The organism is Streptomyces sp. NPDC006458 (genome assembly GCF_040612135.1).
GTDB lineage: Bacteria > Actinomycetota > Actinomycetes > Streptomycetales > Streptomycetaceae > Streptomyces.
Map to the genome: position 1 here is coordinate 56,648 of NZ_JBEXPR010000006.1, position 56,421 is coordinate 113,068.

The window sequence follows — 56,421 nt, forward strand, 5'->3', positions numbered from 1 at the left end:
AGGGCCGGGGCTGCCCGGGACGGCGGCGGAGGGGCGGGGCTGCCCGGGGCGGCGGCGAAGGGCCGGGGATGTCCTCGCCCACCGCCGCCGTCGACGGGGCGCTGTCACCAGTGCGCGGGTCTGCTCAGCGCCGCCGGCAGGCGGGTGGCGGCGTCGCCGCGGGCGGCGTTCACCTGTGCCTGGGTCAGGAAGACGCTGCCCGTGAGGTCGGCTCCCCCGAGGTCGGCGTCGCGCAGGTCCGCGCCGATCAGGTCGGCCATGCGCAGGTCGGCGTTGCTCAGGTCGGCGGCGACCAGCAGGGCGCCCCGCAGGCTCGCGCCCCGAAGGTCGGCCCCGGCGAGCCGGGCGCCCATCAGATCGGCCCCGCGGTGGTCGCGGGTGAGGCCGGGCACCTGCGCGCGCACCAGCTCGCCGACCCGCACCAGCGCCGTGTTCACCTCGCCGCGCAGCGCGTTGACGTCCAGCGCCGCCAGCGCGTCGGCGTCGCCGCGGGTCAGCTCCTCCAGCCGGGCCCGCTCGCGCCGGAGCCGCTGGTGCACCGGCCGCGCCACGGCGAGGTCGAGCGCCTCGGTGACGTACCACAGCAGCTCGTGCAGCTGCCGCATCACGGGGAACACGGCGAACATCCGCGGGGCCGTGGCGGGCGCCTGTCGCCAGTCGGTGCCGCCGAAGGTGATCTGGGAGACCTTCTGACCGGCGCCGAAGCAGTCGAAGACCGTGCAGCCCTGGTAGCCCTCCTGCCGCAGCCGCGCGTGGATGCCGCAGCGGAACCCGGCGTCCAGGTTCGAACACGGGCGCCCGGCCGGCTTGTCGACCGCGAAGTCGGCGGACCGGGCGAAGGGGAGGGCGACACAGCACAGGCCGAAGCAACTGGCACAGTCGGAGTGCAGGGCGGCGCGGTCGGGCGCCGCGCCGTGGGGCGCCGGGGTGCCGGGGGTCTCCGCCGCGGTCCCTGCCGCCTCGTCCGGGGCCGCCTTGTTGTCCGGGGCCGCCTTGCCACGAGCCGCGCTGTCCCGAGGTGCCTCGTCGCTGCCCCGCCCCGAGGACCGGCGGCCGCGCCCGCCCGCCGGGGAAGGGCGCCCCTTCCCCTGGGCGGCGGTGGACCGCTTGCGGCCCGAGGAGGACGAAGAGGCTGAGGGCTGTGGCGACACCGTGCGGGCTCCCGTGGGGCGGTGAGCACCGCGTCCGGGTGCTCGGAGGACGCCGTCCAGTCTCGCAGACGCCCGGGACGCCCGAGGGGCCCGGCAGACCGCGGGGTGCCCGCCCGCTGCCGTGCTCCAGGGTCAGAGCGGGGTCACGGCCGCGATGTGGTCGCGGATCTCCTGCCGTACCGCGTGCGCGTGCGTGTCCAGGAAGAAGTGGCCGCCGCGGAACACCCGCATCCGGAAGGACGCCGCGGTGTGCCGCCCCCACGCCTCCACGTCCGCCACCGCGGCGACGGGATCGGCGTCGCCGCCCATCGCCACGATGGGACAGCGCAGGGGAGGGGCCGACGGATGGTGGTACCGCTCGATGGCGCGGTAGTCGCCGCGGAGGGTCGGCAGCACCAGGCGCAGCACGCTGTCGTCGGCGAGCAGCCGGGACACCTGCTCGTTGTCGGCGTTCAGCCGCTTGAGCTCCGCCACCAGCTCCGAGTCGTCGGCGAACCGGACGCGCCGCTCACGCGGCAGGGAGGGGGCCCGCCGCCCCGAGACGACCAGCCCCCGAGGCGGCACACCGCGCCGCTCCAGCCGCAGCGCGACCTCGAAGGCGACGGCGGCGCCCATGCTGTGCCCGAACAGCACGAACGGCCGGTCGGACCAGGCGAGCAGCTCCTCGGCCACCCGGTCGGCCAGGACGGTGAGGTCCTCGACGCACGGCTCGTCGATACGTTCCTGCCGCCCCGGGTACTGCACCGACAGCACCTGCACGTCCGGCGTCAGCGCCCGGGACAGCGGGTGGTAGTACGAGGCGCCGCTTCCGGCGTACGGGAAGCAGACCAGCCGGACGGGGGCGTCCGGCGCCGGGTGGAACCGCCGGATCCAGGCGCCCCCGGTCGAGGTCTCGGCCACGGTCTGCTCCCCTTCGTCATGCGTCGCCCGCCACCCTAGGACGGGCGCGGGGCGGAGCCGTACCTGGCCGGTACGGCCTGACAGCGCGGTGTCAGCGGGCTGCCCGCTGTGTCAGCGGGACGCCCGTCGCATCGGCGACCGGCCCCCGTGTCAGCTCCTCAGCGACTCAGCCCCTCAGCGCCGACGCGAGGATCCTCGGCAGCGCGGACCAGCGGGGTCGGGCGACGAAGTCGGCGAGCGGGCCCGGAGCCCGTCCTGTGCGAAGCGAACGCCCTCGGCCGCGAGAGGGACAACCGCCGAAACGGACCAGGATGATGTGCCGGCACCCCGCACCGCGCCCGGCATGACAAGCTGTGCTGGCCCACCCCCGAACCCAGGAGGTCACCATGACCGCAGAGCCCGTACCTACGGAAGGTTCGGAGCCGGCCGCCCCCGAGACCCCTCTGGCGCCGGACAGCGACGGCAACTACGACCTCAAGCGCAAGTTCCGTGAAGCGCTGGCGCGCAAGCGCGGTGCGCAGGCGGACGCGGCCGATGTCGCCGCCAACCCGGATGCGTCGAAGGTGCGTGCGGCGCACGGCCCGGCTGCGAGCCAGCGGTCGTTCAGGCGCAAGAGCGGCGGCTGAGCCGAACGATCCCGCGGTCCGTCCACCCTGCCGGCACTCTGCGCGCTGACCACTCGCGCGCCCGGTGCCGTGGCCCGCAACGTGCGCATGTACGTTGCACGTTGCGGGCGAGGCGGAGCCGGCGGTCTCGCCTGTGGGAGGGCCCGACTGCGGCCGGCGCGAGTCGGTGGCGCCACCGCACCGGCACGCGCGTGTGGTCAGGTTCGGGTGCAGGTGATGCAGCCGGTCACCCATCCTCCGCGATCACCGACAGTCCAGGCCGTCGCGCGCACGCCGCATCCGCCAGCCTGCTCCGTCCTTCTGCAACCCGACCGGGCAGCTAAGGCCAGGAGGGCCCTCACACGCTCGTCAGTACGTCGGCGACTGGTCGGCTTCAGTCCTTGACACCGGTCGGCACGCCGTTGGAAAACCGCGTCGATGTAGAGTGAGAAACGCCCTTGACCTGCAAGAGCGGGCAGGGAGCCAATCTCCCTCGGCAACCTTTACCGCAGCCCGGGCACGCCCAGCCTGGCGCTCGGTGAAGCGGCGGAACTCCGAGGACAGGCGGAGATCTCCGACAGGGTAAGCCGGTCAGGGCACTCCCAGGCAGGTCGGAGGGGCGTCCCGCCCCCACGCTCGGTAGGTCATGCGACCGAGGTGTGCCCGGAGCTACCTGGATTGCGGCTATGTAGCGACGTTAGCGGCCCGAGTGCGGAGCTCCTGGGCCTCTGGAAGGTCACCGTACCGGCGCAGACGGACCCGCATGTCCTGGAGGGCGGCCTGAACTTTCACGGAGCGGACGCCGTCCGCGCAGTCGAGGAAGTCGCGCCAGGTGGCGAGGGCGCCGTCGAAGAACACCCTTCCCGCCCAGCACCAGGCGCGGCCGGAGGACCAGATCAAGCGTCAGTGTGTCCCGCGCCGTGGCCGGCCCGAAGACGTCGCGGCCCTGGTGACGTTTCTCGTGGGCCCCTCCGCCTCGTTCATCACGGGGCAGTCCGTCCACGTCGACGGCGGCTGGCTGCTCCACTGAGACCATCAAGGGGCAAGGAGACGAACCGAAATGATCGAACGAGTCCGAGCCGTCCTCGTCACCGCTGACGACACGATGCTGGTCATCCGCCGCACCAGGCCCGGCATCCCCGAATACTGGGTCCTTCCCGGTGGCGGCGTCGAACCCGGCGACGAGTCCCGGGAGGCCGCCCTCCATCGGGAGATCCACGAGGAGATCGCGGGGAAGGCGGACGTCATCCGCCTCCTCCACACCATGGAGTCCGACGACGAGCGCCAGCTCTTCTACCTCGCCCGCATCGCGACCTGGTCCTTCGAGGACCGCACCGGTCCCGAGTTCAGCGCCGAGGGCCGCGGCGAGTACGCGCTCGAGGAGATCCCGCTGACCCTGGAGGGGTTCGACGGTATCGACCTCAAGCCCGAGGAGATCGCCCACGTGCTGAGGGGAGCCATCGGCGCCGGGAGCCTCGGCGTCGAGGCATCGCTCTGAGCCTGCGCGTACGTCGCCCTGCCGCCGGGACCGGCTCTGAGATGAGCCCGTCCCGGCAGCCTTCTGATCTCAGCGGGCCGAGCCCGGACGCGGCTCCTCGTCCTGCCCCGACAGCAGCCGCAGGGCGATGACCGATCCGTCGGCGTGCACGGAGACGGGGCCGCCCCAGTCCTTGTCAAAGGTGAGACGGGGGCGGACGTGGCGGCTCGCGTGGACGAGAGCACGGTATTCCTCGACGTCGCCCCGGGCGAGCAGCCGGAAGACCTCCGCGTCCACGCCGGAGAACGCCTCGACGCGGGGGCCGTTCAAGCGGAAGACGTGGTCGGTGCCGACGTACTTGTTGCCGAAGAGGACGTGGGCGGCGTCCTGGATGCTCATGCTGGCCGCGTGTTCGATGCCGGTGAAGCGTTTGCGGCCCTGCCGGTCGGTCAGGTGGCGGGCGGTGGCGTGGCCGGAGCCGGTGAAGGCCATGAGGCCCGCTGCCGTGGTGTGGGCCAGGGACTCCTGGAACCAGGCGTAGTCCCTCGCCTGCACGTGGCAGCCCCGTACGGGCTCCGGTGCCACCAGGCCCTCGGTCGGCGGGTGGATGTCCGGCATCACGTTCGCCTGGAACGGTGGGGCGTTCAGGTTCGGCTCCCGGCCTTCCGCCGGGGCCAGCCGCCCTCCGCTGCCGGGTGCCTGGAGGGCGTGGACGATCATCGTGCCGCCGTCCGTCGGGAGCTGTGTGCTGAACAGCAGGCCGGGGGTCTCGTTCCACGGGCCGATGTGGACCGCTTCGGCGTGGGCCGAGGCGGAGGCCAGCTGCTCGGCGGAGGTGGCGGAGTCGCTGTGGTTGCCCTTGCAGGCGAGGGGGATGACGAGGGACGGCTCGCCCGGCCGCCAGACCTCGGCGAAGTACTGGGGACGATAGCGGTACTTCACCTTCTCGCCCTTGTCCCTGCTCGTGAGGGCCCAGCCCGCGCGTAACGCCGTTTCTGCGGGGACGATCGTCACCGAGTGGTCGGGGAAGCGGCTGCGCAGCATGTGCTCGGCGAGCGTGAGGGCGAAGCCGATGCCGAGCTCGCCGGACTGCAGCGACTTGTAGTGGTCCGCGATGCGGTGGCCCTCGTCGGTGAGGCCAAGGAAGGAGTCGCTGCCGCCGGCCAGGGCCTGGGTGTACTTCAGCGCGCCCCAGTGCTCCGCCAGCCCCCGTCCCGCACCACGCCACGACAGGGCCGTGGCCCGGGCGAGGGTGTGGAGGACGTCCCAGAGGGTCACTTCGAACTGCCGGGGCAGTTCTGTCTGCGGGATCGGGACGAGACCGTGCTTCCTGCGGAGCGGCTCGTCCTCGTTATCCTTCCGCTTCTTGTCGTCCGCCGCGATGGCGGCCTTCACCTTCCCGACGAGCGCGTCGTCGGAGTGGACGGGGACGTTCGACGGCTGGGTCAGGTCCTGGAGCACTTCCTCGGTCGGCTTCAACAGCTCTCCTTCACAGTGTGCGAGGGCGGTTCGCCATCGGTTGGACCGTACGGAAGGGAGGAGCGGCGCACGCAAGTGCGCAGGGGCGCGTGACCTGGGCTTCGGCCCGGGCGGGCCGCCGTCGGCGCCTTGGCCCCGCCTCGCTCGCGAGTTCCATGCTGCCGAGGGGCCTCGGGCGGGCGGCAGGCAGTGAGCCTTCCCGGGGGGTCGAGCGCCGACCGGCCGATGGCCAAAGGGAACCGTGTTCCACGAACCAGAGCGATGTCGGTGGCCGACAGGTCGGTGCATGGACGCACGTCGTCCGTGTGCAGAGTGGTCGCCCGCACCTTTGATGGCTCATCAGGTAAGTCAGCACCCGGTCAGCATGAGTCGCCGGGCTTTCCCGGAGTGAGGTTCCCCCGGCGTGCGGGAGGTGCTGATCAGCTGGTCAGGGCGGGTTGACGGGGTTTAAGGTTCGTTCGTTCGGCCGTTGCCTGGTCGGCGTAGTGCTTCTCCTCGAACTCGATCGGGCTGAGGTAGCCGAGCCGCTTCTGGATGCGCCGGGAGTTATAGAAGCCGTCGATGTACTCGAACAGTGCGAGATTCGCCTCGGCCCGGGTGGCGAAGACGCGGCCGCGGATGCACTCCGTCTTGATGATCATCCACATGTTCTCCGCGAGAGCGTTGTCGTAGCTGTCCCCGACCGATCCCATGGATGCCTCAACTCCCGCTCGCAGCAGTCGAGTTGTGAGATTCACGGATGTGTATTGACAGCCGTGATCCGCATGGTGGATCAGCTTGCCCGGTTCGACTTCGCGGCTCGCGAGCGCGTACTCGAGGGTGGTCAGGACCAGGTCGGCGTCCGCGCGGGCGGAGGTCTCCCAGGCGACCACCCGGCGGGAGAACGCGTCCCGGATCGCCGAGAGCCACAAGGGCCCCTCACCGGTGGTGATCATGGTGAGGTCGGTGACCCACAGCCGGTTCGGCGCCGGTGCGGTGAAGTCCCGCTCGACCAGGTCCGGGGCGAGTGTGGCCTTGGGGTCGCGGCGCGTGAAGCCGCCCCGGCGCGGACTGATCCCCGCGATCGCGGCCTCGCGCATCAACCGCTCGACCCGCTTGCGCCCCACATGGACGCCCTCGCGCTTGAGCACGACGTGCACGCGCGGCGAGCCATAGATCCCGCCGGACTCGGCGTGGATCTCCTTGATCCGCTCGGTCAGCTCGACGTCGCGGCGCCGCCGTTCGCACGGTTCACGCTCAGCCTGGCGCCAGCGGTAGTAAGTGGAGGAGGCGATGTGCAGTTCCCGCAGTACGGGCTCGACCCCCAGGCTGGGGTGCTCGTGGAGGAGCGCGGTCACCTGGGCCGGGTCGGGTCGAGCTGGGCCGCGAAAAAAGCCGAGGCCGTCCGCAGGACCTCGTTCGCCCGCTTGAGCTGGGCGTTCTCCTTGCGTAGCGCGGAGAGTTCGGCGCGCTCGTCGGTGGTGAGCCGGTCGTCACGCTCGCCGGCGTCGGCCTCGGCCTGCCGGATCCAGCCACGCAGGGCCTCCGGGTGCACGCCGAGATCGACGGCAAGCTTTTTGATCTGGGGCTTCGGATCGGCGGTGCGGTACATCCGTACCGCACGCTCACGCAACTCCAACGAGTACTTTCTGGGGGCGGCCATGGTCGATGTTCCTCTCATGAGTCCCATCTGACCCTCTGTCAACACACTCCGCATCTCGGGGGAACCTCAGAGGGTTGCCCGAGCAGGCGCCGGTGCGGCGCGATAGCCAAGGCGTGAAGCCGTCTCGCCCGAGCGGAGCGATGTTCCTCACAATCCTCGGACGGCGTGTGCCGGTGTAGAGTCGAGACCGCCCTTGACCTGCACAAAGCAGGCAGGGAGCCGTCTTCCAGGAGTCCAAAGTGCTGCGCACCATGTTCAAGTCCAAGATCTAGCGTTTGGGCGTTTTTGCAGGTCAGAGGTTTGATGGCCCCGCTCGGGTCAGCAAATGGTCAGCATCGGACGCGGGAGCGTCCCAGCTTGCTGACCAGGTGGCCGCCATGACGGGGGACCTGAACACAGGTGCCTGGCTTCCGCTTGGGACGTTCGCTGCGTTACTCGACAGCTCGTCCGCGGCATGGGTCCTGAGTGAGTGGGCTGCGTTCGGGGCCGAAGCGGCGTGCCTCGTGGATGCCGCCTGCCCCCTCCGGCCGCTACCGCGACCTCGCCCGGCCCGGTGTCCTTCTCGTCCACTGCGACGGCGCCATGGGCCTCGGCTTCGGCACCGTCGTCATTTCCGACACCGACACCGAAGCCAGCGCCGACTCTCCTGCGGCGGCCCTCCGCGTGGCCCGCTGCGTCGTGATCACCCGCGCCCGCGAGCGGAGCTGGTCCCGGGTCTGCAGGGAAGGGCGGGCGGCTGCCCGACCCGTACGTACGACAGGGACCCCCGTATCCGCCATGCCGCCGCCTCCCAGCAGCGATACTGGACGCATGGACACGACGATCACCGCCCCCCGCGCCGAGGTGCTGCGGGACCGCTACCGTAGCCGACTGCCCGGGCGCTTGCAGGAGCTGGCCGGCCCCGTCGAGGGCAACGTGGACCTGCCGCTCCACATCGTCTGGTCCGGGCGGACGAGCTACAGCCTGGACCGTCCGAAGTCCCGCATGACGCTCTACCGGACCGTCCTCACCGAAGGACTGAGTGAGGACCTGATGGCCCTCCTGCACCACCGGCTGCTCACCGAACAGTGGCCCGTGCTGCGGCGCTTGATCAGTCCCTACATCCGCGAGGTCTGGGAGGACGCCTTCCCCGAGCTGCTCCGCACCGCTCCGGCCGATACGACCGCCGCGTGAAGCTCACTCCGCTCCACGAGCGTCTCCTCGCCGACATCCTCGACCTCGGCTCCCCCTACCCTCTGGTCCTCACCGGCGGATACGCCGTGCAGGCCCACGGCCTGGTCGAACGCTTCAGCCGTGACCTCGACGTCGCCACCGAGAACCCCGCTCCGATGCAGGAGATCGTCGCCTCACTCACAGCAGGTCTCAGCGCGCGCGGATGGCGGACCACGCACGTCCGGACCGATCCGCTCAGCGGCCGGTTCCTCGTCACCGATCCGGACACCGGCGAGGAGTGCGAGGTTGACGTCCTCAAGGAGGCGTTCTGGGCTCCGCCTGCCCAGACCCCCTACGGCCCCGTTCTTTCCCTCGACGACGTGATCGGCACCAAGGTCCGCGCCCTCGCCGACCGCGGCACCGTCCGCGACCTCATCGACGTCCAGGCCGCCTCCCGCCACCGCTCCACCGCCGACCTCGAATCCCTGGGCCGCCGTCGCGCCCACGACGAGTTCAGCCTCGAAGACCTCCGGGACCGGCTGATCGGCGCGGACTGGTACGAGGATGAGGACTACACCGCGTACGGGCTCACCTCCCGGCAGATCGAAGAACTCAAGGCGTGGGCGCTGGAGTGGGCGGAGGATCTGGGTGCGCGGATCCATGACGAGAACGCCTGAGAGGCGGTCATCGCGTCCATCCCCTCTACCGCCGTTTCAACGAGAGGATGCGGTGTAGCCAGCAGGTTCCAACCCGGAGCCGTCCACGGCGGGTGGCTGCCCTGCACGGCGGATGTGCATGGCAGCCGAGCGATACCCCGCAGTGGACTCACGGCGAGACCGGGCTGCGGTAACGGTCACTCAGCATTTGATCAACATGAGCTGCCGAACATACTGAGAAGGCTGTCCGAACAGGCACCTGGTCGGTGGCGTTACAACAGCCTGGTTGGCGCGGAAGCCCAGGCAAGGAGCCTTCTCCCCAAAGAGAAGCGATGTTCCTCACAATCGTCGACTTCGACGAGTGGCCGTGTAGAGTGAAGACCGCCCTTGACCTGCGCAAAGCAGGCAGGGAGCCGTCTTCCAGGAGTCCAAAGTGCTGCGCACCATGTTCAAGTCCAAGATCCACCGCGCCACCGTCACTCAGGCCCACCTGCACTACGTGGGATCGGTGACCATCGACGCGGACCTGCTCGACGCCTCCGACCTCCTGCCAGGGGAGCTGGTCCACATCGTCGACATCACCAACGGTGCCCGCCTGGAGACCTACGTCATCGAGGGGGAGCGCGGGTCCGGGGTGATCGGGATCAACGGGGCCGCCGCCCATCTGGTGCACCCCGGGGATCTGGTGATCATCATCAGTTACGCTCAGGTGACCGACGCCGAGGCGCGCGAGCTGAAGCCGCGGGTTGTGCACGTGGACGCGGACAACCGGATCGTGGCGCTGGGCGCGGATGCGGGCGAGCCGGTCCCGGGCTCGGACCAGTTGCGCAGCCCGCAGGCCGTGACGGTCTGACCGTCGCGCGGGCCCGCACCGGACGCCGTCGCCCCGCCCGCCCGCGCCGGACGCCGTCGCCTCGCCCGCCCGGCGACGAGAGGTGCCCGTGAGCGACATCGAGATCCGCGACGACCGGGCGGCGGGCCGCCTGGAGGCGTTCGGCGGCGACGGCGGCGGTGAAGTCGTCGGCCGCATCCAGTACTTCGTCCTGGAGCCGCCCGCCCGCGCCCTCGTGCCCGTGCACACCGTCGTCGAGCCCGCCCACGAGGACCGGGGCATCGCCGGGTCGCTCGCCCGCGAGCTGTACGCCCTCGCCGCGCGCGAGGGCGTCCCGGTGGCGCCGCTGTGCCCCTACGTCGTGAAATGGCAGGCCCGCCACCCCGAGGAGGCCCCGGCCGCCGACGCCGAGCTGCTGCGCGCGGCGAAGGCCTGGCTCGCGGCCCACCCCGAACTCTTCTGAGACGGGGTACCGCCGATGCTCGCGCTGCTGCACACCTCGCCCGTGCACGTCCCCGTCTTCGACGCCCTGCGCGACGAGACCCACCCGGGCCTGGAACTCCACCACATGGTCGCCGAGGACCTGCTGACCCGTGCCCGCGCCGAGGGCCCCGACGCGGTCGCCCAGGACGTCCGCACACTGGTGGAGGTGGCCGCCGGTGAAGGAGCCAAGGCCGTTCTCTGCACCTGCTCCACCATCGGGGCAGTCGCCGAGTCGGTCGCCGCCTCGCTCCGGGTGCCCGTGCTGCGCGTCGACCGCCCCATGGCCGCCGCGGCGGTCGCCGAGGGCCCGCGGATCGTCGTCCTCGCCGCTCTGGAGAGCACCCTCGGCCCCACCGCCGCCCTCATCGGGGAAGAGGCCCGCCGCGCGGGCCGGCCGGCCCGGGTGAGGACCGTGCTCGTCGAGGGGGCCTGGGCCCGCTTCGAGGCGGGCGACAGCGAGGCCTACGTCCGCTTGGTCGCCGACGCGGCCGACGCCGTCACGGACGCCGACGCGATCGTCCTGGCCCAGGCCTCCATGGCCCCGGCCCAGCACCTTGCGACCACTTCCGTCTCCGTCCTGTCGAGCCCCCGCCCGGGCCTCACCGCGGCAGCGGAGGCCGCCGGGTCCGTCTGACCCCACTCAGGTCAGCGGCGGCCCCGGCTCGGGATCCGGTACCGGCTCCGGCCCCGGCGGGATCGGGGAGGGATCGGGCTCGGGAACCGGCCGGGGCCCCGGCGGCGGCTCGGGCGGCGATGGCACCGGCACCGGCTCCGGATACGGCTGAGGCCCCGGCGTCGGCCCAGGCTGAACAGGATCGGGTCGCGGCTCGCTCATGACGACCTCCGACACTCACGCACGCGGACATACCCCCCAACCCACCCTCCCGCCTACCCCAACCCCACCTCTCCGAACACCCAGGCGCCCGCCACCCACAAGGTGCGCGAGGAACGGCCCAAAGCCCCCACAACCCCGCACCCACGCAACACCGCCCCCCCGACCGCTCCTCAGAGCGCCCAGGGGGCCTACCGCCCCTCAATGGGCGCGGGGAACGGCGCGACAAGCCACGACGAACCCGCACCCGCAAGGCACCGAACCCCCCGGCCCCTCGTCAGAACGCCCAGGGGGCCAGACACCCCAAGGGGGCGCGGGGAACGGCGCGACAAGCCACGACGAACCCCGCACCCGAACGGAGACAGAACCTCAGTCGGACACCTCGGACCGGTCCCCGCCCCACAGCGTGTGGAACGCCCCCTCCCGATCCACCCTCCGATACGTGTGCGCCCCGAAAAAGTCCCGCTGCCCCTGCGTAAGCGCCGCAGGCAACCGCTCGGCACGCAACGCGTCGTAGTAGGCCAGCGCGGCGGAGAACCCGGGCGTCGGCACCCCCTGCCGGGTCGCCGTGACGATCACCTCACGCCAGTCGTCCTGCGCGTCGGCGATCTCCCGGGCGAAATCCCCGTCGGACAGCAGACTCGGCAGATCCGCCCGGGCGTCGTACGCGGCCCGGATACGGTCCAGGAACGCCGCACGGATGATGCACCCGCCCCGCCAGATCGCGGACACCGCACCGGGGTCGATGGACCAGTCGTACTCCTCGCTGCCCGCGGCGATCTCGTGGAAGCCCTGGGTGTACGACACGATCTTCGAGGCGTACAGCGCCTGCTCCACCCGGTCGGCGAACGCGGCGGCCTCGGCCTCACCCAGCGGCGCCGCCGACGGACCGGCCAGCTCGCGCGAGGCGGCCCGCAGCGCGGCGTGCCCGGACAGGGAGCGGGCGAAGACCGCCTCGGCGATGCCCGAGACGGGCACACCGAGATCCAGGGCGATCTGGACCGTCCAGCGGCCGGTGCCCTTCTGCTCGGCCTGGTCCACCACCACGTCCACGAACGGCTTCCCCGTCGCCGCGTCCACGTGCGACAGCACCTCGGCCGTGATCTCGATGAGGTAGGAGTCCAGCCGGCCCGTGTTCCAGGTGCGGAAGATCTCGGCGATCCGCGCGGGCTCGTACCCGGCGACATCGCGCAGCAGCTGGTAGGCCTCGCCGATCAGCTGCATGTCGGCGTACTCGATGCCGTTGTGCACCATCTTCACGAAGTGGCCGGCGCCGTCCGGACCGACGTGCGTGACGCACGGCGCCCCGTCGGCCGCCTTCGCGGAGATCTTCTCCAGCATGGGGCCGAGCGAGTCGTACGACTCCACGGGCCCGCCGGGCATGATGCTCGGCCCGTTCAGCGCGCCCTCCTCGCCGCCGGAGACGCCCATGCCGACGAAGTGGATGCCCTGCTCGCGCAGCTCGCGCTCGCGGCGGCGGGTGTCGGCGAAGTGCGCGTTGCCGCCGTCGATGATCATGTCGCCGGGCTCCAGGAGCGGGGCGAACTCCTCGATCACCGCGTCCGTCGGCCCGCCCGCCTTCACCATGACGACGAGGCGCCTGGGCCGCTCCAGGGCCGCCACGAACTCCTTGGCGGTCTCGGCCGCGACGAACTCCCCCTCGTGGCCGAACTCCTCGACCAGCGCGTGCGTGCGCGCGGCGGTCCGGTTGTGCACGGCGACCGTGTAGCCGTTGCGGGCGAAATTGCGGGCGAGATTGCGGCCCATGACCGCGAGACCCGTGACGCCGATCTGGGCTGAAGTGCTCATTTCCGCCTGCTCCTAGAAGATCCGGTGGCTCTGGTGGTCCCTGGGTGGTGCGTGCCGGGCGTGACCGTCAGTATTGCCCACCGAGCGGCCTGAGGTGCCGGTACCCGGACTGTTTATGGGGTCCGTCGGGCTCAGTACGTACGGGGGTGGTCCAGCGCCTCAGCACCGTCACCCTGAACTGAAGTCAACGGAGAGGCGATCCCGGCCACTTGGGGTTGCTGTGCGACCGATAGCCGTCTTGTCATGGCCTGTTCCGCGCGCATACTTTTGGCCCTCCTGACGCTTGCTAGGGGGCACTTCATGGCCGTACGCGGCCGGCACCGCCGGTATCAGCCGAACAGGATCAACCGCGCCTCACTCACCGTCACGGCGAGCGGTGCCGGAATGGCCCTCCCGCTCGTCGGCGCCGGTGTCGCCCAGGCGGCCGACGTGGAGACCTGGGACAAGGTCGCCGCGTGCGAGTCGAGCAACGACTGGAACATCAACACCGGCAACGGCTACTTCGGCGGCCTGCAGTTCACCCAGTCCACCTGGGAGGCGTACGGCGGCACCGAATACGCGCCACGCGCCGACCTGGCGACCCAGGACCAGCAGATCGCCGTCGCCGAGAAGGTCCTCGACGGGCAGGGGCCGGGAGCCTGGCCCGTGTGCTCCGAGCGCGCCGGGCTCGCCCGCGGCGGCGACGGCCCCGACCTGCACACCCAGCAGACCAAGAGCTCCGTACGCGATGTGCAGCCCCAGACCACGCCCCAGTCGCGGGCTGGCCGCGCCGAGATGTACACCGTGGTCCGCGGCGACACGCTGTCCCGGATCGCCGACGAGGAGGACGTACGCGGCGGCTGGCGGGGCCTGTACGCGGCCAACCGCTCCACCATCGGCGCCGACCCCGATCTGATCCTGCCCGGCCAGCGGCTGAGCCTGGACGGCGCCAAGACCACCCGGCACACCGAGCGGGCGGCCCCGACGGCACCCCAGAAGAAACCCAAGGCCAAGGCCCCGGCCGCGGACGAGCAGCGCAAGCCGTCCCGGTCCGCCGAGCGCACCGAGAACCACGGCGCCTCCCGTGTCCCGCCCGTCGACGCGCCCGCCGGAACGCCGTACCACAAGGCCGGTTCCTCCTGGTCGAAGGGCTATCACACCGGCGTCGACTTCCCCGTGCCCACCGGTACCACGGTCAAGTCGATCGCCGTCGGCCGGGTGGTCAGCGCCGGGTGGGGCGGGTCCTTCGGCTACGAGGTGGTCGTACGGCATGACGACGGCCGCTACTCGCAGTACGCCCATCTGTCCGCGATCGGCGTGAAGTCCGGCCAGAGCGTGGTCGCGGGCCAGCGCCTGGGCCGCTCGGGGTCAACGGGCAACAGCACGGGCCCGCATCTGCACTTCGAGGTGCGGACGGGGCCCGGCTTCGGTTCGGACGTGGATCCGATCGCGTACCTGCGCGCCGGCGGCGTCAGGATCTGACACGCATGCGGTGCCGGTCGAGGACCGGCAGCGGCACGTACGGCAGGGCGTAGGCCCGGACGAACGCGATGTCGTCCTCGCTCGGGCGGCGTTCGAACGCGGCCGCCGGGCTCGGCGCCGGTACGAGGGCCGCCATGCCCAGCAGCGGGGTCAGCTCGTCGAGCGCACCCCGCTGCCGTGCGGCGGCGGCCTGTTCCGGCTCTCCGGCGGGCGCCGGCACCAGCGCCTCGGCGGTGACCGTCTCCGGTGTCACGGGCGCCTTCGCCACCGAGGCGGGTTCCGCCCCGGCGGCGGGCTGCGGAACGTCGCCCACGGCCCCCTCGCGGGCGATGCGCTCGGTCGTCAGCAGGATCAGACCGCCCGCGGCCACCACACCGCAGCTCAGCGCGAGCACGGTGCCGGTGGTGCCGTAGCGGAAGGTCTCGCCGAACATCGTGATGCCCACCGCGGCAGCCACCACCGGGTTCACCACGGTCAGCGTGGCCAGCGGGGCCGCGAGGCCCGCACCCCGGTAGGACGCCTGCGACAGCAGCAGGCCCGCCGAGGCCAGCACACCGATCGCGGCCAGCGACGGCACGTCCGACAGCGCCACACCGCCGGTCCAGTCGACCGCGACGGTCTTGGTGAACACCGAGGACATACCGAAGGCGACACCCGAGGCCGTGGCCAGCAGCATCGCGCGCACCGCCGGGTGCCGGTGCGCGGCCCGGGCCGCCGCCATCAGCGTGGCGACCACGCCGCCGGTGACGACGAAGGCCCCGATGCGCTCCGGACCGCTCAGCGAGTGCGCGCCGGCGGCACCGACCAGGGACAGCAGACCCGCCAGGCCCACCGTCGCCATGATCGCGCCCCGCCAGGCGGTGGCACCGGCTTTGCGGCCGACGAACAGCGCGGCCATGGGCAGCGCGAACACGATGGTCAGAGCGCCGAGCGGCTGGACCAGACTCAGCGGTCCGAAGGCCAGCGCGACCACGTGCAGCAGACCGCCCAGGCTGTTCAGCGCGACCGCCGCCCACCAGACGGGCCTGCGCACCGGCGCGTACTGCTCGCCCGGGGAGGTCTCCGCCACGCGCTCCTGCACGATCGCACCACCCGCGTACGCGACCGCGGACACGAACGACAGGAGCACGGACAACGCGAGGGCGCTCATGAGCAGCTCCTCTGCGTGAGGCGGGTCCTTGCGGCCCGGCGCGGCGAACGATCGGCATCCATGAACAACACCATGCCTCCTCGCGCTGTTCCCGTCGTCGTCCCTGAGACCTCAATGGCTCCTACTACCGATGGAGTACGCAGGTGGTCCCGTCCTACCCCAGGCGGGTGACAGCGCGCGGAGACCCTGAAGTCACATCCCCTAGGGGGCTTGGTACTACTGCTGTTCGTGGACCTCGACCCCCGTCTCGCCGCACTGCGCGAACTCGGACCCTTCTTCGCCGTGCGCACACTCCTAGGCACGGCCGGAGACCGGCCCCACCCCCCTGCGCCACTCGCGCGGGCCTATGGATTCGTAACATCGGACGTTTACGAGAATCCACTGACTTTCCGAGTCCGCAAGACCGCCGCCGCCCTGCACGCCCCCGAGCCGCGCGTGGCCGCCTCGATCGCTCACCTCGGGCTCGCCGCCCGGCTGTGGTCGATCGCCCTCGGCTGCGCCGTCCTGCACGGGCAGCTCCCCGACCTCGATCCGCGGCTGCTGTGCTGGGACCCCGACGCCGGGGCCCCGGACGACCTGTGGCTCACCGAGGTACGGCCGGGACCCGCCGCCGACGCCCCCGGCCTCGCTGAGGCCGTGCTTCTCGCCCACCTGGAACCCCTGGCCGCCGCCCTGCGCGCCGAGTACCGGCTCGCGCCCGGCCTGCTGCGCGGCAACGCGGCCTCCGCGCTCGTCGGCACCGCCCGGCAGCTGAGCCGCCGGGCGGGCGCGACCGGCGGCCCGGAAGCCGCCGACAGGGCCCGCGCCCTCACCGCCGAGCTGCTCGCGCACCCCCTGCTGACCGGCGCCGGCACCCTCACCGGGACGGCCTTCCGCCGGCGCAGCTGCTGCCTGTACTACCGGGTACCCGGCGGCGGCCTGTGCGGCGACTGCTGCTTCACCCGCCCGCCGCGCTCTTCCCCGCGCGCCGCATCTGGGTGACCATGAGGGGCCTGATGCGAAGAACAGGGGGATCCGGGGTGCGTGTGGGGCTTCTGACACGAGAGTTTCCCCCGGACGTCTACGGCGGTGCCGGCGTCCATGTCGAGTTCCTCGCCCGGGAGTTGCAGTCCCTGGTCGACCTCGACGTGCACTGCTGGGGCGAGGGCCGCGCCGACGGCGTCGTACGCCACCGCCCCTGGCCGGCGCTCGACGGCGCCAACGACGCGCTGCGCACCTTCTCCGTGGACCTGGCCATGGTCGCCGCCCTGGAGGGCCGCGAACTCGTCCACTCCCACACCTGGTACGCCAACCTCGCCGGGCACCTCGCCAAGACGCTGTACGGCATCCCGCACGTGCTGACGGCCCACTCCCTGGAACCGCTGCGCCCCTGGAAGGCCGAGCAACTCGGCGGCGGCTATGCCCTGTCGAGCTGGGCCGAACGCACCGCGGTGGAGTCCGCCGACGCGGTGATCGCGGTGTCGGGCGCCATGCGCCAGGACATCCTCGACTGCTATCCCGCGCTGGACCCCGACCGTGTCCACGTGGTGCACAACGGCATCGACACCGACCTGTACCGCCCCGACCCCGGCACCGACGCCCTGGAGCGCGTCGGACTCGACCCGGACCGGCCCTACGTGCTGTTCGTCGGGCGCATCACCCGGCAGAAGGGCGTGCCCCATCTGCTGCGCGCGGTACGGGACATCGACCCGGCCGCGCAGGTCGTGCTGTGCGCGGGCGCGCCCGACACCCCCGAGATCGACCGGGAGTTCCGCGAGCTCTACCGGGACCTGCGCGACGTACGGGACGCGGTGCACTGGATCCCGAAGATGCTGCCGCGTCCGGAGGTGATCCAACTCCTCACGCACGCGGCCGTGTTCGTGTGCCCGTCGGTGTACGAACCGCTCGGGATCGTCAACCTGGAGGCGATGGCGTGCGGTACGCCGGTCGTGGCGTCGCGGGTCGGCGGGATTCCGGAGGTCGTCGAGGACGGCGTGACCGGGCGGCTGGTGGCGGTGGACGACGACTTCGAGGCCGGGCTGACGCGCGCGCTGGACTCGCTGCTGGGCGACGCCGAGGCCGCCCGGCGGATGGGCGAGGCCGGACGGGCGCGCGCGGTGGGGGAGTTCGGCTGGGACGCCATCGCCCGGCGCACCGCCGCGCTCTACGCGAAGATCCTCGAACAGGCTTAGCCGTCCCTGCTCAGGGGCAGGCAGAAGAGGCAACCGGAGTGAGGGGAGCGGCGATGCGTCGTGGTGGGCCTTCGGTACTGGGGATCGTCCTGGCGGGCGGCGAGGGCAAGCGGCTGATGCCTCTGACCGCCGACCGCGCCAAACCGGCGGTCACCTTCGGCGGCACCTACCGCCTGGTCGACTTCGTCCTGTCCAACCTCGTCAACGCCGACATCCTGCGCATCTGCGTGCTCACGCAGTACAAGTCGCACTCGCTGGACCGGCACATCACCACCACCTGGCGGATGTCCAGCCTGCTCGGCAACTACATCACTCCCGTCCCGGCGCAGCAGCGGCTCGGTCCGCGCTGGTACCTGGGCAGCGCGGACGCCATCCTGCAGTCGCTGAACCTGGTCCACGACGAACAGCCCGAGTACGTCGCCGTGTTCGGCGCCGACCACGTGTACCGCATGGACCCGCGGCAGATGCTGGCCCGGCACATCGAGGCCGGGGCCGGGGTGACGGTGGCCGGGATCCGGGTCCCGCGCGCGCAGGCGTCGGCCTTCGGGGTGATCACGCCGGGCTCGGACGGCCGCAGCGTCGACCGCTTCCTGGAGAAGCCGGAGGACCCGCCCGGCCTGCCCGACGCGCCGGACTCGGTCTTCGCCTCGATGGGCAACTACATCTTCACCACCAAGGCCCTCATCGAGGCGCTCCAGCGGGACGCCGAGGAGGAGCGGTCCGTGCACGACATGGGCGGCTCGATCCTGCCCCAGCTCACCCACCGCGGCGACGCCCAGCTCTACGACTTCGGCGACAACCACGTCCCCGGCGAGACCAGCCGCGACCAGGGCTACTGGCGGGACGTGGGCACGCTGGACGCGTACTACGACGCCCATATGGACCTGATCGCCGAGCGCCCGGCCTTCAACCTGTACAACCGCAGCTGGCCCATCTACACCCACTCCAACCAGCTCTCGCCCGCCCGGTTCAACGCGGGCGGCATCGCGGGCGAGTCGATCATCAGCGCGGGCTGCCTCATCCGGGGGCAGGTCACCCGGTCGGTTCTGTCGCCGGGCGTCGTGGTCGACCCCGGAGCGGTGGTGCAGGGCTCGGTGCTGCACGACAACGTGCACATCGGGCGCGGAGCGGTGGTGCGGGGCGCGGTGCTGGACAAGAACGTGGAGGTCCCGCCGGGCGCGACCATCGGCGTGAACCCGGAGCGGGACACGGAGCTCTACACCGTCTCGCGGGGCGGGGTGATCGCGCTGGGCAAGGGACAGCGCGTGCCGTGATCCCCCTCAAGGCGCGTGACGTCCTTCGTCGCCGGGCGGCGGGCGTGACGGTCCCGGCGGCGGGCATGACCGTCCGGGCGGCGGGCGGCGGGCGGTGTCGACCGGTCTCGACCGCCTGCTGCCGTGTGCCGTGACCCGTTCGGCGTGACCCGTGTGCCGTGACCCGTGTGCTGTGACCCGTTCGGTGTGACGCGGTCGGCGCGACCCGTTCGGCGGCACCCGCCCGTGACCGTCCGGCCGTCCATGCCGTGACCATCGGGCCGTATGAGCCGTTACTTAATCATCTGTTAACTGTGCGTAACTCGATCGTACTTGACCGTAATCGCCCACTCGGGTTTGACTGCTGACTCACCCGTCGACGACGCGAGGCAAGCCCTTGACCGCAGATCTGCTCGCCCCCCTCGACCTGGCCTTCTGGAACATCGAGTCCCCCGAACACCCCATGCACCTCGGCGCGCTCGGTGTCTTCACCGCCAACTCGCCCACCGCGGCCGCGCACGCCGCCGACCTGCTGGCCGCGCGCGCCGCCGCGGTGCCCGGCCTGCGGATGCGCATCCGCGACGCGTGGCAGCCCTCCCGCCTGCTGCGCCCGCTCACCTTCGGCGGCGCCGTCCGCGAGCCGTACCACGGCTTCGACCCCCTCGACCACGTGGTCCTGCACGCCCCGGCCGCCGACTTCCAGGCCGTCGCCGGACAGCTGATGCAGCGCGCGCTGGACCGGGCCCGGCCGCCGTGGGAGGCGCATGTGCTGCCGGGGGAGGACGGCATGTCCTTCGCCGTCCTCTTCAAGTTCCACCACGCCCTCGCCGACGGCCTGCGCGCCCTGATGCTCGCCGCCGCCGTCATGGACCCCATGGACACCCCGGCGGCCCGGCCCCGCCGCCCCGAGGCGCCCCGCTCCGGCCTGCTGCCGGACGCGCGCCGGCTGCCCGGGATGGTCCGCGGGGCCCTGTCCGACATGGGCCGCGCCCTCGACATCGGCGCGTCGGTCGCGGTGTCCGGCCTCGGCGTGCGCTCGTCCGCCGCGCTGACCGCCGCATCGTCCGGCACCCGCCGTACCGCCGGAGCGGTCCTCGACATCGACGACATCCACCGCGTCCGCAAGCGCGTCGGCGGGACCGTCAACGACGTACTGATCGCCGTCGTCGCCGGGGCCCTGCGGCGCTGGCTCGACGAACGCGGCGACGACTGCGAGGGACTCGGCCCGCGCGCCCTGATCCCGGTGTCCAAGCGCCGCCCGCGCACCGCCCACCCGCAGGGCAACCGGCTGTCCGGCTACCTGATACGGCTCCCCGTCGGCCAGGCCGACCCGCTCGCCCGCCTGGAGACCGTCCGTACGGCGATGGACCGCAACAAGGACGCCGGGCCGGGCCGGGGCGCCGGCGCGGTCGCCCTGCTCGCCGACCACGTCCCCGCGCTCGGCCACCGGCTCGGCGGACCGTTCGCCGCCCAGGCCGCCCGGCTCTGGTTCGACATCCTCGTCACCAGCGTGCCGCTGCCCAGCCTCGGCCTGCGCCTGGGCGGGAACCCGCTCACCGCCGTCTACCCGTACGCCCCGCTCGCCCGCGGCCAGTCGCTGGCCGTGGCCGTCTCCACGTACCGCGGCAGCGTGCACTACGGACTCGTCGCCGACGCCGAGGCCGTCCCCGATCTGGACCGGTTCGCCGCCGCCCTGTCCGCCGAGGTGGAGACGCTCATCACCGCCTGCGACGGTTGACCTCGGCGGATTTTGCCGGTCCGGCCCGGCGCTCCGTAGAATCCCCCGTTCGACAGCGGGCGCGACCGGAGCGCCTCGACGAGGGAATCAGGAAGCGGCAGCGGCGATGACGGTGACAGAGGACGGTCCGGTGACCACGGACGAGGTCGTGTACGGGCCTGGCATCGACCCCGAACGGCTCGCCGTGTGCCTCAGCGTGCTCCAGGAGCTGGACCAGCTGGAGGTCGACCACCCCGACGCGATCCAGGTGCGCCGGGCCACGTCGCACATCTACCGCACGGTCAAGCAGCGCCGCCGTCAGGAGCGTCGGGCCGCCAAGACCGCCCATGACAAGTCGGTCACCGAGGCCACCGCGACCGGCTCCGCCCAGCGCATCGACGACGAGACCGAGGGCATCCTGCCGTCGTCGAGCACCGAGGACGGCACGATCGCGGGGATACTCCAGCGCCCGCGCTCCTGCTACACCTGCAAGAGCCGCTACGTGGAAGTCGACTACTTCTACCACCAGCTCTGTCCGGACTGCGCCCGCGTCAACCGCGCCAAGCGCGACGCCGGCGCCGACCTCACCGGCAAGCGCGCCCTGCTCACCGGCGGCCGCGCCAAGATCGGCATGTACATCGCGCTGCGACTGCTGCGCGACGGCGCCCACACCACGATCACCACGCGGTTCCCCAAGGACGCCATCCGCCGCTTCAAGGCCATGGACGACTCCGCGGACTGGATCCACCGCCTGGAGGTCGTCGGCATCGACCTGCGCGACCCCGCCCAGGCCGTGGCCCTCGCCGACCAGGTCGCCGAGCAGGGCCCGCTCGACATCCTGATCAACAACGCGACGCAGACCGTACGCCGTCTGCCGTCCGCCTACGCCGCGCTCGTCGAGGGCGAGAGCGCCCCGCTGCCCGCCGGTGAGCTGCCCGCCCACCACGTCATCGGCGCCTTCAACTCCGGCGCGGTCGACGGCCTCACCGCGCTGCCCGTCGGCGTCAGCGGCATCGACGCGCAGAGGGTCGCGGACCTGGCGCTGGTCGCGGGCAACGCCAGCATCGAGCGCCACCTCGACGGCACCGCCATCGACGCGGGCGGTCTGGTGCCGGACATCGTCGACAGCAACACCTGGGTGCAGAGCATCGACCAGATCTCCCCGGTGGAGCTGCTGGAGACCCAGCTGTGCAACTACACGGCCCCGTTCATCCTGATCAGCGCGCTGCGTCCGGCGATGGCCGAGGCCGCGCGCAAGGCGGCCAGTAAGCGCGCCTACGTCGTGAACGTCTCGGCGATGGAGGGTGTGTTCAACCGCGGCTACAAGGGCGCGGGTCACCCGAACACCAACGCAGCCAAGGCAGCCATGAACATGGTGACGCGGACCAGCGCGGAGGAGATGTTCACCTCCGACGGCATCCTGATGACCTCGGTCGACACCGGCTGGATCACCGACGAGCGCCCGCACTACGAGAAGCTGCGCCTCGCCGAGGCCGGTTTCCACGCGCCCCTCGACCTGGTCGACGGCGCGGCCCGCGTCTACGACCCGATCGTGCGCGGCGAGTCCGGTGACGACGTCTACGGCGTCTTCCTGAAGGACTACGCGCCCGGCAAGTGGTGACGCGCCAGGGCCCCCGGCGCGGCCCGCGTACCGCGACGGGGTGGTGGCCGGTCGGCGGGGCGTGGCCCTGTCGGCCCGGCCGGTCGGGGCTCCGTCGGCCCGGCCCGGTCCGGGCCGCGCCGGCGCCGCCCGCTCAGAAGGGCGAGGCCTTGTCCACCAGGTCCGCCCACGCCAGTCCGAAGATCAGCGCGGCGACCCCGAACAGGACGGCGCCCAGGGCGAGCGCGTAGAAGAGGACGATTTTCGCGGCGTCCCTGTGCTCCGCGAGCGTGCGCGGGCGGCGCGGGGGAAGTTCGGTCTGGCTCATCAGCGCCACCTCCTTCGAGGCCGCCTGCGAGGGGCCTCGGTCGGGCTGTTCCCATGATCGCACCGGGGACCGCCGTACGCCCGACGGGCCAGGTCAGTCCACCGCGCCCAGCCGGGAGTGGCGGGCCGCGACCAGTTCCAGCAGGGTGCGCCAGTCCTCCAGCACCCCCGCGTCCAGGCCCGGCACCCGGGCCGCGTCGTGCGCCTGCCGCAGGGTCAGTGCCTCCTCGGCGAGCGGGTCGCGGTCGAGGGCGGCGGCCTGCGCGGCGGTCATGGCGGCGCGGCCCGGCGCCGCTTCGAGGCCGCCCGGACAGCGCCCCGCGGGCACGTGCAACCGCACCAGCCGCGAGACGCGCTCGCCCAGCAGCGGCCGTACGGCGTCGGCGGCCGGCTCGGCGTGCCGGGTGCCGTCACCCGGTCGCAGTACACGGCCGACGGCGTGCACCAGTCCGGCGATCTGGAGCTCCTTGTCGGCGGGGTGGCCCCGGCGCAGCAGGGCCGCGGTCTGCAGGGAGTGCTCGTGCAGGTCGACCGGATCGCCGGGGGTGCGCACACCCCGGCACGCGCTCAGCAGGTCCATCAGCTCGTCGACGCCGCGCAGCTCCATGGGTCCGTCCTCCCGCAAGACAGCCGTAGCGGTACGCCAGCAGATCATGGCGACCTTTCGGCCGTGCCAACGGGATCTGAACGCCCCCGCGCCGCCGAAATTCCGTTCGAGCTCCGCTGTCGAACGGGTGGCGGCAAACGGGTTGATCTTGTAAGAAATAGGTGCAGAACGCTTGCGCTCCGAGGGTGCGCGACTTCGGATAGTTACCTCAAGTTTTCAGCCCGATCGAGCGCACCCCCGCTCATTTGGTTATCCTGATGCGCGACGGACAGCAGTACGGGTCCTACCCACACCCACGGTCCGTCCCGGGACGAGCCGGTGTACCACGGCCTGTTCCCGCACCAGGAAGGGCGCCACCGCGACCGAGGTTTTCCAGCCAGACCCGAGCGGGCGTCAGGTGCCGGAGCGCAGACTGACCGGAATGCCCGAGGGTGACCCGACACATAAGGAGTGCGCGGTGACACCGGAGAAAACGAATCGCGATCAACGCCCCAAGGAACGCACGGACCGTGCCGGCCGTCCCCCCGGCGAGATCGGCAACCTCGATGTATGGGCCCGATCGGCCCCGATCCGCCTCGCGGGCTACGAGGACGACCTCGCCGAGCCCCACATCCTGCCCAGCGTGGACTGAGCAGGAGTCCTTGGCGCATGGGCGTGCGGGACCCACGCCCATGCCGAAGCGATCCGCTTCACCGCCGACGCCACCCCGCGAGGGCGTGACCGTACCCGATTTCCGCTCTGCCGGGCCGGCCCGTCGCGTCACCCGGCCGGCTCGTCGGCGAGCACCGACAGGATCAGACGGGCGTCCGCGACGGTCGTGGCCAGCGGGCCGTTCTCCGACATGCCGAACCAGTCGCCGTCACTGATCCCGGCCGGCACCGTCCCGTGCCCCGGCTTGATGGTGACCAGGCCGCAGTTGGCCGCCGGTATGCGCAGCGAGCCCATGCCGTCGTTGCCGAGCGCGAGGGGCGCGAAGGCCGCCGCCACCGCGGCCGCGCTGCCGCCGGAGGAGCCGCCCGCGGTGCGCGCGGTGTCCCAGGGGTTGCGGGACGTGCCGTGGACGCCGTCGGTCGTGCCGAACACGCACAGCTCCGGCACGTTCGTCAGGCCCAGCACCACCGCGCCCGCGGCCCGCAGCCGGGCGACCGTCACATGGTCCTCCCCGGCGGGTGTCACCGGTGTGGCCGCCGAACCGATCCGCGTCGACTCGCCCCGCACCGCCAGGTTGTCCTTGACCGCCACCGGCACACCCGCCAGGGGAAGTTCGCCCAGGTCGTCCCGCGCGCCGACCTCGTCGGCCTCGGCGAGCGCCGCCCGCGCCCGGACCACCCGGAAGGCCCCGATCCGCCCGTCCAGCCGCTCGATCCGCGCGAGATGCTCCGCCACCACCTCACGCGGCGGCACCCGCTTCTCCCGTACGGCGGCGGCGATGTCGACGGCGGTTCGGCCCACCCAACTGGTCACGGCGGCTCCTCAGGACGGGGGCTACTGGCGAGTACGCAGGGAGAACTCTGCCCTCGCGAGGGGCGTACGTCGAGAGGCCGGAGCCCTGTTCCCGCGCTCCGGGGCAAGGGGAACGCAGGGCACGGTTCGAAGTGCGCGCGGTGGGGGAGCTGTACACCTCGTCGGCCCCCGTGACCGTGACCCGCGCCCCGGTGGCACAGAGACGACCCACGGAGCACCCCCATGCATGACGACCGCACTCTCGTCGAGGCCCGGCTGAGGCGTGTCCTCGACGAACGCGTCCGCCCCGCCGTGTACCCCGAGTCCGTGCCGCTGGAGGTGGCCGTCTGGCACGCCCCGGACGAGCCGGTCCCGGTGGCCGAGGGACTCGCGGCCGAACCCGGCCCGATCGAGGTGGGCTCCCGGTGGGGCGCGCCCTGGGGGACGAGCTGGTTCCGGGTCACGGGGACGGTGCCGCGGGCGTGGGCCGGGCGGACCGTCGAGGCGATCCTGGATCTCGGCTTCGACGAGAACATGCCGGGTTTCCAGTGCGAGGGCCTGGTGTACCGGCCCGACGGCACCCCCGTGAAGGGCCTCAACCCGCGCAACCAGTGGGTGCGCGTCGGCGCGCCCGTCACCGGCGGCGAGGAGGTGCGCCTGCACATCGAGGCCGCCTCCAACCCCGTCATCCTCGGCTACCACCCTTTCCGGCCCACCTCGCTGGGCGACAAGGAGACGGCCGGCGGCGAACCTCAGTACACGCTCACCCGCATGGACCTCGCCGTCTTCGACGAGACGGTGTGGCAACTGGGGCTCGACCTGGAGGTGCTCGGCGAGCTCATGGCCGAGCTGCCCGTGGACGCGCCGCGCCGCTGGGAGATCCTGCGGGCCGTGGAGCGGGCGCTGGACGCGGTCGATCTCCAGGACGTCAACGGCACGGCGGAGCGGGCCCGTTCACTTCTGCGGCCCGCGCTGTCCGTCCCCGCCGCGCCCTCCGCGCACCGACTCAGCGCCGTCGGCCACGCGCACATCGACTCGGCCTGGCTGTGGCCGCTGCGCGAGACCGTGCGCAAGGTGGCCCGAACGACGGCCGGCATGACGGCCCTGCTGGAGGACGAGCCGGAGTTCGTCTTCGCCATGTCCCAGGCGCAGCAGTGGGCGTGGGTGAAGGAGCACCGGCCCGAGGTGTGGGTGAGGGTGCGCGAAGCGGTGGAGGGCGGGCGGTTCGTGCCGGCCGGCGGCATGTGGGTGGAGTCGGACACCAACATGCCGGGGTCGGAGGCGATGGCCCGGCAGTTCGTGCACGGCAAGCGGTTCTTCCTCGACGAGTTCGGCATCGAGAACGACGAGGCCTGGCTGCCCGACACCTTCGGCTTCGCCGCGGGCCTGCCGCAGATCATCAGGGCGGCCGGCTCAAGGCGGCTGCTGACGCAGAAGATCTCCTGGTCGCAGACCAACGAGTTCCCGCACCACACCTTCCGGTGGGAGGGCATCGACGGCACCCGGATCTTCACCCACTTCCCGCCTGTCGACACCTACAACTGCTCGATGCGGGGCAGCGAGATCGCCCACGCCGTCCGCAACTTCAAGGACAAGGGCGTCGCCCGCCACTCCCTCGCCCCCACCGGCTGGGGCGACGGAGGCGGCGGCACCACCCGCGAGATGGTCGCCAAGGCCGCCCGGCTGCGCGACCTGGAGGGCTCGCCGACCGTCGAGTGGGAGACCCCGGCGGCCTTCTTCGACAAGGCCGAGGCCGAGTACCCCGAGCCGCCCGTCTGGGTCGGCGAGCTCTACCTCGAACTCCACCGCGCCACCTTCACCAGTCAGGCCCTGACCAAGCAGGGCAACCGGCGCAGCGAACACCTCCTGCGCGAGGCCGAGCTGTGGGCGGCCACGGCCGCCGTGCGCACCGGATTCCCCTACCCCTACGAGGAGTTGGACCGCCTCTGGAAGACGGTCCTGCTCCACCAGTTCCACGACATCCTGCCCGGCTCCTCCATCGCCTGGGTGCACCGCGAGGCCCGCCGCACCTACGCCCGCGTGGCCGAGGAACTGAACGGTGTCATCGACGCGGCCCAGCGCGCGCTGGTGGGGGAGGGCGGACGGGAACTGGTCCTCAACTCCGCCCCGCACAGCAGGGACGGCATCCCGGCCGGCGGAGCCGGCACTCCCGCCGAGCCCCGGGCCGTGACCCGCGAACCCCGCCCCGGGGGCGGCTTCGTGCTCGACAACGGGCTGCTCCGCGTCGAGATCGACGCCGCCGGGCTGGTCGTCTCGGCGTACGACGCCGAGGCCGACCGGGAGACCGTCGCGCCGGGCCGGGCGGCGAACCTGCTCCAGCTCCACCCGGACCTCCCGAACATGTGGGACGCCTGGGACGTCGACAGGTTCTACCGCAACACGGTCACCGACCTCACCGACGCCGACGAGGTCACCGCCGCCGAGGACGGCGCCTCCGTGCGGGTCGTGCGGTCCTTCGGGGCCTCCCGCGTCACCCAGGTGCTCACACTGGCACCGGGTGAGCGGCGGCTGGTCCTGGACACCGAGGTCGACTGGCACGAGACGGAGAAGTTCCTCAAACTGGCCTTCCCGCTGGATGTGCACGCCGAACGGTACGCGTCGGAGACCCAGTTCGGGCATGTGCACCGGCCCACGCACACCAACACCAGTTGGGAGGCCGCCAGGTTCGAGGCATGCAACCACCGGTTCGTGCACGTGGCGGAGCCCGGCTGGGGCGTGGCGATCGTCAACGACTCGACGTACGGCCACGACGTGACCCGCACGGTCCGCACCGACGGCGACCTCGGCACGACGACCACGGTCCGGGTCTCGCTGCTGCGCGCGCCCCGCTTCCCGGACCCCGAGACCGACCAGGGTGTCCACCGGTTCCGGCACGCCCTGGTGCCGGGTGCGGGGATCGGTGACGCGGTCCGCGAGGGCTGGCGGACGAACCTGCCGGAGCGCCGGCTGACCGGTGCGCACGAGGTCGCGCCCCTGGTCGCCGTCGACCAGGACGCGGTCGTGGTCACGGCCGTGAAGCTGGCCGACGACGGCAGCGGTGATGTGGTGGTCCGCTTCCACGAGGCCCGCGGAGGCCGCTGCCGTGCCACCCTGACAGCGGACTTCGGCGTGGCGCGGGTCGAGGTCACGGATCTGCTGGAGCGCGCCCTGCCCGAGGCGGCCGCGCCGCGGCTGGACGGCGGCCGGATCGCCGTACGCCTGCGGCCGTTCGAGCTGATGACCCTGCGGCTGAAGCGGACCGGCCCCGGCGGGGCATGACGGCGGGTCACGGACGGCGGACCGGCCTGTCCAGCCGGGTCGGCGGCAGATACTCCCGCACATACGTCCGCTCCCAGCACGCCCCCGTCTCCCGCAGCTCCCGCCAGGTCGTGTACCGGTACCGGAAGAGACTGGCCCGCACGAACCTCGGCGGGGTGCCGGGCGGGAACGGTGAGCGGCGCAGCAGCTTCAGTGTCGCCCGGTCGTCCTCCAGCAGCCGTTCGACCAGCACCCCGAACCATGCCCCGGCATAGCCGGGCGACAGCCCCGCGAACCACATCAGCCAGTCCAGCCGCAGATGGTAGGGCGCGAACTGCCGGGGCCAGCGCCGGGGATCACCCGGCTTGCCCCTGAACTCGTACTCCCGCCAGTCGGACTCGGCTCGCGGGGCGTCGTCCAGGGTGCCCTCGATCACCACCTCGTAGCGGAACTGGTTGACGCTGCCGAACGCGCCATAGGTGTTGACCAGGTGCAACGGGTCGAAGGAGCGGTTCATGACCTGGCGCCGGGAGATCATGTTCAGCACCGGGCGGTAGCTGAGGAAGACGATCAGCGCGGCCACGGCGAGCACGACCACCTCGTACCAGAGCGGGGCGTCCGGCACGGACGGCGGGTCGGCGGGGAAGCGCACCGCCGACAGGGCCAGCACGATGGTGATCCAGTTCAGCCAGGCGAAGTTGCCGGACAGCACCAGCCACAGCTGGGTGACGATCATCAGCGCGGCGGCGGCCGAGGCGACCGGCTGGGGAGTGAACAGCAGCAGGGGCACGCCGAGTTGTACGACATGGTTGGCGGCGACCTCGACGCGGTGCAGCGGGCGCGGCAGATGATGGAAGAACCAGCTCAGCGGGCCCGGCATCGGCTGGGTCTCGTGGTGGTAGTCCAGGCACGTCAGGTTCCGCCAGCAGGCGTCCCCGCGCATCTTGATCAGACCCGCGCCGAACTCCACCCGGAACAGGATCCAGCGCAGCAGGAACAGCACCACGATCGGCGGGGCCACCTCGTCGTTGCCGAGGAACGCGGCGAGGAAGCCGACCTCCAGCAGCAGGGACTCCCAGCCGAACGCGTACCAGGTCTGGCCGACGTTGACGACCGACAGATACAGCACCCAGGGCAGCAGCCACAGCAGCATCCCGCCCCACAGCGGCAGCCAGGAGTCCAGCCCGGCGAGCAGCGCCGCCGACACCGCGCAGCCCGCCCACGCACAGGCCGCGAAGAAGCGGTCGGAGTAGTGGAGTTGGAACACGCTGGGCGCGTCCCGAAAGCGCACCCGGGCGACGAAACGGGGGACCGGCAGCATGCCGCGCTCGCCCATCAGTGCCCGGAACTGCAGGGCCGCCGTCAGGAACGCCGTCAGATACACGGCGGCCAGGGCCCGCTGGAAGACCAGCCGGCTCATCCAGTAGTCGGGTGCGGTGAACCAGTCCACGGCCGTCGCTCCTCTGCTCCCGTTCCGACAAGCCCTTCACGGTCACGCTGTGTGTCCACCCGCTCCGCTTGCGTAACCCAAGTGAGTGAAGCAAACAATGGTGAGGTATTGCCCGAGACCAGGCGGGAGAACGTGGTGAGGTCACCCATCCGAACCCTCGTCACCGCGATCGCGCTGCTGGCGGCGCTCGTCGTCGCCGGCTGTGCCGGCGCCGACACAGAGCCCGGCCGGGCGGCCGGCGGCGAGGTCTTCCTCCAGCCGGTCGCGGCCCAGGGCCCCGACCCCTTCACGGACTCCACGGCCGATCCGACGGCGAAGCCCGCGCCCGTCACCCCGACGCCGCGCGGCTCCGAGGCCCTGGCCCGGCCGCGCCTCGTCTCCGGTGCCACAGCCGGCCTGTACGGCGGCGCCGAAGGGGTCGGCAGCTGTGACGTGCGGCGGCAGATCGGCCACCTCACCGCGGACCCGGCCAAGGCCCGCGCCTTCGCCGACGTCGAGGGCATCGGCGCGCAGGCCGTTCCCGGCTATCTGCGCGGCCTGACCCCGGTCCAGCTGCGTGCCGACACCCGGGTCACCAACCACGGCTGGCGCGAGGGCAGGACGACCGTCTTCCAGTCGGTCCTGCAGTCCGGTACCGCCGTCCTCGTCGACACCAGGGGAGTGCCCCGGGTGCGCTGCGCCTGCGGCAACCCCCTGCTGCCGCCGACCGGGACGAGCGGCCCCGAGTCGACCACCGGCACGGCCTGGTCCGGCTACCGCCCGGCCGAGGTGGTCGTGGTGACCCCGGCGCCGAAGGTGATCACCCACATCACCATCATCGACATCGTCCACCGCACCTGGATCGAGCGGCGGTGCGGCCAGGACGCCCGCCACGACCGTCCGGTGGCCCCGCCCGCGTGGGTGACCCGGCCCCCGTCCCCCAGCGAGCCGGACAGCCCGAGCGCGAGTTCGAGCGCCCCGGGCACCGGCACGCCGAGTACGGGCACCTCGACGCCCCGCCCATGGCCCCCCGGCCGGCCGAGCCCCGACACGTCGAGCCCCGACACGTCGAGCCCGAGCGCGCCCGACCAGGACCCGCGGGACCAGAACAGCGCGTCCCCCGACGCCTCGGAGCCCGGCCGGTCCCCGGCCGACTGCTTCGTGACCCCGACCGTCACGGTCACGACGGGCGCCACCCGGCCCGCCGCGCCGCCCACGGCCACCGGCTGCCCCACGGCCACGGTGACCGCCACGCCCCGAAGCACCCGGCCGCCGAGCGCGCCCGGCACCGGGACGTCACCGGGCGCCGGCACCGTCGGCCCGCAGACCGTTCCGGACACCCCCGACCTGCCCGACGGCGGCGGCCTGGTCCCCGACGACCGGGCCGCGCCCCGGGCCACGGGGATCGTCTTCGGCAGCCCCCTCGGCGTCTTCGACGGGTGAGACGGCCACCCGTGGCGGGGCCGCCCGGCCGGGAGGCCCCGCTCGAAGAATCGGTCAAACCCTGGCAAGGTGGGCCCATGGGTGATCGGGGAGCGGGCACGATGTCACTCCCGGACGACTGGCCCGACCACGCGCACGCGATTCTCGTGCTCAACCGCATGGGCAGTTTCGACTGGGACCTGGACGCCGGCCTGATGGTGATGGACGCCCAGGCCCACGAGATCTTCGACATGTTCCCCGAGGAGTACGACGACCGCCCCGAGACCCTGGCCATCCGCGTGCCGCCCAACGAGGGCCGCAGGCTGGACGCCACCGTCTCGCAGGCGCTCAAGGACGGCAGCGAGAACTACGGCGCCTACTTCCGCATCCGCCGCCGCGACGGCACCCAGCAGTGGACCCACACCCAGGGCTACATCCGCCGCGACGAGACCGGCCGGCCCCGCCGGATCATCGGCATCGTCCGCGACGCCACCCAGGAACTCGCCGACATCGCGACCCGGCGCGAACGGCTCGAACAGGACAACGCGCTGCGCGAACAGACCAGCGTCGTCCAGCTGACCACGGCCGCCCTCGCCCACGCCCGCACCGTCCAGGACGTCATCGACGTCCTCAAGGACACCCACGGGCTCACCCACCTCGGCGCCACGAGCCTGGTGATGGGCCTCGTCGAGGCGGGCCGCATCCGGCTGATCGCCGAGGGACCCACGGGCAGCTTCGTCCCCGGAACCGACGTCACCGGCCTCGACGAGCCCTACCCGATGAGCGAGGTGGTACGGACCCTGAGCCCCCGCTTCATCGAGTCCCCCGAGGAGTTCGCGGCCGGCTACCCCGTCCTGTGGCCGCACATCACCGGCCTCAGAATCACCTCGGCGGCCTATCTGCCGCTGATCGTGCAGGCCCGTCCCATCGGCGCGATGGGCCTGCTCTACAGCAACCGCCACGGCTTCACCGCCGAGGAGCGCAACATCCTCGTCGCCCTCGGCAGCAGCATCGCCCAGAGCCTGCAGCGGGCCATGTTCTACGAGCAGGAGAAGGACATCGCCCAGGGCCTCCAGCAGGCCATGCTCCCGCGCACCATCCCCAGCGTGCGCGGCGCCGACGTCGCCGTCCGCTACCGCGCCGCCACCATCGGCGGCTCCCTGGGCCGGGACATCGGCGGCGACTGGTACGACCTCATCCCGCTGCCCGGCGGCCGCGTCGGCGCCGTCATCGGAGACGTCCAGGGCCACGACACGCACGCCGCCGCCGTCATGGGCCAGCTGCGGATCGTGCTGCGCGCCTACGCCGCCGAGGGCCACACCCCGGCGACCGTGATGGCCCGCGCCTCCGTCTTCCTGCACGAACTCGACACCGACCGCTTCGCGACCTGTCTGTACGCCGAGGCCGACCTGGCCACCGGAGTGGTCCAGGTGGTGCGCGCGGGGCACATCGACCCGCTGGTGCGGCAGGCGGACCGCACCTGCCGCCGGATCCCCGTCGCGGGCGGGCTGCCGCTCGGGCTGTCCGCGGAATTCGGCAGCCTGGAGTACCCGGTGTCCACCATCGAGCTCGACCCCGGGCACACGCTGCTGCTGTGCACCGACGGCCTGGTCGAGCAGCCGGGCGCCGACCTGGACGACGGCATGCGCGCTCTCACCGCGCTGATCGCCGCGGGCCCCGAGGACGTGCGCCGCCTCGCCGACATGCTCATCGACCTCGCCGAGGAGCGGGGCGGCGACGACGACGTGGCGCTGCTCCTGCTGCACCGCCGCGGCCTGGACGCGCCCGCCGGCCGTGGCCGGCTCCAGCAGCACGTGGCCCCCGGCGACCCGGAGGCCCTGCACGAGGCCCGTCACATGGTCCGCGCCGCCGTGCGCACCTGGGGTGCCCGGGACCGCGCCGACGAGATCGAACTCGTCGCCGACGAGCTGATCACCAACGCCCTCATGCACACCGAGGGCGCCGCGATCGTCACCCTGCGGGCCCTCGCCGGCGGCCGCCGGCTGCGCGTCGAGGTCGAGGACTCCTCCAGTGCCCTGCCCCGGCGCCGCGAGGCGGGCGAGTCCGGGGTCTCCGGCCGCGGACTGCTCCTGGTCCACCTGCTCACCGACGACTGGGGCGTGGAGGCGCGCGGCGGCGGCAAGTGCGTGTGGTGCGAGTTCGAGGTGCCGGAAGCCGAACGGCGGCCCAGGAGGCGGACCTGAGCGTTCCGCTCCCTGATGGCACCCTGGACCTATGCCGGAACTCCCCGAGGTCGAAGCGCTCAAGGACTTCCTCACCGAGCACCTGACCGGTCATGAGATCGTCCGTGCGCTGCCCGTCGCGATCAGCGTCCTGAAGACGTACGACCCTCCGCTGTCGGCCCTCGAAGGCCGTACGGTCACCGGCGCGGGACGCCGTGGCAAGTTCCTGGTCCTGGCCACCGACGGCGGCCCGCACCTGGTCACGCATCTCGCCCGCGCGGGCTGGCTGCAGTGGAAGGACCGCCTCCCGGACGGCATGCCCAGGCCTGGCAAGGGCCCCCTCGCCCTGCGCGTCGCCCTGGAGACGGGCGCGGGCTTCGACCTGACGGAGGCCGGCACCCAGAAACGCCTGGCCGTGTACGTCGTCCGGGATCCGCAGGAGGTCCCCGGCATCGCCCGCCTCGGCCCGGACCCGCTCGCCGACGACTTCGACGAGGCCGCGTTCGCCGCGCTGCTGAAGGACGAGCGCCGTCAGATCAAGGGCGCCCTGCGCGACCAGAGCCTGATCGCCGGGGTGGGCAACGCCTACAGCGACGAGATCCTGCACGCGGCGAAGATGTCCCCCTTCAAACTGGCGGCCAAGCTGACCCCGGCCGAGACCCGGACCCTCCACGGGGCCCTGCGCGCCACCCTGACGGAGGCGGTCGAGCGTTCCCGGGGCCTGGCCGCCGGACGTCTGAAGGCGGAGAAGAAGAGCGGCCTGCGCGTCCACGGCCGCACCGGCGAGCCCTGCCCGGTGTGCGGCGACACCATCCGCGAGGTCTCCTTCAGCGACTCCTCCCTCCAGTACTGCCCCACCTGCCAGACCGGCGGCAAACCGCTCGCGGACCGCCGGATGTCCCGGCTGCTGAAGTGATGCCGGCCGGACTGTCAGTGGGGTGTCATAGATTGGTCCGAACGTGATCAGTGCCCGCACGCACCGCACCGGGAGGCCTCAGTGAGCACCCTGCCCGACCGTCCGCACACCGCCGTGCTCGTCATCGACTTCCAGAAGGACGTGGTGGCCTCGGCACACGACCGCGAGGGCGTCACCGCCAACATCGCCGCTCTGGTCGACCGCGCCAGAGCCGAGGACGTGCCGGTGGTGTGGGTGCAGCACTCGGACGACCACATGCCCCGGGGCAGCGAGGGCTGGGAGTACGTGCCGGAGCTGGTGCGGCGGGAGGGCGAGCCCGTCGTGCACAAGCACTTCGGCGACTCCTTCGAGGGCACCGATCTGGAGGAGGTCCTCGCCGAGCGGGGGATCGGCCGGATCTTCGTCACCGGCGCGCAGACCGACGCCTGTATCCGCTCGACCGTCCACGGCGCCTTCACCCGCGGCTACGACGTCTTCCTGGTCGGCGACGCCCACACCACGGAGGACCTCAGCGCGTACGGCGCCCCGGCCCCGGCGCTGGTGATCGCGCACACCAACCTCTACTGGAACGAGCAGCGGGCCCCCGGCCGCAGCGCGGGCACCGTGGCGACGAAGGACGTCGACCTCCTCACCGCACCGGGATCGTGACCAGCCGCTCCCCGGCCATGGTGCGCACCTCGTAGCGGGCTATCTCCTCCGGGTGCAGGGCGGCGCCGCCCTCCGTGGAGGTGGGGCGGGCGTCGCGCGAGGAGGCGGTCCAGGTGGTGACCGTCTCCTCGGTGCCGTCATGGCCGACCGCGACCAGTCGGCACACCCGCGGACCGGCCGCGTCCTTGACCTCCAGGGACACCTCGCTGCCCCACGGCTCGGCCACGGCCGTGACCTGCGCCCACACCCCCGAGCGCTCGTCGGTCGCCTCGACCCGCAGGGGGTCGCCGCCGCCCCCGGCCGCCAGCGCGATCGCCGGTCCGGCGACCGCCAGCACCACCGCGGCCGCCACGGCGTACAGCGAGCGCCGGTGCCGGGCCCGGGTGCGTGCGGCGACCTCGCCGAGCAGCCGGTCCAGCAGCCGCGGCCCGGGGGCCGCCATGGGGTGCACGGCACGCGGGGTGGCGGTGCGGTAGAGCATCAACTGACGGGTGACAGGCCCGAATTCGGTCACGTGCGCGCTGCACCGCGGGCACTCCATGAGGTGGTCCTCGAAGCGGAAGGACTCCGCCTCGTCCAGCACGCCGAGCGCGTAGGCGGCGACGTCGCGATGCCGTTCCAGGGACCTCATGCCGAATCCTCGTGCCGTTGAGTGCGGGTGGGGTTACTCCTTGCTCCCATCCGTACGCACCGGGCCGCCGAATCACTCAAGCCACGCGCGAATCGGCGCCAAGGGATTCGGAGCCGTCGGGCCCCCGGATTGGTCGCGTCCCGAAAAAGGTCGCGATCGGCTCGGTGGGGGTGGCGACGACTCCCCGAGGGGTGCGCCGTGCGGGGCCCGGGGGATCAGAAGAGGCTGATCGCGAGGTGCCCGAGGGGAAGTCCCAGCTGCCAGGCCGGAGTCCACACCTTCGGGCTCTCGTCCTCCCCCACACCCCCGCCGGGAACGGCGTTGAGGTCCGGGGCGAGCAGCTCGGTCTCGTCCAGCCAGCGCCAGGCGGCGGCGGCCAGTTCCAGGTCGGGCGCGGGGCCCGTGGCGGCGGCCGCCTCCTCGGTGAGTTCGGCCATGCGCCCGCGCACCCAGTCCTGCCAGGGCTGGTCGTAGGCCGTCAGCGACAGCCAGGTCTCCAGCTGCGTGACCACGCGGATCCCGGACAGCTCGCCCTCGGTGTCGGAGAGGAAGACCGTGAGCGCCAGCGCGTCGCGGCCGGCCCGGAACTCGAAGGACGTCGGGGGCATCAGGTCCCCCGACCGCAGCAGCTCGTCGGCGATGTACTCGGCGTACAACCACGCCATGGGGACCGTGAGTTCCCCGCCGCCGTGGCCGTCCGTGCTCTGATGACCTCTGTGCTGCATCCCTTCCTGCCTTCCTCCGGTGCGTGCGCGTCGCCCGACCCCGGGCCCCGGTGGTGAAGGGCCCATCCGGAACACGGATGAGGACAGCCGATTACTCAACCGGGGTCCCGGGCAAGGCGCTTTACAGAGGTTTGACTCGACGGTCGGTTTCACCGCAGGTCGGCCGCGTATCCCGGTAGCACCCGGCGCAGGGCGCGCAGCGCGTAGTACGCGCGGGACTTCACGGTACCGGGTGGAATCCCCAGGGTTTGTGCCGCTTCCGCCACACTCGCCCCTTGGAAATACACGAGCACCAGGACTTCACGGTGCTCCGGAGTGAGTGTCTTCACAGCCTCGCGCACATCGACCGTCGCGGCCGACCGCTCGGCGTGGTCGGCGCACACCCGCGCGTTGTCCAGCACGGCGTCCCCGACCTCGGCCGGACGCGCCCGGCGGGCCCGTCGCGCGTCGATGGCGAGCCGCCGGGCCACGGTCAGCAGCCAGGGCCGTACGGACTCGAAGGCGTCGGCGCGCAGCGCCTCGGGATGCTGCCAGGCGCGGACCAGGGTCTCCTGCACAAGGTCCTCGGCGCGTTGCCGGTCGCCGTCGCAGAGCCGCAGGAGCAGCGCGAAGAGGGGCCGGCCGTGCTCCCGCTGCAAGGCGGCGAGCTCGTGCTCGGCGGTCGTCGTCCCGGGGGCGAGAGTCGTCACGGCCGTCATGGGCGTATGGCATCGCAGCGATCCGTGCCGGGACAGGGCGTGCGCACAGATGTGCGGCGGACGGTCGAACGCGTCGACGAACGGTTCGACGAACGGTCTCGGACACCTCCATCCGCGCGGACCGGACGGGTTAAAGGGGGTGCGGGGGTCGTTTGCGGTGCCGTTCACCTTCGTACCTATTGGTCAGTAAATATGACCAATGTGAGGTGAACGGATGATCGCACGCAGACGGCAGGTCGCCCTCGCCCTGACCGCCCTCCTCACCGCGGGCGCCGCCTGTCAGGCCCAGCACCACGAACCCAGAGCCGGACACCCGGCCCCCAGCGCCGCCGACCCCCGCGGCTTCACCCTCGTCGCCTCCGGGGACGTCCTGCCGCACAGCTCGATCATCGACCGGGCGCGATTCGACGCCGGCGGCACCGGCTACGACTTCCGCCCGATGCTCTCCGGCATCGAACCCGTCGTCGCCCGTGCCGACCTGGCGCTGTGTCACATGGAGACCGTCTACGGCGAGAACGGCGACTTCACCGGCTACCCCGCCTTCAAGTCCCCGCCCGAGATCGCCCCGGCCCTCGCCGCCACCGGCTACGACGGCTGCTCCACCGCCTCCAACCACAGCCTCGACGACGGCGCCGCCGGCGTCCAGCGCACCCTCGACGCCCTCGACCGGGCGGGCGTACGGCACGCGGGCACGGCCCGCACCGAGGCCGAGGCGGGCACGGTCACCGTACTGCGGGCCGGCGCGGCGAAGGTCGCGCACCTGTCCTACACCTACGACACCAACGGCTTCCCGATGCCCGCCGGACAGCCGTGGGCCGTGAACCTCATCGACGAACAGCGCATGATCGCCGACGCCCGCGCGGCCCGGCGGGCGGGCGCCGACGTGGTCGTGATGTCCGTGCACTGGGGCACCGAGTGGCAGGACGCCCCCGACGACCGGCAGCTCGCCCTGGCCCGCGCCCTCACCGCGTCCCGCACGAACGGCCGCCCGGACATCGACCTGATCCTCGGCACCCACGCCCATGTCCCACAGGCGTACGAGAAGGTCAACGGGACCTGGGTGATCTACGGGATGGGCGACCAGATCGCCGGCGAGATGGTCAACCACGAGGGCGTCCGCGACCCGCGCGGCAATCAGTCCAGCGTCGGCCGCTTCACCTTCGCCCCGCCCGGCAGGCCCGGCGGCCGCTGGGAGGTCACGAAGGCCGAGTTCGTGCCGCAGCTGTTCGACGTCGACGCGGGCCGGGTCCTCGACCTCAACGCCGCGCTCCGCCAGGGCGCCGACGTCAGCGCCGTACGCGACCGGATCCGGGACGTCGTCCTCAGCCGGGGCGCGGCCCAGGACGGACTGGTGATGGCGAGGTGACGGGTCCTCAGGGCCTGCCCGAGCGGTCCTACGGGACGACCGTCACCGGCCAGCGGCCGGCCTTCACCAGCCGGATCGCCACCGAACCGACGATGCGGTGGCCGGCCTGCTCCGAGGCGCCGACGACCACGGCGTCCGCCTTGAGCTCGTCGGCCGCCTGCACCAGACCGCTGTAGGGATCACCGCGGAGGGTGTGGAACTCCCAGCGCACGTCGAATATCCCCTTGACCCGTTCGGCGGCCTCGCGGATCTGCGCCACCAGATCCTCCGCGATCTCGCCGGTCGCCTCCGCCACGGGCGCCCCCAGCGCCGCGCCCGCCGCCGGCACGGGCTGCACGTACACGACCGCGAGCAGCGCTCGCTGCCGCCGGGCCAGACCGCTCGCGTAGGCCGCGGCCCGCAGCGAGGAGTCCGAGCCGTCGACCCCGACCATGATGACCTTGGGGCCGTCGGTGCCTCGCTCGAACCGGTGCTGATCCGTCACAGCCGAGAATCTAGCGGAACCCGGGACTCCGCCCGCCGCCATCTCGCCCCGCCCCCGCCGGACCTGCCCCCGGGCCCCGACGGGCGAGCCGGCCGTGCGCCGGGCCGCCCACCCGCGGCCCGGGCATCGGCGTCGACCGGCTCGTCGGGTTCCTCACCGGCCTGACGAACCGTGAGACGCTGCCCTCCCCCCTCGTCCGCCACCGCTGACGCGGCGCGGGAGTCCGCCGCCCGCTACCTGGCGCGGACCGGGTGGAACGCACGACGGCCGTCCGGCTTGGCCAGCTCCGCCTTGACGGTGTCCGGGGCGATCCCCGTTCCCACGGCGTTGAAGTACCGGTCCTCGGCCGCGGAGTGCCAGGCGTGCCGGAATCCGGTGTCGGCCACCGGATGGCCCAGGAGCTGCGCGAACAAGGGGTAGCGGAGCTCGTCGTTGCCGAGGTCGGGAGGGTCGGCGGCGGCGTAGTCGTCGAGGAAGGCCCGGGGGAAGCAGGGGCCGATGCCCAGACAGCCGTACGGGGTGCCGTCGTAGCCGAAGCCGGAGCGCGCGTAGGCCAGCAGCTCGCGCCACTCCCGTGCCTCGTCCCGCCCGTTGAGCCAGCGCCAGTCGTCGCCGATGACGCTCAGGGGGGTCGGGGCGGTCAGGCCGACGGCTTCGACGGGGACCATGGCGTAGACCCGCTCCAGGGAGTCCGTCAGCAGAAGATCCCACTCGACGAGATGCAGGACGTCGAAGGACAGCCGGCGGCCGACCTCGCGGTACCAGTCGAGCAGGGCCAGGTCGCCGTTCTTCCAGTTCCAGAAGGCGCTGTGGCGGGAGACGTACAGGCTGTCGAGTCCGAGCAGCCGCTCGCCCGTCAGACGGAAGGCCGCGCCGCGCGCGCCGCCCGCGCCGCCGAAGAGCCCGTGCACCGGTACGCGCGGGTTGAGCCGGCGCAGGAGCGCGACGCGGGCACGGCTGACCAGCGGGTCGCGATGAAAACGGAAGACGACGGCCCGTTCGATGGACACGGTGCAATTTTATGCATATGAGGCACTCTCCGCATATCGCCATAGAATCGAATCGTCACTGGTGACGCGGGTCACCCACCGCGTTCGTTCGGAGGGCCAGAGCATGGACGATTCCCCTGCGCCACTGCCGGGCACCGCGTTCTACACGGTCGCCGACCGGAGGTTCTTCCCCGGACTGGCGGCGCTGATCAACTCCCTCCGGCTGACGGGCCACGACGAGCCCGTGATCGTGGTGGACATCGGTCTCTCACCCGAACAGCGCAACCTGCTCACCGGCCACGCCACCCTCGTGGAGCCGCCGTCACCCGACACGCCCCCGTGGTTCCTCGGCCCCGTCGGCCCCGAGCGACGCCCGGCGGAGGTGATGGTCCTCATCGACGCGGACATGATCGTCACCCGCCCGCTGACGGAGATCACCGAGAAGGCACGGCAGGGCCGCATCGTGGCGTTCGTCGACTGCCCGCCCAACAGCCGCCGCTTCCACCCGGAGTGGGGGACCGCCCTCGGGCTCGGCCCCCTCCGCCGCCAGCCCTATCTGAGCGCCGGACTGGTCGCCTTTCCCCGCAGCCTCAGCGACCGGCTGCTGCCACCGTGGACCGCGGGCCAGCGGACCATCGGACTCACGCACACCAGATACGGCAAGGCAACCCTGGACGACCCCTTCTACTTCGCCGACCAGGACGTGCTCAACGCGGTGCTCGCCGCCCGGTTCGAGCCCGGGGAGCTGGCCGTCATGGAACACCGGCTGACCCCCCATCCGCCGTTCCCCGGCCTGTCACTGACTGACAGGCAGCGACTGACCTGCCGTTACGAGGACGGAACCGAGCCCTTCCTGCTCCACCATGTGCTGGCCAAGCCATGGCTCGCGGCGACCCGGGACACCATCTACTCCACCCTCATGACCCGGCTGCTGCTGGCCCCCGACGTCGCCGTCCGGCTGGACCCGGAGGCGCTGCCGCTGCGGTTGCGCGAGGGACGGGCCGCCGCCCTCGACCGACGCCGGGCCGACGTGGTGACCTTGGTCCACGACCACGGCCGACGCCAGCTCGGCCGGTTCGGCATCCGGACGCGGCTGGCCCGTTGGCGTTCACGCCGAGCCGCCCACTGACGCCGGCATGGGTGCCGAGCAGCCACCCGGCGGGGACGAGGCCCTTTCGGACGACGAGCTGAGACAGCGGGCCAAGGCGGGCGTCTTCCTCGTCAGCACCCGCGGACTCGTCATCCTGCTGCTGGGGTTCGCCGGGAACGTGATCGTGGCCAGGCTGCTGAACCCCCACGACTTCGGTGTGGTCGCCATCGGCATGTCCTTCGTGCTCTTCGCCGGACTCGTCTCCGACGGCGGCCTCGGCGCCGGGCTGATCCGGCGCCGGGAACCCCCGAGCGACGAGGAGCTCGGCGCTCTGAGCGCACTGCAACTGGGCGTGACGGTGGCGATGACCGCCCTCGCCGTGGCGGTGGCGGTCCCGCTCGGCCGGATCGCCTGGGTGACCGCCGTCATGGTCGCCTCCATGCCCTTCGTCGCCCTGCAGTTCCCCGGCCGCATCCTGCTGGAGAGAGCCCTGCTCTACCGGCGGCTCGTCGTGGTCGAGATGACCCAGGTGCTGTGCTTCCAGGGATGGGCCATCGGCACGGTGGCGGCCGGCTTCGGCGTGTGGGGGCTCGCCACCGCGACCGTCGTACGGGCCGTGACCGGGACGGTCGTGATGGGGTTCGTGTGTCCCGCGGGACTGGTCCGGCCACGGCCGGAGTTCCGTCTCATCAGGCCGCTCGTCGGATTCGGCCTGCGGTTCCAGGCCGTCAGCGCGACCTGGCTGCTGCGTGACCAGGTGCTCAACCTCTGCGTCGCCGCTCTCGGCGGAGTCGCCCAACTCGGCCTGTGGACGCTCGCCAAACGGCTGATGGAGATTCCCTACCTGGTCATGCAGTCGCTGTGGCGGGTCTCGTTCCCCACGATGTCACGGCTGTCCGCCGACGAGGAACGATCGGCGCGTCTCGTCCAGCAGGCCGTCGACATCGCCTCGGTGGGCATGGGGTTCGTCCTGACCGTTCTGGCCGGTTCCGCACCGGGCCTGGTGCCCGGTATCTTCGGCGCACAGTGGCGGGAGGCCGCCGTGGTCGTTCCCTGGGCCTGTCTGGGACTGGCCGTCGGCGGGGTCGTCTCGGTTGCCACCCAGGGCTATCTCTACGCGATCGGCGACGCACAGGCCGTGCTGCGGGCGAGCCTGCTGAGCGCCGTCACCTGGCTCGCCGTCGCCCTACCGCTGCTCGCGCCGCTCGGCGTGGTCTCCGTGGGCCTGGGCTGGGCCCTGTCCGCGGCCGTCGAGGCCCTGGTCCTCGGCCGCGCCACCACCCGCCGGATCCCGGTCCGCCTGCTCCGCCCGCTGATCGCCCCCACCCTCCTCGGGGTGTGCGGGGCCTCGCTGGGGTGGACGGTGGCCGCGCAGGGCGGCGGCACTCTGGGGTCGGGCATCGCCGGAGGCGCCTGTGCCGCGGCGCTCTTCACGGCCGGCATGACGGTGGTGGACCGGCGGCTCGTGCGGCAGACGTACGGATTCGCCGCGGCGTCGGTGCGGGCCGCGCTGCCCCGCTCGCACCGGGACGAGAACGGGTGACCCGCTCACGGCTTGACCGCGATCCGCCCCTCGTCCATCCGCAGCAGCAGCAGCCGTTCCCCGGTCCGTTCCAGGAACTCGTCCACCGCCTGGCGCGCCCCCTGCCAGGTGCCGTAGTCGTCGATGAGCAGGACGCCCCCGGAGACCAGACGCGGATAGAGATGCTCCAGCTCGTGCCGGGTGGAGGCGTACCAGTCCGTGTCCAGCCGCAGGATCGAGATCTGCTCGGGCGCGCCGCCGGGCACGGTCTCCTCGACGAGGCCCTGGACGTAGTGGATCCGCTCCTTCGGATAAGGGATGCGGCCGAAGGCCGACTTGACGTCCTCCAGGCTCGCCACGGCCCGGATCAGACTGCCCTCCTCCGACTCGGCGAGCAGACGGGCGGCCGGCTCCCCGTCCCGGCTGCGGTCGTGCTCGCTGGGCGGCGGCATGCCCACGAACGTGTCGAACAGAAACAGATCGCGGTCGGGAGCACCGAGCGAGAGGAGGGTGCGGGCCACGGCGTGCATGCTGCCGCCCCGCCAGACTCCGCACTCCACCACGGCGCCCGGGATGCGGTGGCGCACGACGTACCGGGTCGCCAGGACGAGCGCGTTGATCCGCTCGGGAGGCGTCATGGAGTACGGCCGCACGGCGTCGATCACCGCCTTGGCCTCCTCGTCGTAGTCCGCCGGGTAGTCGTGCGCCGGATCCGGGGCAGCGCGATGGATCTCGAATCCCGTGAGGCGTCCCAGTGCCGCGTTCGCCCTTCGTTTCCATGACATGACGTCAGACGCTATGTGCGGCGGGGTGACCGGCGTGCCGGTGCGCGCTCGTGTCGCGGCGGCTTCCACCGGAGGGCCGCAGCCGGTTCCCCGTCGTGGGCCGAGTGAGTGGATTCGTACCGCCGCACCGGTGTTGCCGGGGTGCGTCGGAGCCTGCCCGGGCGACTGATGAGTCATGAAGAAGGATCAGTTGTTCACCAGACGCCGGGTGTTGATCGCCGGTGCGGCTGCCGCAGGTGCGGCCGGTACGGCCGGTCTGTTCGCGCTGGGCGGCGAGTCCGCCGCCCCCGCCCCCGTGGCGGGCGCCCCCGCCCGCCGCGTTCCCCTCAAGCCCTCCGCCTACCGGCTTCAGCCGCTCACCGGCTACGGGCCCCCGCGAGCCGCGCCCGTCAGGACGCTGGTGCGCCACGAGCCGCTGCTGCGGATCGCGGGCCGCGGCCGGACGATGGTGCTGACCTTCGACGACGGTCCCGATCCCCGCTACACCCCCGACATCCTCGACACCCTGAGCGAGTACGACGTCCGGGCGATGTTCTTCGTGTGCGGGCAAATGGCCTCCGCCCGTCCGGACCTGCTGGAGCGGACGGCCGACGAGGGCCACGTCGTGGGGAACCACACCTGGTCGCATCCGCTGCTGACGCAGCTCTCCCGATCCCTTGTCCACTCTGAGATGAAACGTACCTGCGACGTCATCGAGGAGGCCATCGGCGAACGGCCCGAGTGGTTCCGCGCCCCCTACGGCGCCTGGAACCGCGCCGTCTTCCAGATCGGCGCCGAGCTCGGCATGGAGCCGCTCGCGTGGACCGTGGACTCCCGCGACTGGACGACCCCCGGCACCCGCGCCATCACGCGCCGCGTCGAGAACGGCGCCGGCCCCGGCGTCGTGGTGCTCTCGCACGACGCCGGGGGAGACCGCTCCCAGACCGTTCGGGCGCTGCGCACCTATCTGCCGCAACTGCTGGACGCCGGCTACCACATCACCGTGCCGAGTCGGCAGCAGGTCTGACGCCCGGCGCCCGCCCGGCCGGGGATCCGCTCAGCGGACCTCGACCAGGCGGGCGAAGGCGACCACGTTCCCGTCGTAACCGTTCTGCTGGGAGAAACCGCCGCCGCAGGTGATGACCCGCAATTCGGGGGCGCCCTTGGAGGCGTAGACACGGTCGCCGGGGAAGTTGTTCTTCTCGAACACCTCGATGCCGTAGATCTCGAACACGGCCGTCTTGCCGTCCTTGCGGGCGACCTCGACGAGATTTCCCTTCTTCAGGGCCCCGAGGCCGTAGAAGACCGCCGGGCCCTGTTTGTTGTCCACGTGCCCGACGACCACCGCCGTGCCTTTCTCGCCGGGGGAGACGGCACCGGTGAACCAGCCCGCCAGATTGGGGTCCTCCGGCGGCGGCGCGCCCACCCAGCCGTCCGCGTCCAGACCGACGGCCAGCATGGGCGCGTCGACCCGGATCGCCGGGATCCGCACCCGGTCCGGCACGCCGTACGGCAGCGGGTCCGGGCTCCGGCCGAAGGTGCCGCCCACCGCCGTGCGGCTGTCGGCGGCCGCCGCGGACGCGGGCTGCGGCGGACCCACGTCGAATTCCCCGGACCCGTTGCGAATGAGCGCGAGGCCGGTCAGCAGAACAAGCGCTATCACGCCCCAAGGGGCGCGCTTCTTCCGCCGCTCCTCCTCTTCGGCCAACTCGGCCAGCTCGGACGCAGACATTCGCCATCCCCTCTCGACGCGGCCGTCGCCACGTCATTTCGCGCATACGGGAACGCTAAGCGCCGCACACGAAACCGGCGACGGGGGAGAGACGAACGGGTTAAGCGGGGGGCGGCCGGTGCGCCATCCGAGTAGCGCGGAACAGGAATTTTCTGACGGTCCGTGACCTGCGGCAATATCCGTTTGTGCGGTTCTCTCCCGGCGTGTTGCCTCACCAGGACGGACCATTGCCGAAATGCGGTCGTCCGCATGGCATCTGAGGGTCGTTCCGGGAGGCGTTTTCTCGCCGATCGACCGGGGACGGGCCCCGGGGCGCCTTCCGCGGAGGATCACATGCGCAACTCTCGTGCTCTGGCGGTCTCCGCCGCAGCGGTCGCAGCTCTCGGGCTCGCCGCCCCCGCGGCCGTCGCGTGGGACAGTGCCAGCAACATCGTCGCCCTGCCCAGCGTCATCGCGCGCGGCGGCCAGATGACCATCACCGTCGACGGCTGCCCCCAGGGTGGTACCGCGACCTCCGGTGCCTTCCCGTCGACCCGCCTGACGCCCATCAACGGCGCCAACGAGACGTCGAAGGGCACCGCCACCATCAACAGCGACGCGGCCCCCGGGTCGTACAGCATCACCGTCAACTGCACCGGCCGTCAGCCGCTGACGCGCGACGCGGCGTTCACCGTCATCGGCGGTGTCCGCGGCGGTCTCGGCGGCTCCAGCACCAGCGGCGCCACCCCGACCGACATGGCCATCGGCGGCGGTCTGGTGGCGCTGGCCGCCATCGGCGGCGGTGTGTTCTGGATGCGCCGCCGCGCCGAGAAGCGCGCCTGACACCGTCCGCTCCCTGCGGACGTGGCGCACGGCGGCAACGGGTCGGCCCCGGATCCCAGGATCCGGGGCCGACCCGTTGCGGGCGCGGGGGCCGTCAGGCGCCCTCGCCCTCCTCGCCCGTGCGACGGCGGGAGAAGTGGTACGCCGCCCCGATCGAGCCCGCGATCAGCGCGGCGCCGAGCCCGATCTCCTTGAGATCGAACCCGCCGATGGTGCCGCCCTCACCGGCGTGCACACCGTACGGCGGCGTGAGCGGCAGCGCGGTGGGGCCGATCGGGCGGCCGCCGGCGATGGTCAGGTCCGTGGAGCCGCTCACCCCGTCACAGGTGAACGTCACCCGGTACATCACCCCGGGTTTCGCGTCCCAGTCGACCGTCGCCGTGGCCGAGGAATGGTGCGGTGTGATGCTCACGGTGTCGAAGACGCCGGAGGTCACCGTGACCGTGCCCCGGCAGCCGCCGTCGCGGTCCACGCGCAGGGTGACCTGGCCGCCGGCGGCGATGGTCGAGGGCAGGACGCTGAAGCCGAACGGCGTGATGTCGTGGTCGCCCTTCGCGGCGGCGGCCGGCGCGAAGCAGGCGAGAGCGGTTGCGCCCAGCAGTGCGGCCGAGGCGACGCGTATCGCGCGCATGGTCAATCCTCCGGTCCCCGAGGAGCAGCTGCGGACCTTTTCCGCTTGCGCCAGAAATGCACCTCGATGACCGAAACGCTAGGAAGGTGCGCACAGGTGCGCGAACGCAGTCGGGCGAATGGGGCACGTGTGTGCGCCGGGCGGGGGACGGCGACGGCGTGGCGGCCGCCGGCGGGCCCGCGGACGGTGAAGGGGCGTCAGCCCGCCGCCGTGTCCGTGCGCCGACTGTGTACGGGCGGGGCGGGCGGGGCGGGGCGGGCGGCGCCCCGGGAGCCGGGGCGGGCGGGCCGTTCGTGCGCGGGACTTCGCCGGGGCCGGTCGTGTGCGGGTGGCGGGTGGCGGGTGAGGCGGCCTCGGGACCTTCGGGCCGTCCATGCGCGGGCCTCGCCGGGCCCGGCCGTGTGGCGACTGCGGTGAGGCCGCCCCGCATCCTTCGGGCCGTCAGTCCCGTACGGCCGGGAACAGACGCCCCGCATCCTTCGGCCGTCAGTCCCGTACGGCCGGGAACAGATGCCGGAACGGCTCCGCCGAGGCCGTGATGCCCCGGCTGTAGGGCGCGTCGAAGTCCCAGATGAGGAACAGCAGGAAGGCGATGAGCGCGGAGAACAGCCCGGCGAGGACGAGTTCGCGCGGGGTCCGCCGGATCTGCAGGGCCAGCACCATGCCGACGGTGATCACGGCCCCCGCGAGCAGCCCGAACCACACCACCCCCGGCATCGTCGCCCCGATCGAGGTGGCCCGGGAGCTGCGGGCCTGGTCGGCGGCGGCGACCTGGTCCACCAGCGGCTGGTAGGCCTGGGCCTCGAAGTCGTTGCGGGGCTCGTAGTCGGTGACGTCCCTGCGGATGCGCGCCAGCAGTTCCTCGCCCCGCTCGCTCACCTCGCCGTGGTCGGCCATGTGCTTCCACTCGGTGTGCACGACGTGTCCGACATAGGCGTTGACATCCTCCCGGATCCGGTCACGGACGTCGGCCGGATAGACCCGGACCCGCTCCGAGACCTCGTGCAGCGCCTGGGCCTCGGCCCGCACCTGCTCCTGGGCGCCGCTGCGCGCCTCCCAGACGCCCGCGATGGCGAGACCCAGCACGATGGCGTACACCACGCCGATCCACATCGTCATGTACTCGATGACGTCGGGGGTTTCGCTGGGGTCCTCGTCGTCGCGCGCCGCGCGGTTGCGCAGCAGGGTGATCGCGACGACCACCGCGCACGCGGCGAGCATCGCGAGGGTGAGAACAAGCCATTCCGGCAAAAGGAGCCTCCAGGGTCAGCGCGCCCGCAGGGCGGCCACGGCGATCACCGCGGGAACGGTGATGAGCAGGACGAAGGTGAGCGGCGAGGTGCCGTCGTGTGCGACGCGCTGCTGGCGCGGCGCCTTGTACGGCGGGTAGCTCACCGGGGTCGCCGAGGGGCGCGGCGTGGGGCTCGGCTTCGGCTCGGGTGGCGGCGTGGGGGTGGGAGTCGGCTTAGGCGTGGGAGGGGGCGGCGGGGGTGCCGGAGCCGGGGGCGGCAGCGCCGGGGGCGTGGGCCGCGGACGGGGCTTGGGCGGAGGGGGCGGCTCCGGAGCGGGCGTGGGAGGGGGCGTCGGCGTCGGCGTCGGTTCGGGAGGGGTCGGCGTGGGTGTGGGGGTGGGTGTGGGCGTCGGGGTGGGCGTGGGTGTGGGTGTGGGCGTGGGTTCCGGGCACGGCGGGGGAGGCGTCGGCTCGGGGCACGGCGTCGGCCAGGTCCGGCCGCCCGCGACCGCGACCGCCACCGTGCCGCCGGGCCCGGAGGACGCGAAGGCGCACGCGTCGGCGGCCGCGTCGTGGACCGGCAGGCCCGCCAGGGCCCAGGACAGCGCCGCCACGGCCAACACCCGCACGGCGACCGCGCGACGGGTCGGTTCGGCTCGATGCACGACCGAGATCCTGAGCCCTCCCGCGGCCCGCCATGCCCTGACCCGGAGGGGATTGCCCCGAACGGGGGATGTGGTGGGCGGGGAGGTTTGAACGGCGTTGACGGACTTCCGAAAAGAAATCCCCGCCGGACTGAACACCGGCCCGCCCCCCTGCGTACTCCATGCCGTGCGGCGGCGGCAGCAGTCCGTCGCAACAGCCTTGGAATCATGGGGAGTTGACGATGAAGACCTCCTGGCGGAGCGCCTCGATCGTGGCGAGCGCCGTGGCCGTGCTGGCGCTGACGACGGCGTGCGGTCAGGAAAAGGCGGACGGTACGGGCAGCCAGAACGTGGGTGCGACCGTGCCGGCCGGTGGATACGGGGCGGACGCGGGCGGCGGGTACAACACCGGTGCCGGAGGCGCGCAGGACGGACAGGCCGACGGGGCCGATGCCGCCGGACAGTCCGCCGAGGGCGGCGGCAAGCTCGCCGTCTCCGCCAACGCCGAACTGGGCGAGGTGCTCACCGACAGCGCGGGCCGCACCCTGTACCGCTTCGACCAGGACACCGCGGAGCCGCCGAAGACGAACTGCGCGGGCGACTGCGCCACCGCCTGGCCGCCGGTCCTGTCCGACGACGCCGCCGCCGGCGAGGGCGTCGACCCGGCCCTGCTGGGCGAGGTCACCCGCCCCGACGGCACCAAGCAGCTCACCGTCGGCGGCTGGCCCGCCTACCGCTACGCCAAGGACGCCCAGCCCGGCGACACCAACGGCCAGGGCGTCGGCGGCACCTGGTACGCGCTGGCCCCCGACGGCAAGAAGGCCAAGCTGACCGATCTGCCGGGTCTGTCCACCCGCGAGGACCCCAAGCTGGGGGAGATCGTCGTGGACGGCAACGGCATGACCGTCTACCGGTTCATGAAGGACGAGGCCTGGCCGAAGCCGGTCTCCGCCTGTGTCGGCGCCTGCCTGGAGAAGTGGCCGGTCGTCGAGCCCGTCGCCGCCAACGACACCAAGGGCGTGCAGAAGAAGGGCCTGATGAGCTTCACCCGTCCCGACGGGGCCAAGCAGCAGACGGTCAACTGCTGGCCGATCTACACCTTCGCCGGTGACAAGGCGCCCGGCGACACCAACGGTCAGGGCGTGGGCGGCACGTGGTATGCCGTGTCGCCCGAAGGCAAGCCGATCGGCGCTCCCAAGGAGTAGCCAGGCCTGCCCCCAGTGGTCCGTCCCTCCGCCCCCTCGGAGGGGCGGACCGCTTTGGTGTGTTTGCAATGGTTTACCGCACGCGTCAATTCGGCACGTGCCACAGGCAGTGACCGGGAACGGATGGTCAATTTCCGTTTCGGCTCGCTCCTTTGGCGGGCGATCAGTAGCCTCTGCTCGAACACCGGATCGCCAACGCCTTGGAGAGATAGATGGAGCGTCCCGCCTGGGCCCCACGGAGCATCGACATCTCGGTGCCGAGCGTTTCCCGGATCTACGACTATTACCTCGGCGGTTCGCACAACTTCGAGGTCGACCGGGAAGCCGCTCGAAAGGCGATGGAGTTCATGCCGGGCCTGCCCAAGATCATGCAGGCTAACCGGGCTTTCATGCGCCGCGCGGTGCGGCACGCGGCCGGCGAGGGCATCACGCAGTTCCTCGACATCGGTTCGGGCATCCCTACGCACGGGGCCGTCCATGAGGTCGCCCGGACCGTCCGTCCCGACGCGCACGTGGTCTACGTCGACAACGACCCGGTCGCCGTCGCGCACAGCCGGGCGGTGCTCGCGGGCAACGAGCAAACGGACGTCGTCGCCGCCGACCTCAGGAAGCCCCAGGACATCCTCGGAAGTCCCGAAGTGGGGCGACTGATCGACCTGAACCGACCGGTCGCGCTGCTTCTGGTTGCCATACTGCACTTCGTGGAAGACACGGACGACCCGTACGGAGCGGTGGCCGGGCTGCGCGACGCGCTCGCCCCCGGCAGCATGCTGGTGCTCACGCACGCCTCGTACGAGGGAATCCCGGTCCCCGCCGAGCGGGCCGAGGGTGCGGTGGACGTGTACAGGGACATTCGCAACCCGCTGATCATGCGCTCGCGCGACGAGATCGCGCGGTTCTTCGAGGGGTACGACATGGTGGAACCCGGACTGGTGGCGATGCCGCACTGGCGGCCCGACACCGCACCGCAGGACGAGGATCCTTACGCGTTCTCCGGTTTCGCGGGCGTGGGGCGTACGGCGTGACCGCGGAACCGGACGGGCCGGAGGACAGACTGCGCCGGTTCGCGACGATCTGGAGCCGGGCCGTGTTCCCGGTCACCGCGACGTCGTTGACCCGGCCCGAATTCGAGACGCAACTGCGTCCGCTCGCCCGGCGGTTGAGCGAGGCGCTGCGTGCCAGGGCGTTCGACGCGGCCGCGGGCCGGGCGGTCGGCGCCGCCCTCGTCGACGTGCACTGCACCGACCCCGAGGCGCTCAGCCGCACCCTCGACTGCGTCGACGCCTACCTGGTGCTCTACTGCGGCGAGGACGGCGTCCAGGAGGACCTGCGGGCGCGTTCCGCGCGGCTCCAGCACGCCATGGCCGCCGGCTTCGCCCAGGAACTGCGCGAACGCACCCTCGCCGAGCAGGAGTCCATCGCCCAGGCCGCGCTGCGCGCCCAGGGTGTCGTGGCCCAGGCCCTGCACGCCAGCGAGGCCCGCTTCCGCGCGGTGTTCGAGGGCGCGGCCATAGGGATCGGCATCGCCGACCTGGACGGCAACATCCTGGAGGTCAACGACGCGCTGCTGCGCATGTTCGGTGGCTTCGAGCAGAACATCCGCGGCCGCAACGTCCGCGACTGGACGCACGCCGAGGACGCCCCGCAGGTGTGGCCGCTGTACGAGGAACTGGTGCGCGGCGAGCGCGAGCACTACCACGTCGAGAAGGCCTTCTACCGCCCTGACGGCACCGTGCTGTGGACCAACCTCACGGTGTCCCTGCTGCGCGACCCCGAGGGACGCCCGCAGTACCAGCTGGCACTGATGGAGGACACCACCGAGCGCCGGCTGCTCAACCTGCGGCTGCGCTACGAGGCCACCCACGACGCCCTGACCGGCCTGCCCAACCGCACCCTGTTCTTCGAGCGCCTGGAGAAGGCCCTCGCCGCCGCGCCCGGCCAGCGCTTCGGCCTGTGCTACCTCGACCTGGACGGCTTCAAGACCATCAACGACAGCCTCGGCCACGCGGCCGGCGACCGGCTGCTCGTGGAGATCGCCGACCGGCTGCAGTCCTGCGCCACCGCGCCGGGCGAGATGGTCGCCCGTCTGGGCGGTGACGAGTTCGTGGCGCTGACGACCGGCCAGGACACCCGGCACGAGGTCGACGAACTGGCCGCCCGCATCATGAACGCGCTGCTCGCCCCGGTCCGCATCGAGGGCCGCGAGCTCACCGTGCGCGGCAGCATCGGCGTCGTCGAGGGCCCGGCGGGCGGCGAGCGCAGCGCGGCGGAGGTGCTGCGCAGCGCCGACATCACCATGTACCGGGCCAAGTCGGCGGGCGGCAACCGCTTCGAGCTGGCCGACCCCGAGGCCGACGCCCGCGCGATCACCCGGCACGGCCTGACCACGGCGCTGCCCACCGCCCTGGAACACGGCGAGTTCTTCATCGAGTACCAGCCCATCGTCCACCTCGGGGACGGCAGTGTCCGGGGTGCCGAGGCCCTGGTGCGCTGGCTGCACCCGCAGCACGGCGTCCTCGGCCCGGACCGCTTCATCCCGCTCGCCGAACACACCGGCCTCATCGTGCCGTTGGGCCGCTGGGTGCTGGAGCAGTCGGTCCGCCAGGCCCGCGAGTGGCGCGAACGGCATGCCGGGGGCGGCCCGTTGCGCATCAACGTCAACCTCTCGCCCTGCCAGCTCAGTCACCCGCGCCTGGTCCAGGACACCGTGGACATCCTGGAGGCCGCCGGCGTCACTCCCGATGCCCTCTGCCTGGAGGTCACCGAGTCGGCCCTGATCGGCGCCGACGACGACCTGCTCAAGCCGCTGCGCCGGCTGGCGGAGATGGGCGTGGACATCGCCCTGGACGACTTCGGCACCGGCTACTCGAACCTGGCCAACCTGCGCCGCCTTCCGGTGAGCGTCCTCAAACTGGACCGCTCCTTCACCCAGAGCATGCAGCGGTTCCCGGCCGACCCGGTCGACCTCAAGATCGTGGAGGGCATCGTCTCCCTCGCCCACAGCCTCGACCTCGCGGTCACGGTCGAGGGCGTCGAGACGGGAGCCCAGGCGGAACAGCTCCGCATACTCGGCTGCGACACGGCCCAGGGCTGGTACTACGCCCGCCCGGGCCCACCGGAACGCCTGCACGAACTGGCCCTGGCAGACGCGACGGGGTGAGGCGGGCCACCCTGGAGGGGGCCCTGAAGGGGCGCGGGGCCGTACCGACATCGCGGCCCCGCCGCAAAACCCCGATGCGGCCGGCGGGCGAGCGCGTCGCTGTATCGGTCTGCGCCCCGCCGCAACGCCCTGAAGGGACGCGTGGCTCTACCGGCATGCGGCTCCGCCACAACGCCCTGAGGGGGCGGAGCTGTACCGATGTACGGCCCCCGCCACAACGCCCTGAAGGGGCGCGGGGAACTGCGCGAACACCACAGCGAACGGAAAGCCCGAAACCAAGCGCACCCCCCCGGCGAAACCGTCACCGTTCCAACAGCATCCGCTGCAACTCCCGCGCCGCCCGCGGCGGAGCCACGTCACTGCGATGCGCGAGCGCGATCGTGCGATGAAGTCCGGGCCGGGCCAGCGGAGTCACCCGCAGCCCGAGCCCGGACCGCGCGGCGACCATCCGCGGAACGACCGCCACCCCCAGCCCGGCCCGCACGAACCCCAGCACCGCGTCCATCTCCCCGCCCTCGACCGCGAAATCCGGCTCGAACCCCGCGGAGCGGCACGCGGCGACGGTCAGTTCCCGCAGGTCGTACCCGTGCCGGAACATCACCAGCCGCTGCCCCTCCAGATCGGCGACGGCCACCGTCCGCCGCGCGCCGGGCCACGGCGAGTCCGGCGAGGAGATGACCACGAGGTCCTCCCGGAGCAGCCCGACCGTCGTCAGCGCGGGAGACGGCGTGGGCAGCGGCTGCACCACCAGTGCGAGATCGAGCGCGCCGCGCGCCAGCTGACGTACGAGATCGAGCGAGCCGCCCTCCTCGATCAGCAGCCGGATGCCCGGATACCGGTCGTGGAAGGCCCGCAGCACATCCGGCAGCAGCCCCGTGCACAGGCTCGGCGTCGCGCCCAGCCGCACCCGCCCCCGCCGCAGCTGCACCAGCTCCTGCACCTCGTGCCGGGCGGTGTCGGCGTCCGCGAGGATGCGCCGGGCCAGCGGCAGCAGCGCCTCACCCGCGTCGGTCAGCGTGATGTTGCCGCGCGCCCGCAGGAACAGATCGGCGCCCAGCTCCCGCTCCAGCGCCTTGATCTGCTGGGACAGGGACGGCTGGGCGACATGGACCGCCTCGGCGGCCCGGGTGAAGTGCCGGGTCTCGGCGACCGCCACGAAGTACTGGAGTTGCTGGAACTGCACCCAGCCAGCATAGCCAATGTCTATGGAAACGAGCTGGACCATGTCTTGGACCGATGAGGGCCGGCGGCCCTAACGTCGTGACCCATGGCTCTGGCAACGCGGACGGACCGACGGCCGTCGATGGCGCGCACCATCTGGGACAGCTCCGTCGGCAAGAAGACCGTGATGGCCGTCAGCGGCGTGATCATGCTGCTCTACCTGGTCGTCCACGCCTTCGGCAACCTCAAGATCTTCTTCGGTCCCGGGGACTTCAACCACTACGCCCACTGGCTGCGCACGCTCGGTGAACCGTTCGTGCACTACGGATGGACGCTGTGGCTGATCCGCGTCGTGCTGATCGTCGCCGTGGTCGCGCACGCCGTCTCCGCCTACCAGCTCAGCCGGCGCGACATCAGGGCACGGCCGAGCAGGTACGCGCACAGCAGGCGCCGGGCGAGCTACGCCACCCGGACCATGCGCTGGGGCGGGATCATCCTCGCCCTGTTCATCGTCTGGCACATCCTGGACCTGACCACCGGCCACGTGCACACCGGCGGCTTCCAGGAGGGCCACCCCTACGAGAACGTGGTGGACACCTTCTCCACCTGGTACGGCAACGTGATCTACATCGTGGCGATGCTCGCCGTCGGCCTCCATGTGCGGCACGGCTTCTGGAGCGCCGCCCAGACCCTCGGCGTCGGCAGCCGCACCCGTGACCGCGCCCTGAAGGCGAGCGCCGACGTCCTCGCCCTGCTGCTCACGGCCGGCTTCATCGCCGTGCCCGTGGGCGTGATGACCGGAGTGGTGAGCTGAAGATGAACCCCTACACGCACTACCGGACCGGCGACCCGGTCGTCGACGGCAAGGCGCCCGCCGGGCCCGTCGACGAGCGCTGGGACAAGCGCCGCTTCGAGGCCAAGCTGGTCAACCCGGCCAACCGGCGCAAGCACACGGTGATCGTCGTCGGTACCGGCCTCGCGGGCGGCTCGGCCGGGGCCACCCTCGCCGAACAGGGCTACCACGTCGTCCAGTTCTGCTACCAGGACTCCCCGCGCCGCGCGCACTCGATCGCGGCCCAGGGCGGCATCAACGCGGCGAAGAACTACCGCAACGACGGCGACTCGGTGCACCGGCTCTTCTACGACACCGTCAAGGGCGGCGACTTCCGCGCCCGCGAGTCCAATGTGCACCGCCTCGCCCAGATCTCCGTCGAGATCATCGACCAGTGCGTGGCGCAGGGCGTGCCCTTCGCCCGCGAGTACGGCGGCCTGCTCGACACCCGCTCCTTCGGCGGCGTCCAGGTCTCGCGCACCTTCTACGCCCGCGGTCAGACGGGGCAGCAGTTGCTGCTCGGCGCCTACCAGGCGCTGTCCCGGCAGATCGCCGCGGGCAACGTCGAGCTGCATCCGCGCACCGAGATGCTCGACCTGATCGTCGTGGACGGCCGGGCACGCGGGATCGTGGCGCGGGACCTGATCACGGGCCGCGTCGACACCTACTTCGCGGACGCCGTCGTCCTCGCCAGCGGCGGCTACGGCAACGTCTTCTATCTGTCGACGAACGCCATGAACTCCAACGCCACCGCGATCTGGCGGGCCCACCGGCGCGGCGCCTACTTCGCCAACCCCTGCTTCACACAGATCCACCCGACCTGCATCCCGCGCACCGGCGACCACCAGTCCAAGCTGACGCTGATGAGCGAGTCGCTGCGCAACGACGGCCGGATCTGGGTGCCGAAGGCCAAGGGCGACACGCGTCCCGCGCACCGGATCCCCGAGGACGAGCGCGACTACTACCTGGAGCGCGTCTACCCGTCCTTCGGCAACCTGGTGCCGCGAGACATCGCCTCCCGCGCCGCGAAGAACGCCTGCGACGAGGGCCGGGGCGTCGGTCCCGGTGGGCAGGGCGTCTACCTGGACTTCGCCGACGCCATCCAGCGGATGGGCCGGGCGGCCGTCGAGGCGAAGTACGGCAACCTCTTCGACATGTACCAGCGGATCACCGACGAGGATCCGTACGAGGTGCCGATGCGGATCTACCCGGCCGTGCACTACACGATGGGCGGCCTGTGGGTCGACTACGACCTCCAGACCACCGTCCCCGGCCTGTTCGCGATCGGCGAGGCCAACTTCTCCGACCACGGCGCGAACCGGCTGGGCGCGTCCGCGCTGATGCAGGGACTCGCCGACGGCTACTTCGTGCTGCCGTCCACCATCAACGACTACCTCGCCCGCAACCCCCGCCAGGAGCCGGTCACCGCCGGACACCCCGCCGTTCAGGAGGCGTTGGCCGAGACGGAGGACCGGCTCAACCTGCTCCTGGCGGTCGACGGAGACCGCACCCCCGACTCCTTCCACCGTGAACTCGGCGAGCTGATGTGGGAGTTCTGCGGCATGGCCCGCAATGGCGCCGGACTGCGCAAGGCATTGGAGCGCATCCCGCAGATCCGCGAGGAGTTCTGGCGGCGCATCAAGGTGCCCGGAACCGGCGAGGAGTTCAACCAGTCGCTGGAGAAGGCCAACCGCGTCGTCGACTACCTGGAACTCGCCGAGCTGATGTGCCTCGACGCGCTGCACCGCTCCGAGTCCTGCGGCGGGCACTTCCGCGAGGAGTCCCAGACACCGGACGGCGAGGCGGCCCGCAGGGACGAGGAGTTCTCCTACGCGGCCGCCTGGGAGTTCACCGCCACCGGGACCGCGCCGGTCCTGCACCAGGAAGACCTCGTCTTCGAGTACGTCCACCCCACCCAGCGGAGCTACGCATGAGGCTCAACCTGCGCGTATGGCGGCAGCGGAACGCCGACGCCGACGGCGCCATGTCCACGTACGAGGTGGACGGCATCTCGCCCGACATGTCCTTCCTGGAGATGCTGGACACCCTCAACGAGGAACTCATCCTGCGCGGTGAGGATCCCGTGGCCTTCGACCACGACTGCCGCGAGGGCATCTGCGGCGCGTGCTCG

52 protein-coding genes and 2 pseudogenes (1 of these 54 running past the window's edge) are annotated in these 56,421 nt (G+C 72.1%); 31 read left to right on the forward strand and 23 right to left on the reverse strand.

What is annotated here, in order from left to right:
- Positions 1-104 precede the first annotated feature (104 nt).
- Positions 105-890 carry a pentapeptide repeat-containing protein gene (locus ABZZ79_RS09950; RefSeq protein WP_356688646.1) on the reverse strand — a complete coding sequence of 262 codons (786 nt, stop codon included), beginning with the start codon at positions 888-890 and terminating at the stop codon, positions 105-107.
- Positions 891-1,283: 393 nt separating this feature from the next.
- The gene (locus ABZZ79_RS09955) at positions 1,284-2,051 is read right to left on the reverse strand and encodes an alpha/beta fold hydrolase (protein ID WP_356688391.1); all 768 of its coding nucleotides are present in this window, start codon (positions 2,049-2,051) and stop codon (positions 1,284-1,286) included.
- A gap of 386 nt (positions 2,052-2,437) precedes the next feature.
- On the opposite strand from ABZZ79_RS09955, the gene ABZZ79_RS09960 reads away from it, so the two are divergent.
- From ABZZ79_RS09960 to ABZZ79_RS09970, 3 genes and pseudogenes are all read left to right on the forward strand, one after another.
- Entirely contained in the window at positions 2,438-2,677 is a 240-nt protein-coding gene (locus ABZZ79_RS09960; RefSeq protein WP_356688393.1) for a DUF5302 domain-containing protein, read from the forward strand.
- An 826-nt stretch (positions 2,678-3,503) separates the two neighbouring features.
- A pseudogene (locus ABZZ79_RS09965) lies at positions 3,504-3,686 on the forward strand (SDR family oxidoreductase); the annotation flags it as partial.
- A 30-nt stretch (positions 3,687-3,716) separates the two neighbouring features.
- Positions 3,717-4,154 carry an NUDIX domain-containing protein gene (locus ABZZ79_RS09970; protein WP_356688395.1) on the forward strand — a complete coding sequence of 146 codons (438 nt, stop codon included), beginning with the start codon at positions 3,717-3,719 and terminating at the stop codon, positions 4,152-4,154.
- A gap of 69 nt (positions 4,155-4,223) precedes the next feature.
- Here ABZZ79_RS09970 and ABZZ79_RS09975 read toward each other — a convergent pair whose 3' ends face one another.
- From ABZZ79_RS09975 to ABZZ79_RS09985, 3 genes are all read right to left on the reverse strand, one after another.
- Entirely contained in the window at positions 4,224-5,612 is a 1,389-nt protein-coding gene (locus tag ABZZ79_RS09975) for a hypothetical protein (protein WP_356688397.1), read from the reverse strand.
- 419 nt (positions 5,613-6,031) lie between these two features.
- Entirely contained in the window at positions 6,032-6,949 is a 918-nt protein-coding gene (locus ABZZ79_RS09980) for an IS3 family transposase (RefSeq protein WP_356688399.1), read from the reverse strand.
- Positions 6,946-7,254: a transposase gene (locus ABZZ79_RS09985; RefSeq protein WP_356688401.1), complete on the reverse strand. Its 309-nt coding sequence runs from the start codon at positions 7,252-7,254 to the stop codon at positions 6,946-6,948. Before ABZZ79_RS09985 ends, ABZZ79_RS09980 begins: the two co-directional genes overlap by 4 nt.
- Before the next feature lie 810 nt (positions 7,255-8,064).
- Here ABZZ79_RS09985 and ABZZ79_RS09990 point away from each other — a divergent pair.
- From ABZZ79_RS09990 to ABZZ79_RS10010, 5 genes are all read left to right on the forward strand, one after another.
- Entirely contained in the window at positions 8,065-8,427 is a 363-nt protein-coding gene (locus tag ABZZ79_RS09990; RefSeq protein WP_356688403.1) for a hypothetical protein, read from the forward strand.
- Complete coding sequence (locus ABZZ79_RS09995; RefSeq protein WP_356688405.1) at positions 8,424-9,083, forward strand: nucleotidyl transferase AbiEii/AbiGii toxin family protein; 660 nt, start codon at positions 8,424-8,426, stop codon at positions 9,081-9,083. The genes ABZZ79_RS09990 and ABZZ79_RS09995 overlap by 4 nt, the downstream gene beginning before the upstream one ends.
- A 412-nt stretch (positions 9,084-9,495) precedes the next feature.
- The gene (gene panD / locus ABZZ79_RS10000) at positions 9,496-9,915 is read left to right on the forward strand and encodes an aspartate 1-decarboxylase (protein WP_356688407.1); all 420 of its coding nucleotides are present in this window, start codon (positions 9,496-9,498) and stop codon (positions 9,913-9,915) included.
- Between the two features lie 88 nt (positions 9,916-10,003).
- Entirely contained in the window at positions 10,004-10,357 is a 354-nt protein-coding gene (locus tag ABZZ79_RS10005; RefSeq protein WP_356688409.1) for an N-acetyltransferase, read from the forward strand.
- 15 nt (positions 10,358-10,372) lie between these two features.
- The gene (locus ABZZ79_RS10010) at positions 10,373-11,011 is read left to right on the forward strand and encodes an aspartate/glutamate racemase family protein (protein WP_356688411.1); all 639 of its coding nucleotides are present in this window, start codon (positions 10,373-10,375) and stop codon (positions 11,009-11,011) included.
- 567 nt (positions 11,012-11,578) lie between these two features.
- Here ABZZ79_RS10010 and gndA read toward each other — a convergent pair.
- Positions 11,579-13,018 carry an NADP-dependent phosphogluconate dehydrogenase gene (gene gndA / locus ABZZ79_RS10015; RefSeq protein ID WP_356688413.1) on the reverse strand — a complete coding sequence of 480 codons (1,440 nt, stop codon included), beginning with the start codon at positions 13,016-13,018 and terminating at the stop codon, positions 11,579-11,581.
- A gap of 300 nt (positions 13,019-13,318) precedes the next feature.
- Between gndA and ABZZ79_RS10020 the strand changes: the two genes are divergently transcribed.
- Positions 13,319-14,479, forward strand: coding sequence for a transglycosylase family protein (locus ABZZ79_RS10020; RefSeq protein WP_356688415.1), 1,161 nt, complete (start codon positions 13,319-13,321; stop codon positions 14,477-14,479).
- On the opposite strand, the gene ABZZ79_RS10025 is transcribed toward ABZZ79_RS10020, so the two are convergent.
- Positions 14,469-15,629: a DMT family transporter gene (locus tag ABZZ79_RS10025; RefSeq protein WP_356688417.1), complete on the reverse strand. Its 1,161-nt coding sequence runs from the start codon at positions 15,627-15,629 to the stop codon at positions 14,469-14,471. The two genes, ABZZ79_RS10020 and ABZZ79_RS10025, sit on opposite strands and share 11 nt — an antisense overlap.
- Positions 15,630-15,839: 210 nt before the next feature.
- Between ABZZ79_RS10025 and ABZZ79_RS10030 the strand changes: the two genes are divergently transcribed.
- The 5 genes from ABZZ79_RS10030 (at position 15,840) to ABZZ79_RS10050 (ending at position 22,391) form a co-directional block, all read left to right on the forward strand.
- The gene (locus tag ABZZ79_RS10030) at positions 15,840-16,610 is read left to right on the forward strand and encodes a (2Fe-2S)-binding protein (protein ID WP_356688419.1); all 771 of its coding nucleotides are present in this window, start codon (positions 15,840-15,842) and stop codon (positions 16,608-16,610) included.
- Between the two features lie 38 nt (positions 16,611-16,648).
- Entirely contained in the window at positions 16,649-17,800 is a 1,152-nt protein-coding gene (glgA, locus tag ABZZ79_RS10035) for a glycogen synthase (RefSeq protein ID WP_356688421.1), read from the forward strand.
- A 53-nt stretch (positions 17,801-17,853) separates the two neighbouring features.
- Positions 17,854-19,074 (forward strand): glucose-1-phosphate adenylyltransferase, encoded by a 1,221-nt coding sequence (gene glgC, locus ABZZ79_RS10040; RefSeq protein ID WP_356688423.1) that lies wholly within the window; start codon positions 17,854-17,856, stop codon positions 19,072-19,074.
- Positions 19,075-19,450: 376 nt separating this feature from the next.
- Complete coding sequence (locus ABZZ79_RS10045; protein WP_356688425.1) at positions 19,451-20,791, forward strand: wax ester/triacylglycerol synthase family O-acyltransferase; 1,341 nt, start codon at positions 19,451-19,453, stop codon at positions 20,789-20,791.
- Positions 20,792-20,897: 106 nt separating this feature from the next.
- Positions 20,898-22,391, forward strand: a complete 1,494-nt coding sequence (locus tag ABZZ79_RS10050) for an SDR family NAD(P)-dependent oxidoreductase (RefSeq protein WP_356688427.1) — start codon at positions 20,898-20,900, stop codon at positions 22,389-22,391.
- A gap of 133 nt (positions 22,392-22,524) precedes the next feature.
- Here the strand turns inward: ABZZ79_RS10050 and ABZZ79_RS10055 are convergent, their stop codons facing one another.
- Both ABZZ79_RS10055 and ABZZ79_RS10060 read right to left on the reverse strand, forming a co-directional pair.
- Positions 22,525-22,698 carry a hypothetical protein gene (locus tag ABZZ79_RS10055; protein ID WP_356688429.1) on the reverse strand — a complete coding sequence of 58 codons (174 nt, stop codon included), beginning with the start codon at positions 22,696-22,698 and terminating at the stop codon, positions 22,525-22,527.
- A 93-nt stretch (positions 22,699-22,791) separates the two neighbouring features.
- Positions 22,792-23,304, reverse strand: a complete 513-nt coding sequence (locus ABZZ79_RS10060; protein WP_356688431.1) for a hypothetical protein — start codon at positions 23,302-23,304, stop codon at positions 22,792-22,794.
- Positions 23,305-23,761: 457 nt separating this feature from the next.
- Between ABZZ79_RS10060 and ABZZ79_RS10065 the strand changes: the two genes are divergently transcribed.
- Entirely contained in the window at positions 23,762-23,935 is a 174-nt protein-coding gene (locus ABZZ79_RS10065; protein ID WP_356688433.1) for a hypothetical protein, read from the forward strand.
- Between the two features lie 143 nt (positions 23,936-24,078).
- Here ABZZ79_RS10065 and ABZZ79_RS10070 read toward each other — a convergent pair.
- Positions 24,079-24,768 (reverse strand): annotated as a pseudogene (locus tag ABZZ79_RS10070) (amidase); the annotation flags it as partial.
- A 222-nt stretch (positions 24,769-24,990) separates the two neighbouring features.
- Here ABZZ79_RS10070 and ABZZ79_RS10075 point away from each other — a divergent pair.
- Positions 24,991-28,026 (forward strand): glycoside hydrolase family 38 C-terminal domain-containing protein, encoded by a 3,036-nt coding sequence (locus ABZZ79_RS10075; protein ID WP_356688435.1) that lies wholly within the window; start codon positions 24,991-24,993, stop codon positions 28,024-28,026.
- A 7-nt stretch (positions 28,027-28,033) separates the two neighbouring features.
- Here ABZZ79_RS10075 and ABZZ79_RS10080 read toward each other — a convergent pair whose 3' ends face one another.
- Complete coding sequence (locus ABZZ79_RS10080) at positions 28,034-29,455, reverse strand: lipase maturation factor family protein (protein WP_356688436.1); 1,422 nt, start codon at positions 29,453-29,455, stop codon at positions 28,034-28,036.
- A gap of 135 nt (positions 29,456-29,590) precedes the next feature.
- Here ABZZ79_RS10080 and ABZZ79_RS10085 point away from each other — a divergent pair, with 135 nt between their 5' ends.
- The 4 genes from ABZZ79_RS10085 (at position 29,591) to ABZZ79_RS10100 (ending at position 34,603) form a co-directional block, all read left to right on the forward strand.
- Positions 29,591-30,877 carry a DUF6777 domain-containing protein gene (locus ABZZ79_RS10085; RefSeq protein WP_356688437.1) on the forward strand — a complete coding sequence of 429 codons (1,287 nt, stop codon included), beginning with the start codon at positions 29,591-29,593 and terminating at the stop codon, positions 30,875-30,877.
- A gap of 77 nt (positions 30,878-30,954) precedes the next feature.
- A complete protein-coding gene (locus ABZZ79_RS10090; protein ID WP_356688438.1) occupies positions 30,955-33,060 on the forward strand; it encodes a SpoIIE family protein phosphatase in 2,106 nt (701 codons plus the stop codon).
- A 31-nt stretch (positions 33,061-33,091) separates the two neighbouring features.
- Complete coding sequence (locus ABZZ79_RS10095; protein WP_356688439.1) at positions 33,092-33,955, forward strand: DNA-formamidopyrimidine glycosylase family protein; 864 nt, start codon at positions 33,092-33,094, stop codon at positions 33,953-33,955.
- An 81-nt stretch (positions 33,956-34,036) separates the two neighbouring features.
- Positions 34,037-34,603, forward strand: coding sequence for a cysteine hydrolase family protein (locus ABZZ79_RS10100; RefSeq protein WP_356688440.1), 567 nt, complete (start codon positions 34,037-34,039; stop codon positions 34,601-34,603).
- On the opposite strand, the gene ABZZ79_RS10105 is transcribed toward ABZZ79_RS10100, so the two are convergent.
- From ABZZ79_RS10105 to ABZZ79_RS10115, 3 genes are all read right to left on the reverse strand, one after another.
- Positions 34,584-35,234 carry a zf-HC2 domain-containing protein gene (locus ABZZ79_RS10105; RefSeq protein ID WP_356688441.1) on the reverse strand — a complete coding sequence of 217 codons (651 nt, stop codon included), beginning with the start codon at positions 35,232-35,234 and terminating at the stop codon, positions 34,584-34,586. The two genes, ABZZ79_RS10100 and ABZZ79_RS10105, sit on opposite strands and share 20 nt — an antisense overlap.
- A gap of 215 nt (positions 35,235-35,449) precedes the next feature.
- Complete coding sequence (locus ABZZ79_RS10110) at positions 35,450-35,959, reverse strand: hypothetical protein (RefSeq protein WP_356688442.1); 510 nt, start codon at positions 35,957-35,959, stop codon at positions 35,450-35,452.
- A 149-nt stretch (positions 35,960-36,108) separates the two neighbouring features.
- The gene (locus tag ABZZ79_RS10115) at positions 36,109-36,657 is read right to left on the reverse strand and encodes a sigma-70 family RNA polymerase sigma factor (protein ID WP_356688443.1); all 549 of its coding nucleotides are present in this window, start codon (positions 36,655-36,657) and stop codon (positions 36,109-36,111) included.
- Between the two features lie 214 nt (positions 36,658-36,871).
- On the opposite strand from ABZZ79_RS10115, the gene ABZZ79_RS10120 reads away from it, so the two are divergent.
- Positions 36,872-38,023, forward strand: a complete 1,152-nt coding sequence (locus ABZZ79_RS10120) for a CapA family protein (RefSeq protein WP_356688444.1) — start codon at positions 36,872-36,874, stop codon at positions 38,021-38,023.
- 28 nt (positions 38,024-38,051) lie between these two features.
- Here the strand turns inward: ABZZ79_RS10120 and ABZZ79_RS10125 are convergent, their stop codons facing one another.
- Together ABZZ79_RS10125 and ABZZ79_RS10130 are read right to left on the reverse strand one after the other, a co-directional pair.
- The gene (locus ABZZ79_RS10125; protein ID WP_356688445.1) at positions 38,052-38,507 is read right to left on the reverse strand and encodes a universal stress protein; all 456 of its coding nucleotides are present in this window, start codon (positions 38,505-38,507) and stop codon (positions 38,052-38,054) included.
- A 233-nt stretch (positions 38,508-38,740) separates the two neighbouring features.
- Entirely contained in the window at positions 38,741-39,517 is a 777-nt protein-coding gene (locus tag ABZZ79_RS10130) for a hypothetical protein (RefSeq protein WP_356688446.1), read from the reverse strand.
- A 103-nt stretch (positions 39,518-39,620) separates the two neighbouring features.
- Here ABZZ79_RS10130 and ABZZ79_RS10135 point away from each other — a divergent pair, with 103 nt between their 5' ends.
- Together ABZZ79_RS10135 and ABZZ79_RS10140 are read left to right on the forward strand one after the other, a co-directional pair.
- Positions 39,621-40,625, forward strand: coding sequence for a hypothetical protein (locus ABZZ79_RS10135; protein ID WP_356688447.1), 1,005 nt, complete (start codon positions 39,621-39,623; stop codon positions 40,623-40,625).
- Between the two features lie 7 nt (positions 40,626-40,632).
- Complete coding sequence (locus ABZZ79_RS10140) at positions 40,633-42,129, forward strand: oligosaccharide flippase family protein (RefSeq protein ID WP_356688448.1); 1,497 nt, start codon at positions 40,633-40,635, stop codon at positions 42,127-42,129.
- A 5-nt stretch (positions 42,130-42,134) separates the two neighbouring features.
- Here ABZZ79_RS10140 and ABZZ79_RS10145 read toward each other — a convergent pair whose 3' ends face one another.
- Positions 42,135-42,893: a TylF/MycF/NovP-related O-methyltransferase gene (locus tag ABZZ79_RS10145; RefSeq protein ID WP_356688449.1), complete on the reverse strand. Its 759-nt coding sequence runs from the start codon at positions 42,891-42,893 to the stop codon at positions 42,135-42,137.
- A 175-nt stretch (positions 42,894-43,068) separates the two neighbouring features.
- On the opposite strand from ABZZ79_RS10145, the gene ABZZ79_RS10150 reads away from it, so the two are divergent.
- Positions 43,069-43,899: a polysaccharide deacetylase family protein gene (locus ABZZ79_RS10150; RefSeq protein WP_356688450.1), complete on the forward strand. Its 831-nt coding sequence runs from the start codon at positions 43,069-43,071 to the stop codon at positions 43,897-43,899.
- Positions 43,900-43,929: 30 nt separating this feature from the next.
- On the opposite strand, the gene ABZZ79_RS10155 is transcribed toward ABZZ79_RS10150, so the two are convergent.
- Positions 43,930-44,604, reverse strand: a complete 675-nt coding sequence (locus ABZZ79_RS10155; protein ID WP_356688451.1) for a class F sortase — start codon at positions 44,602-44,604, stop codon at positions 43,930-43,932.
- 333 nt (positions 44,605-44,937) lie between these two features.
- On the opposite strand from ABZZ79_RS10155, the gene ABZZ79_RS10160 reads away from it, so the two are divergent.
- On the forward strand, positions 44,938-45,426 hold the full coding sequence (locus ABZZ79_RS10160; RefSeq protein ID WP_356688452.1) for a hypothetical protein: 489 nt from the start codon (positions 44,938-44,940) through the stop codon (positions 45,424-45,426).
- A 94-nt stretch (positions 45,427-45,520) separates the two neighbouring features.
- Here ABZZ79_RS10160 and ABZZ79_RS10165 read toward each other — a convergent pair whose 3' ends face one another.
- The 4 genes from ABZZ79_RS10165 to ABZZ79_RS10180 form a co-directional block, all read right to left on the reverse strand.
- Positions 45,521-46,057 carry a hypothetical protein gene (locus ABZZ79_RS10165; protein WP_356688453.1) on the reverse strand — a complete coding sequence of 179 codons (537 nt, stop codon included), beginning with the start codon at positions 46,055-46,057 and terminating at the stop codon, positions 45,521-45,523.
- Positions 46,058-46,543: 486 nt separating this feature from the next.
- Positions 46,544-47,308: a DUF4239 domain-containing protein gene (locus ABZZ79_RS10170; RefSeq protein ID WP_356688454.1), complete on the reverse strand. Its 765-nt coding sequence runs from the start codon at positions 47,306-47,308 to the stop codon at positions 46,544-46,546.
- Between the two features lie 15 nt (positions 47,309-47,323).
- Complete coding sequence (locus ABZZ79_RS10175; protein ID WP_356688455.1) at positions 47,324-47,452, reverse strand: hypothetical protein; 129 nt, start codon at positions 47,450-47,452, stop codon at positions 47,324-47,326.
- Between the two features lie 70 nt (positions 47,453-47,522).
- The gene (locus ABZZ79_RS10180) at positions 47,523-47,768 is read right to left on the reverse strand and encodes a hypothetical protein (protein WP_356688456.1); all 246 of its coding nucleotides are present in this window, start codon (positions 47,766-47,768) and stop codon (positions 47,523-47,525) included.
- Between the two features lie 406 nt (positions 47,769-48,174).
- Here ABZZ79_RS10180 and ABZZ79_RS10185 point away from each other — a divergent pair, with 406 nt between their 5' ends.
- The 3 genes from ABZZ79_RS10185 to ABZZ79_RS10195 all read left to right on the forward strand — a co-directional run bounded on the left by ABZZ79_RS10185 (position 48,175) and on the right by ABZZ79_RS10195 (position 52,297).
- Positions 48,175-49,137, forward strand: coding sequence for an SCO0930 family lipoprotein (locus ABZZ79_RS10185; RefSeq protein ID WP_356688647.1), 963 nt, complete (start codon positions 48,175-48,177; stop codon positions 49,135-49,137).
- A gap of 212 nt (positions 49,138-49,349) precedes the next feature.
- Positions 49,350-50,162 carry an SAM-dependent methyltransferase gene (locus ABZZ79_RS10190; protein ID WP_356688457.1) on the forward strand — a complete coding sequence of 271 codons (813 nt, stop codon included), beginning with the start codon at positions 49,350-49,352 and terminating at the stop codon, positions 50,160-50,162.
- On the forward strand, positions 50,159-52,297 hold the full coding sequence (locus ABZZ79_RS10195; protein ID WP_356688458.1) for an EAL domain-containing protein: 2,139 nt from the start codon (positions 50,159-50,161) through the stop codon (positions 52,295-52,297). Before ABZZ79_RS10190 ends, ABZZ79_RS10195 begins: the two co-directional genes overlap by 4 nt.
- Positions 52,298-52,598: 301 nt before the next feature.
- Here the strand turns inward: ABZZ79_RS10195 and ABZZ79_RS10200 are convergent, their stop codons facing one another.
- Complete coding sequence (locus tag ABZZ79_RS10200; RefSeq protein WP_356688459.1) at positions 52,599-53,480, reverse strand: LysR substrate-binding domain-containing protein; 882 nt, start codon at positions 53,478-53,480, stop codon at positions 52,599-52,601.
- A gap of 120 nt (positions 53,481-53,600) precedes the next feature.
- On the opposite strand from ABZZ79_RS10200, the gene ABZZ79_RS10205 reads away from it, so the two are divergent.
- The 3 genes in view from ABZZ79_RS10205 to ABZZ79_RS10215 are tightly spaced (at most 2 nt apart) and all read left to right on the forward strand, a layout consistent with a single transcriptional unit that may run on beyond the window.
- Positions 53,601-54,272, forward strand: coding sequence for a succinate dehydrogenase (locus ABZZ79_RS10205; protein ID WP_356688648.1), 672 nt, complete (start codon positions 53,601-53,603; stop codon positions 54,270-54,272).
- A 2-nt stretch (positions 54,273-54,274) separates the two neighbouring features.
- Entirely contained in the window at positions 54,275-56,224 is a 1,950-nt protein-coding gene (locus ABZZ79_RS10210; protein ID WP_356688460.1) for a fumarate reductase/succinate dehydrogenase flavoprotein subunit, read from the forward strand.
- Positions 56,221-56,421: the 5' end (the start) of a succinate dehydrogenase/fumarate reductase iron-sulfur subunit gene (locus tag ABZZ79_RS10215; RefSeq protein ID WP_356688461.1), read on the forward strand. The gene runs 546 nt beyond the window's last position; only the first 201 of its 747 coding nucleotides appear in the window; it begins with the start codon at positions 56,221-56,223; its stop codon lies off the right edge, out of view. Before ABZZ79_RS10210 ends, ABZZ79_RS10215 begins: the two co-directional genes overlap by 4 nt.

What these genes read in the sequence shown, in the direction of transcription:
- ABZZ79_RS09960 (WP_356688393.1), top strand. Translation starts at nt 2,438, where the DNA reads ATGACCGCAGAGCCCGTACCTACGGAAGGTTCGGAGCCGGCCGCCCCC.
- ABZZ79_RS09970 (WP_356688395.1), top strand. Translation starts at nt 3,717, where the DNA reads ATGATCGAACGAGTCCGAGCCGTCCTCGTCACCGCTGACGACACGATG.
- ABZZ79_RS09985 (WP_356688401.1), bottom strand. Translation starts at nt 7,254, where the DNA reads ATGGCCGCCCCCAGAAAGTACTCGTTGGAGTTGCGTGAGCGTGCGGTA.
- ABZZ79_RS09990 (WP_356688403.1), top strand. Translation starts at nt 8,065, where the DNA reads ATGGACACGACGATCACCGCCCCCCGCGCCGAGGTGCTGCGGGACCGC.
- ABZZ79_RS10010 (WP_356688411.1), top strand. Translation starts at nt 10,373, where the DNA reads ATGCTCGCGCTGCTGCACACCTCGCCCGTGCACGTCCCCGTCTTCGAC.
- gndA (WP_356688413.1), bottom strand. Translation starts at nt 13,018, where the DNA reads ATGAGCACTTCAGCCCAGATCGGCGTCACGGGTCTCGCGGTCATGGGC.
- ABZZ79_RS10020 (WP_356688415.1), top strand. Translation starts at nt 13,319, where the DNA reads ATGGCCGTACGCGGCCGGCACCGCCGGTATCAGCCGAACAGGATCAAC.
- ABZZ79_RS10025 (WP_356688417.1), bottom strand. Translation starts at nt 15,629, where the DNA reads ATGAGCGCCCTCGCGTTGTCCGTGCTCCTGTCGTTCGTGTCCGCGGTC.
- glgC (WP_356688423.1), top strand. Translation starts at nt 17,854, where the DNA reads ATGCGTCGTGGTGGGCCTTCGGTACTGGGGATCGTCCTGGCGGGCGGC.
- ABZZ79_RS10050 (WP_356688427.1), top strand. Translation starts at nt 20,898, where the DNA reads ATGACGGTGACAGAGGACGGTCCGGTGACCACGGACGAGGTCGTGTAC.
- ABZZ79_RS10055 (WP_356688429.1), bottom strand. Translation starts at nt 22,698, where the DNA reads ATGAGCCAGACCGAACTTCCCCCGCGCCGCCCGCGCACGCTCGCGGAG.
- ABZZ79_RS10060 (WP_356688431.1), bottom strand. Translation starts at nt 23,304, where the DNA reads ATGGAGCTGCGCGGCGTCGACGAGCTGATGGACCTGCTGAGCGCGTGC.
- ABZZ79_RS10075 (WP_356688435.1), top strand. Translation starts at nt 24,991, where the DNA reads ATGCATGACGACCGCACTCTCGTCGAGGCCCGGCTGAGGCGTGTCCTC.
- ABZZ79_RS10090 (WP_356688438.1), top strand. Translation starts at nt 30,955, where the DNA reads ATGGGTGATCGGGGAGCGGGCACGATGTCACTCCCGGACGACTGGCCC.
- ABZZ79_RS10095 (WP_356688439.1), top strand. Translation starts at nt 33,092, where the DNA reads ATGCCGGAACTCCCCGAGGTCGAAGCGCTCAAGGACTTCCTCACCGAG.
- ABZZ79_RS10105 (WP_356688441.1), bottom strand. Translation starts at nt 35,234, where the DNA reads ATGAGGTCCCTGGAACGGCATCGCGACGTCGCCGCCTACGCGCTCGGC.
- ABZZ79_RS10110 (WP_356688442.1), bottom strand. Translation starts at nt 35,959, where the DNA reads ATGCAGCACAGAGGTCATCAGAGCACGGACGGCCACGGCGGCGGGGAA.
- ABZZ79_RS10115 (WP_356688443.1), bottom strand. Translation starts at nt 36,657, where the DNA reads ATGACGGCCGTGACGACTCTCGCCCCCGGGACGACGACCGCCGAGCAC.
- ABZZ79_RS10120 (WP_356688444.1), top strand. Translation starts at nt 36,872, where the DNA reads ATGATCGCACGCAGACGGCAGGTCGCCCTCGCCCTGACCGCCCTCCTC.
- ABZZ79_RS10135 (WP_356688447.1), top strand. Translation starts at nt 39,621, where the DNA reads ATGGACGATTCCCCTGCGCCACTGCCGGGCACCGCGTTCTACACGGTC.
- ABZZ79_RS10140 (WP_356688448.1), top strand. Translation starts at nt 40,633, where the DNA reads ATGGGTGCCGAGCAGCCACCCGGCGGGGACGAGGCCCTTTCGGACGAC.
- ABZZ79_RS10145 (WP_356688449.1), bottom strand. Translation starts at nt 42,893, where the DNA reads ATGTCATGGAAACGAAGGGCGAACGCGGCACTGGGACGCCTCACGGGA.
- ABZZ79_RS10150 (WP_356688450.1), top strand. Translation starts at nt 43,069, where the DNA reads ATGAAGAAGGATCAGTTGTTCACCAGACGCCGGGTGTTGATCGCCGGT.
- ABZZ79_RS10155 (WP_356688451.1), bottom strand. Translation starts at nt 44,604, where the DNA reads ATGTCTGCGTCCGAGCTGGCCGAGTTGGCCGAAGAGGAGGAGCGGCGG.
- ABZZ79_RS10160 (WP_356688452.1), top strand. Translation starts at nt 44,938, where the DNA reads ATGCGCAACTCTCGTGCTCTGGCGGTCTCCGCCGCAGCGGTCGCAGCT.
- ABZZ79_RS10165 (WP_356688453.1), bottom strand. Translation starts at nt 46,057, where the DNA reads ATGCGCGCGATACGCGTCGCCTCGGCCGCACTGCTGGGCGCAACCGCT.
- ABZZ79_RS10185 (WP_356688647.1), top strand. Translation starts at nt 48,175, where the DNA reads ATGAAGACCTCCTGGCGGAGCGCCTCGATCGTGGCGAGCGCCGTGGCC.
- ABZZ79_RS10190 (WP_356688457.1), top strand. Translation starts at nt 49,350, where the DNA reads ATGGAGCGTCCCGCCTGGGCCCCACGGAGCATCGACATCTCGGTGCCG.
- ABZZ79_RS10205 (WP_356688648.1), top strand. Translation starts at nt 53,601, where the DNA reads ATGGCGCGCACCATCTGGGACAGCTCCGTCGGCAAGAAGACCGTGATG.
- ABZZ79_RS10210 (WP_356688460.1), top strand. Translation starts at nt 54,275, where the DNA reads ATGAACCCCTACACGCACTACCGGACCGGCGACCCGGTCGTCGACGGC.